Raw genomic sequence first — 57,671 nt, forward strand, 5'->3', positions numbered from 1 at the left:
CCATGAAGATGGAGCCGCCTGCGGGTGAAACAATGAGGGCAGCTGTCAATGCGGACTCTTTCCGTGGTGTGGAATTCGTTGATGTAATCCAGTGGGTGTTCAGAAAAGTGTTCCAGGTGAACCATGGTTGATGCTTCCTTAAAGTGCATAATGATTAATCATTATACCATAGTTAAAAAGCCGGGTTTAGCCGAAATAATTTGATTAAATCAAGACTGTTTTGACACTTATAATTTGACAATTAACAGCCTGCATCTGCAGCAGCTGGACTCCCAGCTTTTGGGCCTCATGGCTCAGGGTCTCAAGCATCCGCCTGTAGCTGGCATCAATGCCATCTTTAAATTCCTGAACCCGGTTATCCCGGTTGATGGAAGGCAGGAAAAAGATGGCTAAAGGAATCAAGCCGACCACCAGATTGGCGAGTAATTCACAAACAACATCGACCCGATCCCGGAAAAAATCAAAATCAGTGAACTGGCCCCATTCCGGCTTGCCGGTACGCTCTCCCGCCAGGGCATTGAGCTGATCGACAAGCTGGCAATAATAGGTTATAGCCTCAGCCATTTTTTCCTCGCCGTATTGGCTGATCGCCTCATAGACCACCTCGACCGAGCGGCCAGCATAATCATTGATCTGGTTCACGGTGGTTAGAATAGTTGTTTTAAGAATTTTTTAAATTTTCTCAGAACCGACATATATTAAAGAGAAAATCGGTCTTATCAATTCAATCACTTTAAGTATAAATAAATTATCTCAAATAAATTTATTAGATCGAAGCTAAGCAATATTCTTAAGAATATTTTTAGAATTTTGAATCGACTCATCTACTGCAGTTCTATTTACTTTATTCATCTCATTTTCATTTGTAGCTTTCATTACTAGGCTAACCTGACACATCTTATACAATAAACCAACTAACAGCACTGTATTTTCTGTTGCTTTCTTCTCTTGTTCTGAAAAATCATTCCAGTCTACTTTGTTCAGTTTATTGACAATATATGAGATGAAGTTGAAATTTTCCAAATATTTAACTTGAACGGATTCAAGTGTTGCTGTATATTTTTTCGCTGTTTCTTCAAGTTCGATTAAATAGGTGCAAATTTTATTAATCGAATCTTCCGCCTTTTTCATTTGACTATAGGCCTCATCAGCCTTATCCGATAGTTTGGAACCAGTCACACTAAATACAACACCACCCACTAAAAGACCAACTCCAAGCGTTGCTGCTCCGAGAATTGTTGTCCCAAGAGCCATCCCTCCTCCCCCTACAGCAATTGCTCCACCACCTATTGCCGCTAAGGTAGCATTAGTTGCAGCTACACCACTCAACGATGCAATAGCGGTACCTGTCGAAGCAGTTCCAAGAGCCATTACTGCAGATGTTGTAGCACCTGCTGCAGCAAATCCACCTGCGGTGCCAACAGCTGCACCACCAATACCACCAAGCAACACTCCTGCTCCTACAGAAACATTTTTTAATGCTTCCTTGTCATATTTTGGTAAGGTAACCCCATCGATATTATACTTTTCAAATTGTGGTCGATTTTGAATTTTTTCAATTGTATTTGAAAAATCATCAAATCCCTTCAATATCTGCAATTCTAACTTACCTAATGCATCCATCGTTTTATTGGTTGTATCACTCTTCTTTTCAAATCTTTCAATGTTACTTGCATGCCGATTTTCTGCATTTTTCATTGTGTCATTTGCTTCTTTCATTTTTACTGCACCATGAACGCCGCCTCCGATACCAGCTAGACCTGCGATCGCAGCACCCACTCCTAAAATAATTGGTAATGGCATAATTTTATTCCTCCATATTTTTGAGTTTTTTGCATTCTATTTTATTCAACCTGTAATAATCATCACGCTCCATAATTTTACAAAAATACAAATCATAACATTCATCTACCCTGCAAAGCAACGGGCGATTTTCGTAAATCGAACAGAGATTACCTCGTAAATACTTGCATATTCCGTCCCCTCTATCTAATTCCGCGTATAGTTCGGATTTACCAAGGTTTCGACAGCAGCATCCACAATAGTCACATTTAAACACTATTTAAACACCAAAGTTGCATTCTTGTTTGACATATGTTCATCAAAACTGCCTTCCCATGGTTTTTTGATTCCCATCCTCTCAAAATTATCAAGAAGCATCACATTCAATTCTTCAATAGATTTTGCTGTTGAGAAAATATCCACCACATTGATATATGCTTCGGTTTCCTTTTTGAACAGCTCAATATCCAGTTTTTCAAGCTCATGCAAGTATGATAGCAGTGCTTCGTTTATTCTCTTATATGCTTCAATATTCATTTGCAGAGCATTTGAAATACCAACTCTGATACACACTTCTTTTAAAACCAGCGCTACAAATCGGAACCACGCTACCAGATTTAATCTCATGAAAAACGCCAGATAGTTACCACCCGAACGAATTCCTGCATCGATCCCATCCATGACGCATAAGGTGCCGTTACCAAATAATAGCATTATACGAAGATCCGTATGTTTAGATATCGGTATGCATTCTTTAATAGGTTTACCATACTGGAATCGTCTTCTTAGCGACCAGATTAACCTGATTGATAGATCAGTAATCACTACTGGTATCGCTAATGCTAATCCAAATCTGAAATCGTATCCTTCTTGAAATGCCCTAATTGCTATAGTGGCTAAATCCTGTTTATCCTTACCGACATCGAATTTTCCAAATTTGCAGAACTGGAATAATTCATAAAAAGGCATCACAACACCAGTACCACGCCCTTTACTACCTGAGCTTCCAGCAATATCAGAAATGATATGACCGAACCAATTTGCAATACCGCAAAACAGTTTTGATATAAAATTATTTCCCTGTAATTCAAACGTTTCAGTATTGATGGTTATAATTTGCCCATTCGCAATAAACGATGATGTTGAGGTAAACTGATTCAGCACTGAAAAAAATAATCCGACAATGTCCGGCGAATGTGATAATGACATCATATGATGATCAAGAGGTTTCATTTTAAATAGGTTACCGACATCGCCACTATGTCTTTGATCATAATTAATCTTAAATTTAGTCTCTAAGAACCCGATTGCACTGGCTACATTTCCTTTTTGTTCTTCTCTTGGATTCCAGCCAACCATTTTAGCAAAGCCCTTAACTGCATTATCAACCTGTGCGTCAGTCCATGTACCCAGTTTGCTATCGCCTGGAGCGCCGACAAGAAAACTATCGATCATTCCACCAATCGCACCACACGCAACCGCTACTAAGTAGTCGTATTTATCGCATTTGTCATCCGCTTGCAATAACGCTTGATTCTCACTATTATTAATGATAAGTGGATACTCGTTAATTGATTTATGATACATATGCTCAAAAATCCTTTCAGCTCACAATCTATTCACTCAGCGTAAAAAACAATTCTTTGCAAACAGTGGCATAAATGTCCAATAAACTATTTAATTTACTAAGCACGCCTTCTTTTACCTTCATTCCAGTAACTAAAGCATCCATAAATTCTTTTTCTTTATCTTCATACACACCATCAGCTTTTACCAAACCTAAGATTTCAAGCACAATGATATTTTTTTCTTTTGTGGTAGCTTTTTCAGCCAGTTCTGAAAGAACATCATTAATTGTTCCATCATATTCTGGGACATCCTCTGGTATACTCATCTCTCTACAATATGCAAAAATCATTTCTTTTTCTTCATTAACAAAAACCCCATTTGACCACGCTGCATGAATGCACACCTTTAAGAACAACTCTTTATTTACGTCTTCTAACTGATTTAAAAACATTACAAACCCTCCTTGGTTTACTTATTTTTTTGTTTTACACGCTAATCTTTACATTAGTTCTTCACTTAATTTTCCAAGCTAATCTAATTTTTATCAACAGCGACAAGCCTTGACAATTAACAATAACCAGTTTCTTTTTGATACTCTTATCTCACCCCTCCCCATACTTCCCCCGCATCCGCTCAATCATCTCCACCATCTCTTTTCGATAACTCGGTGGGCTTAACACCTCAACCCAGTCCCCCTGGGAAAGCAGCCATTTCTTGACCCCTTCACCGTAAACCCGGGCTGACAAGGTGGTGACGCCGTCCTCGGTTTTTTCTACCTTGGCGGTGGGCAATCGGTCCAGAACCGCCTCCAGAGACGGGCCGAAAAAGCGGAAGCGAATGGTCGTCAGTTCACCGGTATACATAAACTGAATCTGCTCCCGAAATTCACCTTCTTTAAAGCGGTTGCCATAGTCAATCGTAAAACGCTGATCGCCCTCACAAAAAGCATAATTGATAAACCGGTCGAGCCGGAAAACCAGCGAAACGGGGTTCTCCTTGCCATTGATCTCGGCAATGACATAAAAATAATACTCATTGAACATCAGCCCCAGGGGATTGATTTTATAGGCCTTCACCGTACCATCCTGCTTTTGATACTGCACATCCAGCACCTGCTGCTTCTGAACACTCTGGCTGAAAAACCAGATCCGTTCAATTAAATCCTGACCGTGTTTGACCGGCTGATAAAACTGGCGTTCATTGCCGATGGCCACCTCAATGGCCTTGCGGTTATAGGATAAACGCAGCAGATGATCGAGGATTTCCTCCATTTCGTTTTCGCTGAAAGCCCGGGCATCCAGCAAGACCTTGGCCACGGCAAAGATATCATGATCCGACAACACCATACTGCCTTCCCGATACAACCGGTGGCCCTGACGCTTACGGTCATAGGCAACCTCACTCTCGGGATAAATCTCTTGCAGATAAGCTTCTATTTCCTGCAGATGCCGCTGGATGGTTTTGTCCGTGACTTTCTGTTCTTCGGCCCACTTCTGTTTGTTGACGATCTCACCTCGGATGATCTGATCATAGATGGCGAGGATCCGGGCGGTTTTCTTTTTATCATGTTGTGATTTCAATCTACTGTTTCACCCCCTTTGAGTTTTTTTAAATCCGTACATTTTTCTTACAGCTTTTACACACCTTAACCGGCCCCAGTGGCCCCTGCATCGTCGTGGTGGCGGGATTCTGATGGCAGATCTGGCACAATGTCTTGTGATTCTTTTTCTGATTCGTATCTTTTTTCTCAAATAACATTGTCATTCCCCTTTTCCATGGATTTATTTGATATTAAAATTATATCGGAACAGCCTGGACAGAATCTGTCCTCTATCATTAATTTATCCGTTTTTTATTTGCTCACCAACAGCGACACCTGAATATCTGAAGCCTTTCATCAGCCATCACAATTGCTGCTATTCAAATCTTAAATTTCTCAATTGCTGATTTAATCGACCAATGTGCTCCTGTTGTTTTTCATTGCCGTCTTCTTTTGATGAAACATCTCTTAATCAGCCATGATTTTAATTCGACAATAAGCCGTATTTTTTTATTATACGCTATTTTGTAACGATTTCAAAACTTTTAGTAGGTAAATTCATGCTTTTTACGCACCATCCTCAAATCTTTAACAAATATCAAAAATTTGAGTATCATTCGCTAAAAATATCATTATATTCTCATCTCTTTCATCATACACGACTCTCTGAAAAAGACAAGATGTGGCAATTCGTGTGCCAGAAAAATTTCTAATAAAAAGAAAAACCGCCGCAGCGGTTAGTAAGTTCCATCCTTATGTCATTTTCAGAAAACCGGGATTATAGTCGGCGATAAAAAAACCACAGGTTGATAATACCTGAAGCTGCTCTTCCTTTTCCAACAAAGCCAATTGCAACTGTAATACTTTAAGATGGTCTATCTCCTGCGTTACGCCATCATGAGACCAGTCAATTCGCTCATCACTTTGGAGCCCGTGGGCTTTTGCCATATTTTGTCTGATCACAATCGTCATTTGATCCCTGGATACCGCAAACTTTCGATAATCGCTTCCCAGCGTTTCTTGCTGAACCCTTAATTTATACTTCTTGTTTTTCAATTCAGCTAAAGCTGTCATACGATGATAATAATCGTCATCTGGAATTGATTTCAGATGATAAAAGGCTTCAACCATCGGATAGTTGAGGTATAATTTGCCCATATCTGAAGAATCCGAAAAATGTTTCTGTAATGCCAGCAAAACATCACTATTATAACCTGGATTCCCGGCCACTCATAACGAGACTGGCGGCCGGATATCCATCGCAGCATATAGCTCTTTTTGTTTCTCCAGGATCTCGCCTACTCTGACAGCATGACCTGGTTCTTCAAAACATTCAATAACATCGAGTTTGTCTAACAGCCCCTGCATCGTGCACTTTCCAAAAAGCCCGGCATCCTGCATTTTTTTCTTGATGTAGGACAGGTAGATCAAAGCAATGAATTCCACAAATAGTTTGCCATCCAGGCTTTGTTCAGAAGAAACCAAGGTGCGTCGCATATTCAATCGTTCCTTCAGATTCCCGAAAGCTTTTTCAACAACATCTTTATTGCGATAGATATCAAGTGCTGTGATGGCATCCATGGTTTCGTTACTGATCAGCGAAAAGAAACCAAAGTAGCGTTTGGCTTTCGCCACTGCCTGCTCATTGATGGTGGCTTTCGTGCCACGTACCGGCGTTGTTTTAATGGTGAAATATTTTTTATAGGCCTTCTCATGTTCGGCAACCGGTTTGCCTGTCTCCAGTTCACGGCGGAGTTCAATCAAGTTTCTGTCGAAAGATTTTTCGTCGTCAGCCGCTTTATCAATGTTATAGTAGTAATGGATGTACAGTCGCCTTTTATCCTTAATGGTATCGCCTTTATATGGGCGTTCCAGCTGGTAATTCCACTCCGTCGTAACCGTTTTAGCATATAATTCGTATTTTTCGCTGTAGCAATCAAACGAGCGGAAACCATCATAAATTTTATCCAGTTCGTTGCGAACAAATGTCAATGATGTTTTAACGGCAATCAGGAACTTTAAATGGTCTTTGTAAAGGCTGTTAACATTCGCTTCACTGTAAAAGCCACGATCCATGACAAGTTTTACTTTGGAAAACCCCAGCACATCCAGATCGGCCAACAAATTCCGGATGGTTTTAGAGTCGGGAATATTACCGGCCAACTTGCGATAATAGAAGGGCAGGTTGGAGCTTTCTCCAAACACCATCGCCAGATTGAACTGTGGCAAGCGGTCATTTTCTTTATTGTTTCCATACTGAACCTGTCGCAAATGTTCTGAAAAACTGGAGATTGATGTGGTGTCGTAGGCCCAGAATTCTTTTTCGTTTCGGCGTTTACCCTGCAGCCTGAAAAATTCATTCTTTTTTTCTTCCGTAATCGCTGCGAACAATTCACTGCTGCGTTGGGAGGTGATGATCTGTCCATAGGGGTGTTTGTGCAGGATACTCCATTTTTCGAAACGAAACAGCGGATTATTTTCTTCCAGAATAAGATAATAGGCGATCGAAAGAATTTGCTTGTATTGCGCTGGAAAGCAATGTTTCAGATCGGCAATGATTCCAATTTTCTCGCCAATTGCATCGAAAAGATAGGTTGCACCATAAAAAGAACGGGTTACGGTTTTTGTTGGAATGGGGCCGCATTTAATCACTACATCGGATTCTTTTTTCTTTCGACCACGACCATCTGTCGGGACAATTTCACCTGTCTGCTGATCGACGCGGCCTACTAGTTTTCGTTTTGCCCGTGATTGTTGTTTCTCTTTATCCCAATAGGATATCGATTCATAAGCATAAGTAATATTGGATCGTTTGTCTTTTTGATATATGATTGCTGCCATATCTCCCTCCTCATCGTTATGTATAGCATAACACATAACGATGAGAATGACCAGCTTTTATAATGATAAACGGCTTAATTTAGGCGTTTTTTTGCAACAGACGCGCATTCTCGTTAGGTATTACCGGGAATCCAAGTTATAACGTGAATCCTGTGGATCCAGGTCAAATACCAGTAGAATATCGGTATACTTTTCATCAAACAGTTTTCTGTTTTCTTCACGCTTCTCTCTTGATTTTAGGACAAGCAGAATATCTGTTGCTTCAAGATCTTCCTGTCCAGCCATCATCATTTCCTGATATAATGCATAAATATTGGTACAATAAGATACAATCCGATAATCATCGAGAATTGGATAACTGCTGATTATTTTATTCATCAACAGAACATCAGTTTTTGCTCCTTCAACCAATACGAGAATTTTCTTTATATGTGCTTCATCCATTAAACTCACCACTTACATAGAGTTTTTCCAGATTATTACCTTCCCGTAATTCCCTTTTGGTGGCATTGGCCAGTGAAGTGAGCTGATTAGGGGTCAAAATAAAATAACAATCCGGCCTCATCATCCGATTCGTTAAAAGATTCGTGTTGTGGGATGTCAGCACGGTCTGAAAACCATCCATCGATTCCAATAAAGTAACGATCATCTCGGAAAGTTCAAAATGATAATATGCATCAAACTCGTCAATAAACAGAAAACTCAAGTCTTTTGAAGCAGACAACCAGTAGTATAAGGTATATAAAGCCTTTGTACCATTGGACGCCGTTTTGAAAAACGGCAGTGGTTTTTTGCGTTTAAAATACAACCGCTCCTGTCCATCCGGATCAACTATGATTTCCAACTGTTCGTCGATTCCGGCCCGGTTAATCAGACTTTGAAAGCCACCAAGACGATCATGGTCTAAAATAAACGAAAAATAATCCTTGCTGTCATTTTTAAAACCAATATAACGATTTTCATCCAGACTACGACACCAGAGCATGTTGTTCACAAAGCGCACCATTTCTTTTAACGGCTTGATCCCATCGCCAGCAGTGTTGCTGACAACATATTTTAAGATCGAAAAATGCTCGTTTAAAAATTCATAGTTTAGCGACGGCACCCTTTTTAACAGCCCTTCCAGATTTCCCTGTTTGTTAGAAAAATTATAAGAAAAGACAATTTCAGAGTCCATTCGGACTTCTTCAAATTGAAGCACCTGTTCCTGATTCTTGTGATACCGATATTCAATTTCTGAGTCACCAATCCTAAACACATACTGGAACTCGGCAAAACCGGTATCATTATCGGCATTCAGATAATAGTCATACAATCCCGGGGTGACATTTTTATCCGTCAGATGTGTTATCAGATCAAAAATGGCAAGGCCAATGTTTGATTTACCCACCCCATTTTTCCCATAAATAATGATTTTATTCAAAAAACCATCTTTAATACAATCCTTACTGAAAGAGTAATCCCGAACATCGGAAAAATCCAGTTCAATCTGCTCACTGAAATTTTTAAATCCTTTGACTTTGAAATTCTTAAGCATTTGCGTCTCACCTCTTCTCTTTGCTTAGATTATACCCTACTGACTTGTAGATGCAAGTATAAAAAGAAGGATACTGTAATTTTTTTACGGTATCCTCATCTGGTTATTAGTTTATCAATTTTTTCATTCTCCCATTCAAAATCTCAGTGGGTATACTCTAAAACGGTTATCTCATCACCAAGCTTTTTACGAATAGCGGCCAGCATTTGCTCAGCATGGGGACATTTGAAACCAATCGGATTTCCTTTAGTAATACAGGATGCCAAAGTGATGGTGTCGGCGCCACGCTTGACCATTTCCGCTGCCCGGGTGACAGCTTTTTTTCCCGGACATCCGCCACAGGTATTAAAGCCGATTATTTCGATTTCTCCCTCAACTCCCGCAAAGGCACCCTTCTTCCCTCGGATCACTTTAAAATCAGTCGTTCCCGGACACATATCTTCAGTCTGCAGGCAACGAATTACTCCAACTTTCATACCTAACCTCCATATTTTGATGATGATTATCTTTTTCTCTAATCATTATCGCATTGTGATATAATGACTACAATAAAAAAATCCGAAAACTATTTGCTTGATTCACCCCATAATAAGGAGACCCCGATGAACTCACCCATTACCATCATCTCTGGCGTAGGCCGGAACCCAATCACCGATCCGGAGCCAACCCCAGTGTTATCCCCAAGCGCCGTGGTCGGTGTCCGCCGCTTTCATCAATCATTGCCTCAGTATCAGCCGACGCCGTTGATAGCTCTGCCCGATTTGGCCGAGAAATTAGGCGTTCGCAATATTTTTGTTAAGGATGAATCCCACCGCTTCGGACTCAACGCCTTCAAAAGCCTGGGGGCATCTTACGCCATGGCTACCATCATTGCCGGGCAGATCCAGGCCGATATGGCAGACCTTACTTTTCCGTTACTGAGCTCTACGGCCATTCACCAGCAGATTAAGAATCTGGTTTTTATCACCGCCACCGATGGCAACCACGGCAAGGGAGTGGCCTGGGCTGCTGCGCTTTTTGGCTGCCGGGCGATAGTGCTGATGCCAAAAGGCTCTAAACCCAGCCGGGCGGCGGCGATCCGGGCCATCAATGATACCCCGGTTGAGATCACAGAACTGAATTACGACGAGTGCGTCCGCCGGGCTGCCCAGCTGGCAAAGGAGAAGGGTTACATCCTCATTCAGGACACTGGCTTTGACGACTACGAGGCCATCCCCAACGCCATCACCCAGGGCTATACCACCATGGCAAGCGAAGCTCTGGAGCAATTGCAAGAATGCGGCATTGCCAGGCCCAGCCATGTTTTTCTTCAGGCCGGGGTCGGTTCGATGGCCGGAGGTGTGCTGGGTTATCTGAGCCAGTATTACAATCAGTATCCGCCAATCACCACCATTGTTGAGCCGGACACCGTTGCCTGCATTTTCAAGTCGGTGCAGCAGGGACAGCCAGTGGCGATTGGCGGTCACCCGGAAACGATTATGGCCGGTTTAAACTGCGGCGAACCGAACCCTCTGACCTGGCCGATTCTTAGAGACTTAGCCAGCTTTTATGCCAGCTGCCCGGATTGGGTCACTAAACTGGGGATGCAAACCCTGGCCCATCCCGGAGGCACTGACCCGGCAATTATCTCCGGCGAATCCGGAGCCGTCGGTCTGGGGCTGCTGATTTCTTTGTGTACCGACCAAAGTCTTACCGCCCTGAAACAATCGCTTAATCTTGATCGCAACTCCACCATCTTACTGTTCAGTACCGAAGGCAATACCGATCCCGAAGGGTATCAGGCCATTGTCACGGGTGCTGTTTAAACTGTCCAATAAACCGTAAATGAACATCAAAAGGTGCCCCCGCTTGGCGCTCCGATCGTTATCTCAACCGGATCCAAGCGGATGCACCTTTTTTCAAATCCGTCCCGCCTCCCGATTGACCAGCCAGATCCCCACACTGACACAAGCCAGGGAAACAAGAATCCGCAGGCTAAGAAATGCCTCACCCAGAAAAAGCCCCGATAAGATTACCCCAAAAACCGGAATCATAAAGCCATAAATGGCCACTACTCCAACCGGGTTGTGCTTTAATAGGATCGTCCAGATGGAAAAAGCGGCAGCTGACAAGGCTGCCAGATAGCCAAGTAAAAGCAGTCCCGGGACGGTAACCTGCGTGATCGACCCCCCCATCAATAACCCGATCATCACCAGCACCACCCCGCCGATCATCAGCTGATAGGCGGTCAGAATCATTGAATCGCTTTTTTGCGTATAGATTCGGGTCATCACTGCCCCCAGCGCCGAGGCGATGCAGACCAGAAAGAGAAAACCATCCCCCAGCAGCGAAAAACTGCTGTCGATCCGGCCACCCTTGAGCTGAATAATGATCACCCCGACCATCCCCAAAATGCAGCCAATGATCTTGGCCCGGGTCATCTTCTCGTTTTTCAGAATCAGATGGGCAAAAAGAATCGCAAAAAAGGTGGAGGTGGCATTGATAATCGATGCCTTCACCCCGGTGGTATTGGCCAGGCCGATGTAAAAGAAAATATACTGGAGGGTCGTCTGCACCAACCCCAAGCTGATCATCCGGCCCCACTCTTCTCTTTGCGGCAGCGCAATTTTCTTTACATAAAGGCTGGTGATGATCCATGTCAGTATTCCTGCCAGAGTAAAACGATAACCGGCAAACAAAACCTGAGCTCCGGTAGTGGTGATTCCAAAAAGCTCATAGCCAATTTTAACCGCCGGATAGGCGCTGCCCCAGAGCAGGCAGCAAAGGGTTGCCAGGGCCAAAACCACGCCCTTGTTTTGCAGTCGATCTTTCAAATTTTTCCTCCACTCTTATTTTTATAGCATACTTGCAAACTAAAAAACCTGCTACTTTCGCAGCAGATTTGATTTATTTTATGAAACCAGCTAAATTGATTCTGATTTTTAAATACTATCCCAGATAGACCATATCGTTATTGATTTGAGTATTAAGGACAATGTTCAGATTTCCGTTTCGACAGCGCAACTGGTCAATGAACGCTTTCTGATCCATCGCATCTTTTGGCTGGATGGTATAAATAATTTCAAACAACGACCCAAAATCCGTCGTTTTGACCCGTTGCAGCTTATAACTCTGGGTATACTGCTCTAGAATATCTTCAAAGCAATTCTGAAAATCGATATCTTCGGGGATGGTAATTTTAAGTTGCATCATATTGACTCGCGGTTTGGCATATTTCGTCACGCTGAGAATAACCATCACTGCGCATAGAATGACGGCAAAAAGCATTCCATAGCCGATATAACCCATCCCGCAGGCCAGTCCGACGGCCAGGGTAAAAAAGACATAGGAAATATCAATGGGATCCCCCGGTGCGCTTCGAAAGCGGATCAGACTGAAGGCTCCAGCCAAACTAAAGGCCCGGGCAATATTATTGCCCACCAGAAGAATGATAATGGCAATGATGGCTGGCAGCATAATCAGAGTTACCGTAAAGCCATGGGAATAACCTTCTTTACCCCGGGTTTTGATATAAATAACGCTAATAAATAATCCCATCAATAAAGAAGCAAAAATAATATTGACAGTTGTTGATAAGGTCAGCGTCTCACTGGTTGCTGATGAAAATAGTGTCTCCCACATGTCTGATCTCCCTTTATAAGTCTGTTATGAAATTGGTTTTGTCAGGCTGCGACAGATCCTACTCGGCCCGACTTAGATACTCCTGATAGGTTCTACCATATTTTGAAAAGCTGGAACTATAGATTTTCAGTTCCGATAGCGCCCGGGCCAGCCATAAGGGCATCGCCCCGAGAATCTTGATTTCCATGACATACTGATTGGGCGGAATCACAAAATCACCATAGTCACCCTTTTCTAAAAACAGGTGCGTTTGCCGGCTTTTAATATTGCAGTCAAAGGTCACCCGGAGGTTGGGATCATTTTTTCCCACATAGGCGGTCCGCTGATAGCTGATATACGCCTTTGCTTCAATTGAACGATTTTCCAGAAAATACTCAATTTCTTTTAAAACCTGTACTTCACTCTGGTTCAATCCTTCGGGATACTCTCTTTTAGACACAAAATTATAGGCATCATTTAATCGCAATGAGGCCCGCCGTTTATTGACAATCCCACCGATTTTTTTCTTCAGCTCCAAAAACACTCTTTCCTCAAGGGTTTCGGGAATGGTATAGCTTCGCAGCCGCAGTTTTTCTTTATAATAGGGCTTGGACAGAGAATGTCTGATCACATCATAATGCTGGGTATCGTAATAAATATTATAGATCATATAGCTGTCATTTTTTGAGGTGTAGGTATCCGGCTTCATTTCTGTCAGCAATATCGGCAAGATCTTCTCATATTGAACCGCATCTAATTGATATTTTTTCTCATAGCGCTTAAAGGTCGTTGTGATCATTTTATGTCTCCATTATTGCTAATTTTAGGAAAACAAACCCGCTGCCAATCGACTCAATTAACGATGGAACGTAAAGCTGCAGCACCAGCTGTTTTACGTTATTTGATAAGTCCCTAATTTTGAATTTTACCACACTTATGCAACAACCGTCAATTTATTAATTTCATATTAAATTTTGATTAACTAAAGCGTCCGGGCCACGTCGTTGGCCGCCCAGATCGCCGCCCGAATATTTTTGATCGCCTGACTATCGCCAATATTATAAACCTGGGGGTAGTCGTTCTGTATTTCTTCATATAAAGAAGGTGCTGGTTCAAAACCTACCGCAATCATCACGTGATGGGCCGGAAGCAACCGTTCCTCTCCGTTTTTTTCAATTACGGCGCCTTCTTCAGTGACCGATTTTAGGGTGGCAGAGGTGATAATTTCGCTACGATAAAAGACCAGTAAATCCTTCAGCATCTGTTGGTTAGCCGGAGCCATGGGGATACCGGCGGCCAGAATCTCCGGGGCTGAGTCCACGATGACCATCTTATGACGATGCATGGCCAGATGGAGGGCCGCCTCACAGCTGGCCAGACCGCCGCCAATGGCCGGACAGCGGGGTCCGACAAAGGTCTTGTCGGTCAGCACATCAATAGCATTGGTCACTTTTTCGCTGTCCATCCCCGGGAATTCAAGCTGCTTGGCTTCGGAGCCCTGGGCAATAAAAACGATCTCCGGATTGATGGCAGCTATTTTTTCTGGGGTTGCCGGTTCATCAAGACGAATCTCGACAGTTAAGCCTTCCAGCTGATTTTCATACCAATGGATCAGCTGGCGGTCGGCGGTTTTTAAGATCCGCTGGCTGCTGTATTTCAGCTTGCCCCCCAGTCCGTAGCTTTTTTCAAAGAGGGTCACCTGATGGCCCCTCAGTGCGCTGACCCGGGCCGCTTCCATCCCAGCCGGTCCGCCACCAACCACCACTACCTTTTTCAGGCTTTCGGCCGCTACAATCCTGGTACGCAGTTCCCGACTGCAGTCCGGATTAACGGTGCAGGAGGCTTTCTGCCCGGCAATCAGCTGGGCCAGACAACCGTCATTACAGCCCAAACAGGGCCGGATCACTTGGCTTTTAGCGTTTTCTAACTTGACAGGCAGCTCGGGATCAGCCAGCAGCGGCCGACCCAGCCCCACCATATCCAGCTTACCTTGGGCCAGCGCCTCGGCCGCCAGCTCCGAATCATCCATTTTTCCGGCGGCCAGGACCGGCACTGTAACAACTTTTTTAAGGGTCTCACTAAGATTCAGATAAACCCCTTTGTCAAAATAGACCGGCGGATATTTCCAATAGGAGGATTTCTCCGGCGTATCGATGCCGGCTGTCACGTCAAAACCGTCACAGTCGGCTGTAACCAACAGCACTGCGGCCGCCAGGGCTTCATCGACGTCACGTCCCTGTTCGGCAAATTCTTCCAGCGGCAAGGCTTGCTGTCCCCCGGCTTTAAGATAGCTTTTCATTGCCAACCGCACAATCACCGGAAAATCACGGCCACAGGTGGTCTTGATGGCAGCAATGATTTCCGTCACGATCCGAAAACGGTTTGGCAGCTCGCCGCCGTAATCATCCCGACGCTGATTATAAAGCGCCAGGGTAAAACCATCGAGCATAGATCCCGTTTCGATTTCAACGCCATCAAAACCGGCCGCTTTGACAATTTTGGCCGCCTCGGCAAAGGATGCCACCAGCTGCCGGATTTCGGCAAGGGTCATCGTCTGGCAACGTTTACTTTGTTCTAACCAGCTATCTCCAACCAAACCAGCCGCCAGCTGTACAAAGATCATGGTGCCGTGGTCATGGATCTGCCGGGTCATTTTCTGTCCGGCCGCAATATAAGCCTCGGGGTTAAACCCAGGAGTGGGGTCCGTACAAACCGTCTGTTGAGGGTCTAAGGCGGTCACCGCATTGGCACCGGCAATGATCAGACCCACCCCGCCCTTAGCCCGGGTCACATAAAAAGCGCTAGCCGCATCGGTATAAGCCCCGTTTTCATCAGCCGTCGCAATCCCCATTGCCGGCATAAACAGCCGGTTCTTGAGCTTCAGCTGCTTGATTGTAAAGGGCTCAAATAAAGCTCTGACCTTCTTATCCATCATATTACTGCCGCTCCGAATCTGCGGACATGATCCACCAGTTCCTGATAAGTGCTCTTCATTAAATCTGCTGGCAACTCGTAGAGTTCGATGCTGTGGCGCAGCTTGACCATGCCGTTCGGTACAATTTCATCCGCTGCTGTCATCTCAAAATCGGCTTCATAGACCACCTTACAATCGATGCTAGCATTAAATTTGCTGGCCAGCGATCCCAACAGTAGCTGGGCCAACTGGTACTGCTCGTCGATCACATAAAAGTCTACATAAGTTTCCGGACAATGATCGTCCCGCTCTTCCTCAATCAGAAAACCCTGGCAGGCGCTCATCGAAAAGAACACCGGAATGGCGTTAATGGCATCTACCAGTTCCCGAATCCCGCCATCAATATCTTCGGGATTCTGTAAATAAGCTGTCTTGTCGGCCTGGGTAAAAACTGTAATGGGATTACTCGCAATCCCTAAAAATGATAAATCCATCTGATCCCCGCTTTCTGGTAATTTAAAATTCTAAACCGCATGAACGCCCTGGCGGTTGTTGAAAAAGATCATCCCGAACCAGGTAATAACATTATAGCCATTTAAAAACGACAGTTGATGTTTTTCGCAGATATCCGTCACCGAGATGGCATGGCTTTCGACACAGGGATACATTTTGTCCTGATGCTTACAGGCCTCATCCGGGTAGCCACAGTCCTCACAGATGGCACATGATTCGGCCGTCAGAATCAGCTTGTCCTCGTGTTCGCCAAAAATATTGGTCTTGATTGCTTCGACAATTTCAATATGCTCACAACGGGTTGCCAGCATTTCGTCCATATTTAGGATATCGCTGACCTCCGAGATGGTGCTAAAAATAAAGGCGTGTTCATAACCCAGACACCGTTCTTTGCATTCTGCCAGGGTCCCGACCGCCGGCGGACAGGACCAGGAGTTTCCGTATTGCGGACATTCCAACTTACAGATGGTTCGCACTGCTTCATAAAAATTAATTTCTGATGGATCAAAAAACGCATATTCAAATATCGGATATTCAGTAATTTTCGTTTCGATATATTCTCTTGTCATTCGTTTCCTCTTAACTTTTCGGTGCAACTGGCAGCCATAAACATTATACCACTGGCGCCGTGGATAATTCAAAATAACGGTTGGATGTGTTCTTAATAAAGGTTCCCTTGGTAACAAGTTTGACCTGAATCGCTTCAGCCCGAAGATTCATTCCTACTGTTCCAGCAATCTCATCATTCTTGGCCCAGCCCAGCCAGCCGTAGTTTTGCGAATGAATCCGATAATAGACATCATATTTGTCGGCCAATTCGCCGGTTAGCCGTATTTTTACGGCTTCCAGGCCCAAGGCCTGACCGGTCGTGCCAGCCACTGTGCCAGTCGGGACATAATCCTGCCACCCGATATTCTGAACATGGGTGCTGTATTCCAGAGAGCCAGCACTTTCATCGCTATTAATGGCTAGTTCCAATGCTTCCAGACAGAGTGCCTGGCCGGTGGTTCCGGCCTGCATCCCCGTGGTAACCGCCGACTGCCAGCCCTGATTTTGCACATGGCTCAAGTAAGTGAGCGTCGGCATTTCTGCCCCATAGGCCCCGGCCAGATAATTACTGCGATCAACAATCCAGTTTCGCAAATAGGAAATTTCCCCGACAAAAGAATGCTCAATGATCCGACTGTTGGTGGTTTCCAGCGTCGGCACCCCCAGCACCGGCCACTTGCCAAAATTATTTTCGGCTGATCCCGCAACCAGTTTTGCTACTGCATTGAGATTATCATCAGTGTTATCGATCGCTTTTTTTACATCCGTGGCATAGAGTTGATTCGCTCTTGCCACAAATTCCTCATTGCGACACAGCTGGGCATACCAGTCATTGCGAACAATTCCCTCTTCAACCCGCAGCGTAATATTTTTGGCATAGTCTTCCGAGACTGTCCCTTTGGCAATATTCCCCAATGACAAATCGTAGTCCCAGACCGGACCGGCATGGAGCTTGTCACTGTCGCCATCCTTATAGAAATAAATACTGGACATCCCAATCTCAATATTTTTGGCAAATTCATCGACAAAATAGCGCTTAACAAATGAATCCACGTCAATTATTTCGCTGATCGCCGCCCAGTCGGGATCGTCGGCATACAACAAGGTTTCCAACTCATTGATCTGTGCCTGGATATTTACAAATGCCTGTTGTACCTCCGGACTGTCCGCCGCATCAACAGAATCCTTTAAGGTAAAGATGGTGCCGCTTTTGGTGGTGGTAAAATAATAGGGTTCTGCCGTCCCATAATGGTTATCCATTTCCAGCAGTAGCCCATCGGGATTTTTAAGCTCAACCCGATTACTGCCCACCTCAACCTTTTCACAAATCAGATAATTACCCAGATATTCGCCGTTGATATAAAGATCCACAAACCGGGATTCCGAGGAATAAGCCAACCCCATGTCATTGGCCAGATCAAAAATCAGCCGATTTCTGGCAAAGGACCGATCGGTGTGATTAGCCAGCAAGACCCAGGTTTTAGCCGGAGCCATGCCAAGAAGCCCTTTTTTGCCATCAAATTTAATCTGATACGGTCGCTTTTCAAGACTCCAGGTGAAATTTCCCCGGCCTTTGATAACCGCTGATTCCCCACTGAAATTGTTGTTAGGATCGGCACTGTCGTCAAGACTTATCATAGCACTGATTTTATTTTCTTTATCAGCATGAAGGTACTCCAGATTGTTTTTGTTGCTATCCGTATCTGACATGGTAATCGATAGAACCGGGATACCATTACTCATCGCCGCTACCGTGGCCAGGTCAGTCTCCGGCGTCACCACAGCGGTAGGCTGAAGCGCTGTCCCCTTCACCGCCACACAGGCATTTCCCTGATATCCGGCATCGCCATCTTCGATGGTGGTATCTTCTTCCGGCGTATAGGCCGATACATAAATTTGAATGTTTTCCCCAGCCGGAACCGTTGCCAATACGGCGGACAGATCAATAATCTGTGTTCCCGACTGCAGACCGGAGGTGCGCTCCACATACAGTTGCGCCACTGAAGCTTTAAAAGGCCCGACCAGATCATCCCCAGGTTCATCCCGACAAATGTCAATCATCCATCCTGATGCATAGTTGTTGTCAAAGGTGACTGACAGACTCGTTGCTGTTTCATCATATACCGCCCTGATTGTCCCCAAACCATAAACCGGCCCAGCCAGCACTACCAACAACATGATCCATAATACGACAAGACAGTCTATTTTTTTTACTCTTTTCCTATTCATTTAAACCCCTTTATTAGCCATTGTTAACTTTTAACACAATAGCATTAATGAGCTATTTTGTCAATTGAATTGGCCGCACCATCGGCTTGGATTCAATCATGCATCTTCACCGTTTTGGGGCATGTGATTTAAGCGATGGTATCCTAAATCTGAATTGACGGGATTGAACCTGTCAATGTATAATGAAACAATCCACTTCACATCCGTTTGTAATGTTTTTTATTTTAAAACGGCAGCATACACCACTATTTGTTTTTTGCAAGTACTTTTTGCAGAAAGTTGCAAGTTAAAAATACAGAATGTTGCATTATGGAAAATCCATAGTTTTGCAAGCTAAAATGCGAAGCAATTTCATGAGCAATCTAAGCATTGCAGGCAATTATTATTTTTTCAATTGATTGTCCGATATTGAGCGATATAATTCATTGATGCTGGATTCCCGCATCCGGTTACTGGGTCCCGGAAACATGAGCAGGTGGCAGTGATGAAGGAGCCGATCCAGCATGGCAGCCGTCATCTGTTCATCATAGAGCACATTGACCCATCGGGAAAATTCAAGGTTGGTATTAAGAATGATAGACCGACGTTCATAACAATCGGATATGATTTCGAACAGGAGCTGTGCTCCCGTTCGGTCCAGTGGGACATAACCATATTCATCCAGAATAATCACTTCGGCTTTATTCAGTTTTTTCAGAAAAGCGGTCAGGGTACCGGCTACTTTGGCTTCCGACAGTTTATTCACCAGGGCGGCCGTTCGAAAGAATTTAACCGGGATTCCCTGTCGACAGGCGGCAACGCCGAGTGCGGTTGATAGCATAGTTTTGCCGGTTCCGGTGCCACCATAGAGAATCAGATTCTTCTTTTCGTGGATAAAGGCCAGGGATTTCAGGCCTTCTGGAGTCAGATCCGAAGGCAGGGTGATTTCATCAAAGCGATATCCTTCAAAGGTGTGAATCCCATAGAAACCGGCGCTGGTAACCAACTTTTGGGTGCGGGTGAGTTCCCGGTAACGGAGTTCATCACTAAGCAACTGATGCAGATATTCCTGGTGAGAGCTGCCTTCGGTGGTTTGCGCCAACTCGGCCAGATTGCGACTCAGACGCAGTTTCCGGCAGCATTCAAAGATTTCTTTGTCGAGCATATCCGTCAGCCCCCTTTCCCTGAAGCAAGATATCATAGGCCGTCAGATTGGGCTGCATCGGGATCATTTTGGGAATGCCCGGAGCAAGGGTCATTGCAGGCAGCTCAGGTACATCCGAATACAACCGCCGGTAAAGACTCTCCAGACTATCGGCATCTCGCGCCTGATGAGCAATTGCATGGTTAACGGTATTTACGGCACTGTCAAAACCGGTGCGACTGGTCAACTCGGAAAGAACCTTGAGGATCTGTCCAACTTCGCTGCCTGAACAGGTGGCCAGATAGGTTTGCATGGTTTCCGGCATCAGCTCATAGATCCCAGTATATTTCAGGGCTCGGGGTCGCAGGGATAATTGTTTCAGATAGGGCAGCCAGTCCATCTGCTCTTGTTTGGTATCTCCGTAAAGACGCCGGTGGCGAACAATTTCACGAAAGTTTTCATCTTGAATAATCACCAGCGCTGAAGTTAAAACCAGATGAACCGGGCACTGGGCGTACTTTGGAGCCACCGAATAAGCATGCTGTCGTTTGTTCAGATAAATCCTGGCCCAGTTGTCGGCTTTGAGGGTTTGATGACCGGTGAGGTCAAACGCAATTCCGGGCAGTTTGTGGCAGGCCGTCAGATCAGCCTGAAACCGCTCCTCGATGGTTTCATCGTAGCGATAATGGTTCCGCCGGGCATCTTTCTCACACTCTGTCAGCAACTGCCGGTTATAATCCGACAGCGACAGAAAGCGGGGAACCGGTACCATGAAGTTGCGACGCTGATAGCCGACCTTGTTTTCGACGTTTCCTTTTTCATGGCCGGCCCCGGGATTCATGAAGACGGCTTTAAAATGGTAATGCTCCCGGAACCGTTCGAATTTGTCAGTCAGTTTTCGCCCGCCACCACGGATAATCTCGGTAACAATGACTTTCGTGTTATCAAACCAGAGTTCCCTTGGCACACAGCCAATGTGGCGGAATATGGCATCCAGCCCTTCCAGCAGGCATTCCATATTTTCCCCGTAGAACAGCTGCAGATAGCCTTTATTGCTGTATGGAAAAGAGACCTCCAGGTATTTTCCAGTCAGTTTTTGGCCATTTTCATAAAACTCAGCCGTACCAAAATCAACCTGCGCTTCTCCGGGTTGATGTACCAGTGGCAGATAGGCCTGTTTATTCTGCTTAAATATTTCCCGGTGTTTCACTGCGTAATAGCTGGCGACCGTCCGATAGGAGCAGTCAAAACCGGGAAATTCGGCCAGCAGGCGATGAAATACCCGTTTAGCTGTATGGCGCTGTTTGCGTGGGGCTGATTTGTCCTCAATCAGCCAGGAATCGATCACCTCCTTGTAGGGATCCAGTTTGGGACAGAATTGTTTCTCCAACGCCGGCTTTGGCGGCGGGCTGTTGAAATCAGTCTGATCAATGTATTTGCGTACCGTTCGCCAATCCAGGTGCAACGCTTCCGCAATCTGGGAAATATTTTCCCCTTTCTCATAAAAACGATTTCTGATATCATGTATCTGATCCATTGTGAGCATTCTCCATTTCCTCCTTGTTCTTTGGTCAGATACAAGGATAATTGACTTGAGTTTTGCCCGCAATGGATTTTTGCAATATTGTGCATTTTCCAACTTGCAATACTATGGATTTTTACTTTGCAACTTTCTACATTTTTATTTTACAATAAACATGGATTCAAATATTGAATGATCAAAACAACCGATCCCCCACATCAGTTCCCTCTGCTAAATTAAGCAGCGAGACGTAAATATTCACCACAATCTGAAACAGCTCCGGGGGTATTTCCTGACCCATCTGCAGCTTGGACAGCAGGGTCGCAGCAGAGTCATCGTGGTAAATGGGGATGCCGTTTTCTTCAGCGACGTTTAATATATTCTGGGCGACAAAACCCGTCCCGGCGGCAACAATTACCGGAGAATTATTTTTTTCCGGATCATAGCGCAGAGCGGTTACCTTTAGCGGTTTGTTCGGATCATTTTGATCGTTGCTGGTATTTTTTTTTATCTGGCCGTCCTGAATATGGACGGCCTTTGTTTTTTTATTTTTAGATGGTGACATCGAGTCCTACCTTTCGAAAAGCCAGTTTGGGAAACCGCTGCAGGATAGTCTGGCTTTGGGTGTATTCGCCAACCCCATAACCGGCTAGGGAATAACCCTGTTCCTCAACGATGGTTTTTAATTGTTCACGGGTGGATTTTAAGGTTTCCACCAGAGGGGCGGGTGATTTGATATTGAGGGTAATGTTTTTATCCCGGGCCAGCAACTCCACCTCAAAATTGCCATAGCGGTCTGATTGGATGGTGAAAAAGATATCGGTGGCGTTTTCGGCCTTTCCTTTTTCTCCTTTTTTGGCGGGGTCTTTATCCACAAAAAATTCGCCGTAGGAGTTTTCATCCAGAAACCGCAGCGGAATCAAAAAGTGCATAATCGTAAGAATCGGGCTTTCGTTCCGAACCATGGTTTCTAACAGGCTGTGAGCTGAATTGATGATTTTACTGGAGTTATTTTCATCCAGAGCCTGTTCCAGTAGTTGAGCCAGGGCCACCTTTTCACCTTCACCGGGATTTCGGGAAGAAGATTCCAGCCGTTCGGCTAGAATCTCGGCCTCTTTAGCATGACGAAAAAGCTGGTTTTTCATTTCTACAATATCACTGTCAGTTAAGTTGGAAAGCGGCTTTAAAGCCTGGGAAAACCGCAACACTGCTGCTTCAAGTTGTTCGGGATTACCTTTGTCATAACGGACAATATGATCGATGATGGTGGCCACCGACTGATAGGTTTTATCACTATAGGCTTGCGTCTGCAAAATCTGCCGCAGGGTGGGGATGGTTTCATTTTTAAGCAGTTGCTGGATTTCCTGGTAGTTGAGGTTTTTAGATTGCAGCAGATCTTCAATCCGGGCCAGACGTTGTTCAAGCTGGTCACCCAGTTTACCATTTTGGGCAGCCTTTAAATTGATCAGGTTTTGCAGCTCCTGATTGGGTTGTTCAAGGCCGTTTGATTTACTTAATACAGCCTCCAGTTTGATCAGTTGTTGCTCAAGTAGAGCCCGCTCCTTGGAGGGGAGGGTCATTAATAAGCGGCTGCTTTCCAAAAAAATCCCATTGAGGGTCTGGTTGCGATTGACATAGGCGTCATAATGACGAAGAATTGATACAATGGCATCTTTTAACTGGGGGTAACCTTCCTGTTTAGCCAGTGATCGAAGGCTGTCAAAAAAAGCCCCCTTAAAGATCGAGTCGGTTTTATCCCGCAGCAGCAATTCGCTGAGGAGATCCTGGGAATTAATAAAAATACCATCCAGAATTTCTTTGGGAATGGCACCGGCAGACGATTCAAAAAGCTCAGATATCAGCACTAGCTTGCGCAGGGCATCGGCTTCAGCAGTGGTGCTGTTCATCAGCGGCTTTAATATTTCTTTTTGTAAATTTTGAAATAGGGTTTCCCGGAAACTCTCCTTTTGGTAGTTTTCTGACACCGGTTCTATTTTAACAGTGTTATCAAGGTTATTGATGTCAAAAATAGAATCACTGGGGGTATGTTTACTGGGTATATCGGTGACTTTTGGGGTGGAAACGGTAGAGGTAATTTTGATACTATCCAACAGAGAGCTCCTTCCAATTTAAATTAACATTTGTAATGTGAGAAGTGGCAGTGTATTTATGTTAGTTACGATTATACTGTATTAGCAAAAGATAATCAATCATTTCAGTAGCTATTTCGGGTAAGATCAGAAATGATAAAGTTTTGACCGATTTTCAAACGTCTTTTTATTATACTAAGGATTAATGGGATTTAGTCGATATAATATGTGACAAATAATTTATACGGGACATTTGCAGAAAATGGGTTGTAAATGTTGATAAAGTCTGCTAAACAGGGGTATATTAATAGCGATCAAAAAAATAAAGTGCATTTAGCTTAAAAACCCGATATAATAAAATAAGCCAAAAATTTCGTGTATATAAAGGATGGACAAAATGAGTAATTATGATTCTGGAAATGATTCCATTTTAGAGATGTATATTTTTGAATCGGAAACCCTGCTTGATCAATTAGAGGAAATATTACTTCAATCTGAGGACAATGCGGAACTGACACCGGATGACATTAATGAAATCTTCCGGATTATGCATACCATCAAAGGGTCTTCAGCCATGATGGAATTTGACATGCTGGCACATTCTGCCCATAAGTTGGAGGATCTGTTTTTCGTTATTCGGGAAAACGGCATCAAACCGGAGGACTTTGGGGATTTGATGGATCTGGTACTTAATTTCTCCACCTTCTTAAAGGGAGAAGTTGAAAAGATCAAGAACAACGAGACCCTGCTGGATGAAAACGAAGAATTAACCGGTGAAACAGATGCCTTTTTAAATCGAATTAAAGGCTTGGTGACGGAAACCCCTGAACAAGCCCAGGCGCAAGCGATGGAAAACCAATCAGATGATGAATCAATCACATTGGCAGCGGCTATGGAAGATGATTTGTTTGGCGATATGAATTTTGATGAGACCCGAAACGATGCAGATACGGATCATGAAGTGAGCCTTTCAAGCGACGACAAGCCACATGTTTACTGTATTCATACCCGTTTTAATGAAGACTCCCAGATGGAAAATATCCGGGCCTTTATGCTGGTTAACAAACTGGAATCCATTGGCAAGGTCTCAAAAACAGTTCCAGAGCAACTCAATAATAATCCTGAGGCTGCTGGCATTATTCTCAAGAACGGCTTCTTTTGTCATGTTGAAACCACGGCCGATAAGGAAACCATTGAAAATATTGCCCTGAGTATTTTATCGGTTAAAAGTATCGAATTTTTGGATTGTGCCCAGGAAGAAATTATCGAACCAGAAATTGAAGCAAAACCGGAAGTGGTTGAGACTGGGAAAAAGACACCTGAAAAGGTGGTTGATGCCAATAAACAAAAAAATAATGTCCAGAATCTGATCAGTGTTGATCTGAATAAGCTCGATACCCTGATGAATCTGATCGGGGAAATTGTTATTACTGAATCGATGGTTTTTGGCAGTGTCGGTATGGAGGGCAAGCGGGATGAAAGTTTTGAGAAAGCTTCCACCCAATTGCAGAAACTGACTGATGAACTCCAGGATATTGTTATGTCCATTCGGATGATTCCCATTTCGGGCACCTTTAAAAAAATGCAACGGATTGTCCGGGATGTGGGCAAGAAGTTAAAAAAAGAAGTGGAATTTATTACCATGGGTGAAAGCACCGAGGTTGACAAAACCATAATCGATGGTATTGCCGATCCACTGATGCACTTGGTTCGAAATGCCATGGATCATGGCCTTGAAAGTGCGGCAGAGCGAATTGCCGTCGGTAAGAACCCAGTGGGCAAGGTTATTCTCTCAGCCCAGAATGTTGGGGGCGACATCATTATTTCAGTTAGTGATGACGGCAAGGGGCTGGATCCAGACGGGATTCTGGAAAAAGCCAAAGAGAAAAAGCTACTGGTTAAACCCGAAGAAGAGTATTCTGAAAAAGAAATTCTCAATCTGATCATGGCGCCTGGCTTCTCTACCAAAGAAACCGTGACGGAGTTCTCTGGTCGTGGGGTTGGGATGGATGTGGTTAAGAAGAATATTGAAAAGGTTGGGGGCTCTATTTCCATCGAAAGTGAAAAAGGCTCCGGCACCAATATCTTCCTGAAAATTCCCTTGACCTTATCAATTATTTCCGGGATGGAGGTTCTGGTAGGGGAAGATATTTATGAAATCCCCATCAGCAATATTCGGGAAACCTTTAAGATTACTGCTAACCAACTGATTAAAGACCCGGATAACAACGAAATGGTTATGATCCGTGGGGTATGCTACCCGCTGATTCGTCTCCATGATATTTTCGAAGATAAAAAATGCGAAACTCACATTGAAGATGGGATTCTGATGTTAGTGGATTCAGGCGACACCTTTGCCTGTTTGTTTATGGATGATCTGATCAAGAAACATCAGATTGTCGTTAAGCCGATTCCTAAATATTTAAACCATTATTCAATTAAAAACTCGGGGATTGCCGGCTGTACAATTCTGGGAAATGGGAGCATCAGCCTGATTGTTGATATCCCGGCGATTTTAGATCATTATTGAGAAGCGTTCAAAAAAACACGAGGTAAAGAAAATGATAAAACTTAAGGAAGACGAATTTCAGGCCATCACAACCTATGTGCATTCCAATTATGGAGTCGATTTACGGAAAAAGCGACACCTGATTGAAGGCCGTTTGAGTCATTATGTTTCCCAATTGGGTTATGACAACTATATGGATTATTTTGAGTATGTAAAAACCGATAAAAAAAATGATGAAATCAGTGTGCTCATAAATAAGCTGACTACCAATCATACCTATTTTTTACGGGAAAGTGAACATTTTGATTTCTACAAACAACAGGTGCTTCCTTGGGTGGATGAAACAACCAAAACCAGGGATCTGCGGGTCTGGAGCGCTGGTTGTTCCTCGGGCCAGGAGCCGTATACCCTGGCCATGATTACCCATGATTATCTGGGGAGTAAGCTTAACACCTGGGACAGTACCATTCTAGCTTCCGACATTTCCGATCGGGTATTAATGACGGCTAAATCCGGTGTATATTCTAAAGAAGAGCTGTCCAAGATTCCCATGGAATGGAAACGGAAGTATTTTAAAGATTATGATGAAGAATATCTGTCCGTGACCGAGCCGATCCGCAAAGGCGTGGCCTATCGGAACTTCAATTTGTTGTCCCGATTCCAGTTTAAAAAACCCTTTCATGCCATTTTCTGCCGGAATGTGATGATTTATTTTGACAAACCGACCAAGAACAGTGTGGTGCAAAAATTCTATGATGCCCTACTCCCGGGAGGTTACTTTTTTATCGGACAAAGCGAATCGCTGGCCTCGGTAGAGCATAACTTTAAATATGTCAAACCGTCTATTTATCAAAAAGAAGGCTAAAGTTTTTTTGATGCGGGCCGATATTGTAGATAGTGAACAGAAAATAACCTATACAAAAATATAAAACGAGTTTAAATTATAGTTTGGAGGGATAAAAATGGCAACTTCAGTTAATTCATCAACAAGCACTGTATCGTCATTGTCTGCAAAAACTGGAATGGCTGGGCTGGTATCTGGTCTTGACACTGACTCCTTAGTTGAAAGTTTGACAAATTCAAGTCGTTCGAAAATTGCAAAAAAACAACAGAGTGTTCAAAAAATGGAATGGAAACAAACGGCCTACCGAAGTGTTTCTAAAGCTTTGAAAGAATTCCAAAGCAAGTATCTGGATATATTATCGACAACTAATTTTAGAAGTGCATCACTATATAATACTGTCAAAGCATCAACAGCATCAACAAAAATTTCAGTTTCCACAACTAGTGCCGCAACGACTGGAAACATCGAGATTTCGAATATTACCCAGTTAGCCACAAGTCAGACAATAACAGGGGTAGAGGGTGCATCGAAAGCTCTGACTGGAAATGATGCGAGTGTTTCGGATCTGTTGACTAGTATAGGGGGAGCCAGTAAGTCGTTTTTATTAAAAATGGATGGTAAGGTTCGGACGATTACCCTGGATCAGGAATTTAAAAACAGTGTTGGGGTAGATGGCACAGGCTTAAAGGTAGCACTTCAAAATAAGATTACTGCAGCATTTGGCGAAAAAAGTGCCGGAGTACCGGTTGTTGATGTGTCTTTTGAGGATGGGAAAATCGGATTTTCTTCAGATGGAGCGCAGCTCACGGTCAGTGCACTTAATTCGGACAACGACACGCTAACCCAATTAGGATTTACCGATGGTCAGACGGATCGTTTAAACACAAGTAAAACACTGGCGGAGCTCCCGTTGCTAAAAGGTACGAATGCTGTGGATGGGGAATATAAATTCACAATCAATGGAAAAAATTTCTCATTCAAAACCACCGACTCACTTTCGAGCGTTATCAGCAAAGTCAATGCCAGCGATGCTGGTGTTACAATGTCCTATTCTAACATTACTGACAAATTTACATTAACAGCCAAGGAAAGTGGTGCTGGTGAAAATATTGTTGTCAAAGATACGACTGGGACTTTGATGAACGCTTTTGGTCTGGCGGATCTTTCAAGCGAAGCAGCAGGAACAAGTGCAAAATCTGAAGCCGGAAAAAATGCAATACTGGAAGTTAATGGTCAATCCATTGTCCGGACCTCCAATTCAATTGAAGTCAACGGGGTTAAAATCCAGCTTTTAGAAAAAACTGCGACGGATGAAAAACTGACAATCACGATGAGTGAGGATACAATTGCATTAAAGGATACCATAAAAAGCTTTGTTACTGATTACAACAACATGATTTCCATGATGAATGGCCTGATAAAAGAAAATGCCGATTCTGATTATGCTCCATTAACCGATGCTCAAAAAGAAGAGATGACAGAAAAAGAAATTACGGCTTGGGAAACCAAGGCAAAGGTTGGATTGTTGCAAGGTGACAGTGTTTTAAAAGGAATTACCTCAAAAATGCAGTCCATGATGTACGGATCAGCAGTTAGTGGCGGTATTACCCTGTTTAATATGGGGATCACCTCATCTGGTTATTCTGAAAATGGTAAATTAAAAATTGATGAAGAAAAACTTGATACGGCCTTGAAGACCAAGGGAGCTGAAATTAAAGAATTATTTACCGCCAGCACGACAGGTTTGGCTAATCAATTAAATTCTATTATTGATGGTGCAGCAAAAACGACAGGCGTTAAAGGATCTCGAGGTTCTTTAATCGAATTGGCTGGTTACGAATCAACCCTTTCGAATACCGAAAACAGTATAACTGAAACAATCACAAAAACGAATAAGAGCATAGCCACTTTAAAAACAAAGCTAAAAACGGAAGAAACCTATTATTGGAATAAGTTTTCAGCCTTAGAAACAGCACTTCAACAATTAAACACCCAAAGCTCAATGATCACCTCATTTGGATCAAGTTCATAAGCTCGGAAAGGGGGAGAACGTAATGCAATATGCCAATGCTTATCAGGAATCAAAGCGCTATGCCATAGAATCCTTATCAAAAGGAGAAGTGGTCATCAAACTTTTCGAAGAAGCAGAAAAACAGGTAAAAATGGGCATCATCCTAATTCAGAAGGATAGTTTCGCAAAAGCATACAATTGTATTGCAAAAGCGCAAAAGGTTATCAATTCACTGAATCTTTCGTTGGATATGCAGTACCCCATTTCAATTGAGCTCAATGAAATGTACAGTTTTATTTTTAATAAACTGGGAGAAGCTAATGCCAGCCGTGATATTCAGTTAATGCAAAGTCTATTAGGCTTAATTGTTGATCTGAAAGACTCATTTAAGGAAGCAGAAAAAATCAGCAACCCTGTAAAATCCCGGGGACTTTAAAATGAATGCTAATTCACATGAATTATGCCAGGAAAAAGTTCTTATTCTGAAAGAATATGTAACCAAAGGTGAAGAAATTCTCAGTAGTATTGAGGACTGGGAAAATCTGGCGACAATCCTGGAAGAACGGGATCAATTGCTGCTCCGATTAAAGAATATGGAAGATCAGTTTACAGGGCTTAAGGGAAATCAGATCTGTACAATTGAAGAAAAAGGGCAGATCGACAGTTTGATTAAACTGATTACCGATATGGATCAAAACTGCATCCAGCTGATCAAATCAGAACAGCAAAAAACCTTACAGGATTTGAAAAAAAACCAGCAAAATCAAAAAGTGGCCGACTACGAAATCAGTTTGACTCCAAGCTATGGTACCTTTCTGGATGCCAAGAAATAAATTGAAGTTAACGTCTTGTAAAAAAAGCAACTGCGGTTGCTTTTTTTTGTGTGACAGAATATAATAGAGTTACACTATCAGAATGATAATATTATGATATTGATTTCTAGTATTTTCGATAAACTTTACAATAATTAGCGTAATTGATTGGCATGAGTACACCTAACTTAATTACAACTAAGCTAGGGGATATTTTTATTTGTCGTTTCCGGTAAATTATGGTATCATGTTACAGTACGATAGTATTGTAATTTGCGATTTAGTAGCAGCATATGCGAAAATAGTTTTAAATAAAACAATCAGTCAAGATAATTTTGAAAATACAGCTGGTGATCAAACCGGCACACAAGGAGGCCATGATGATTGGTGATTCAATAACCTCAGCCTTATATCAAAAAGCTTTGGATGGCACCTGGCAACGACAAAAGGCTACCAGCAATAACATTGCCAACTCTGAAACACCGGGCTATAAAGCGGTAAAAGTCAACTTTGAAGATTCATTAAAGGCTGAAATAAATAAGCTAAAGACCACTTCCACTGGAAGTTCCACCGCTTTTCTTGACAAGATGGAAAGCATTGAGTCCATCGAAAATTCAAAAATCAGCGTCTATGAAGGTGCGACTTCCAGTCGTCTGGATGAAAATAACGTCGATCTGGAATCAGAAAATATTGATATGTCCAAGTCGGTGTTGCAGTATTATTATCTGGTTCGGGGAGTCTCAGACTCCTATTCCCGATTAAAATATGCGGTTAACGGAGGAAAATAATAATGAGTTTCTTAAGTACTTTTAATATTTCCGGCTCAGGAATGACGGCGCAAAAATATCGGCTGGATATTATTTCTCAGAATATTGCTAATGCCCAGGTAACCAGAACCGAAGCTGGTGGCCCCTATCGCCGAAAAATGACCGTGCTGAGTAGTGTCAGTACCGGAACCTTTCAGGATGCCTTAAAAACAGCAACTGGCGTGGTTCAAAAAGATGGCGTTCAGGTTGAGGCTGTTATCGAAGACGAATCAGCCTTGGTACCGGTTTATGATCCCACCCATCCCGATGCCAATGCCCAGGGCTACGTTATGTATCCCAATGTGAATACCGCCCAGGAAATGACGGATGCCATGGGCGCCAGTCGGGCTTATGAAGCCAATGTGACGGCCTTTAATGCGACCAAGTCAATTGTTTTAAAGGCCCTGGAAATTGGCCGATAAAAGGAGGAAAATATGTTTATAGTTCCAATGACCTCAATTATGGGCACAACTGGTATTGGTTCGGTTACTGGTAACCCTGCTGCAAGTACAACTACAGCCTCAGAAACCGGAGTAGCTGGCGATTTTCAGAATATTTTAAATGATGTAATTAACAATGTGGAAGAAACTGAAGCCGTCACCAAGGTTGATGCTTACAATCTTTCCATTGGTAACATGGATGATATGCACACCATGATGATCAACACCGCAAAGGCGGATGTAGCCCTGCAAACCATGGTTCAACTCCGTAATAAGGTGTTGGAAGCATACCAGACAGTTATGAATACCGGCTTGTAAACTTGAACTTGAAGAAATACCGTTTAAACCTGGTGGAGGATGCCGATCGGAGAATTTTATTTGATGTTCAGTATCCCCTCTTTGTATGTACGGATTTAATAATCGGGATTGACATAAAATATTTTGGATGGAAAAATAAAGACGATGAATGAGAAGATTAAGGGCTACTTAGAGAAAATTAAAAACCTATGGACCGGAACATCCAAAAAAGTCAAGATTTTGTTGATTGGTGGGGTTGTACTGGTCTTATTGGCGTCCATCGGACTGACTGCACTGCTCAATTACAAGGAGTACGTGCCGCTTTTTGAAGACCTGACTCAGGCCGAAACAACTGAAATTATGGCCGCCCTGACAGAGATGGAGGCGGACGTCAAGCTGGATGCCAGTGGCAATATCATGGTGCCAAAAGAAGACGAGGCTCAGGTTCGTATGGAGCTGGCCACGGCGGGCTATCCCAAAGACGGATTAAGTTACTACGTCATTCAAGACAACAGCAGTATGCTGTCCACCGACTATGAGCGCAAGCAATACGAAAACATGCAGCTTCAGGAGCGGATTGGTGCCAGCATTAAAACTCTCGACGGAGTCAGCGATGCCATTGTGACGATTTCGGTGCCGGTGGAGAATGTTTTTTATTTACAGGAAACTGAAGCGACCACCGCATCGGTGATTATTCATCTTGATCCGGGAGCAACCCTGACAAAACAGCAAATTCTGGGTATTCAGAATCTGGTTGCCAAGTCTGTGGCCGGTCTGACGACAGATAACATCGCTTTAACTGATGGTAATGGAAATGACCTGGTTAATAATTTGGCAACCACCACAGGCGGTGATGCCAAGATGAAGCTGACCAAGGCGATTGAAAATGATCTTACCCAGAAAGTTAATAACGTTTTGGATGGACCTTATGATCCTTCCCAGTTCAAGGTGTCCGTAACGGCGACCCTTAATACTGACGCCGTTAAGCAGGAGGCGACTGTTTACACCCCGTCGCCGGATGGTGATAATTCTGGGGTGATCAACCAGGAATCGTCCAGCATGGCGATTGCCAACGAAGATGGAACGGTTGGCGGTGTTGCCGGAACAACTGGAAATACGGATGTCACCACCTACGCCCAGAATGCTCTGACCAACGGCGGTGTTGTTACCGGAATCAATGAAAATACCACCTATTCGGTAAGTCAGGAAATTACCCAAACCGAAAAATTGGATCCGGCCATCGAAACTGTGTCGATTGGGATTGCCATCAATGATCCGGCAATGACTCCGGTAGCCCGGGAGAACTTGGTGCAACTGGTGGCCTTTGCTGCCGGGGTAACCCCGCAAAGCGTTACCGTGCGGAACTTTGAATTTGCTCAGGCCGAAGAAGAGCCAGTAGAAGAACCGGTTCTCACTACCGAGCGATTACTGGTCTTTGGTGGAATTGGTGCTGGGGTATTGCTGCTGTTACTGGTGCTGTTGTTTGTGCTGACAAGAGGCAAAAAGAAAAAGGGCGATGGCAAAGAAAAGAAAAAGAAACGGGGCAAACGAGGCAAAGACATCGAAGATGCCTTTGCGACCGGTGAAGATACCGAAACAGATGATTTATTTGGTGCGCTGGCAGCAGACAAAACGGAACCAATTGAGCCAATCCATCCACTTAAAGATGATAAAAAGGAAAAGATCAAAGAGTTTGCCACCACAAATCCAGAAATTGCGGCGCAGTTGTTTAAATCGTGGCTGAAGAATGAAAGCGAATAGATTCATATAAATGAAGGATGTTGACAAATATGGACGTTACCCTAACACCAAGACAAAAAGCAGCCCAGGTGGTTATTTCCCTGGGAGCCGATATTGCTTCCAGCATTTATAAACACTTACAGGAAGATGAAATAGAAATCTTAACCTATGAGATTACCCGGCAGGAAAGTGTTCCGCCAGAGGTGGCAGATCAGGTTATTGACGAGTTTTATGGTCTTTGTGTCGCCCAGAAGGTCTATATTGAAGGCGGGATAACGTATGCCCGGAGTGTACTGGAAAAGGCTTTTGGTGTTCAACAGGGGAGTGCTCTGTTAGAGCGGGTGACCAAAACCCTGCGTACCAAGGCCTTTGAGTTTATCCGCAAGGCTGACTATAAAAACCTGATGAATATGATCATGAATGAGCATCCGCAAACCATTGCGTTAGTGTTATCCTATGCCCGGGCGGATCAGGCCTCGGCGATTATCTCTGAGCTGCCCAAGAGTATTCGGGTTGAAGTGGTGGAGCGGATTGCCCGGATGGATCGAACCTCACCGGAGATTATCAGACAAGTTGAAACCATTCTTGAGCGTAAATTTGAATCAGTGGTATCTTTCGATTTACTGGAAGTTGGCGGTATCAACTATATTGCTGAAATTATGAACAATATTGATCGTGGTACAGAAAAATACATCTTTGATGAACTCAGTAAAAATGATGCCAAACTGTCTGAAGAAATCAGAAAGCGGATGTTTGTATTCGAAGATATTGTCATTCTCGATTCAATGTCGATTCAACGCTTCCTGCAGGAAGTCGACACCAAAGAAATGTCTGTTGCTCTTAAGGGGGCGAATAAGGGAGTTGCAGATGTAATTTTTGCCAACATGTCCCAGCGAATGGGTGAAACCGTCAAGAGTGAAATGGAATTCCTCCATAATGTACGGGTTCGTGACGTGGAAGAAGCCCAACAGAAGATCGTTTCGGTGATCAGACGACTGGAAGAAGAAGGCGAAATCGTAACATCGAAGGGTGGAAAGGACGAGATCATTGTCTAGTATTGTAAAAGCGAAATGGGTATCTCAAACAACTGCCCCAGTGGTGATACCAATGACAGTTCAACCGGAAGCAGAAAAGAGTAGCGAAGGTCAACCGGTTTTAAACCCCGAAACCGCTGAAAGTAAAATTGACCATGATGACAGTGTCGAAGCCATGCACGCCGCCAATGAACTGATGAAAGAAGCCATTCGGGCTAGCCAGGAGATTAAGGAAAAATCGCAGGAAACCGGTTATCAGGAAGGGTTTTCCCAAGGCTATGCAACAGGGCATGAAGAAGGATTTCGGGATGGTAGCCAGGAGGGCTTTCAGGCTGGCTTAAAAGAAGGGCTTCACGAAGGCATGACCCAGGCCGCCACCGAAATTGACAACAAGCTCCAGGAGATCAATCAGTTGCTGGAAGTGATCAGCAATGAAAGACAGCAGGCGTTAGCCAATCAGGAACAGGAGTTGCTGGATATCGCTTTTGAAATCGCCAAAAAAATTATGAAACATCAGGTTCAGGAAGACCGGGATCTGTTTTTAAAATTCTTTGATGAGGTGATTCATGGCGATGAAGAGGATTTAAAAATCTATTTATCGGAAAACCAGAAAACCCTTGATCTCCATATAAACAAAGAAATGTCAGAAAAATTAAAGAAGCTGGCTAAAAAATCCAAAGTGATTATTCTCAAGGATGAGGATAAGATCATGGTGGAAACCAATGATTCGGTCATTGATATGAGTCTGCCGGTACAATTAGAGCAATTGGAGAATGCCATCGAACAGAGTTCGTAACTGGAGGCAAAAATGAATAAATCTGAGATTTGCAAAGCCATTCAACGGGCAGAAACCTATCATTATTTTGGCAAAATTGAAAAAGTTGTGGGAATGATGATTGAATCAGTGGGCCCGGAGTGCAGCATTGGTGATTTATGTAAAATCTTCGATCAGAATGCCGACCGCTATATTTTAGCGGAGGTGGTCGGGTTTCGCGGCAATAAAGTATTGCTGATGCCCTATGAAGAACCAGAAGGAATCAGTTTTGGAAATATTGTGGAACCGACCGGATCGTCCCTGAAGATTGGTGTGTCAGATAGTATGATTGGTCGGGTTGTCAATGCCATGGGGGAACCCATCGATGGGGGTGGCCCCATTGACGATACGATGCCCTATGATATTAACAGCACTGGCGCAAATCCCTTTTCACGACCATGTATCGACGATATCCTGGAATTTGGGGTGAAGGCGATCGATGGTCTATTAACGATTGGTAAGGGACAGAGAATGGGAATTTTTGCCGGTAGTGGCGTCGGTAAAAGTACCCTGATGGGAATGATTGCCCGTAACGTTAAAGCCCAGGTCAATGTCATCGCCCTGGTAGGCGAGCGAGGCCGGGAGGTTCGGCAGTTTCTGGAAAATGATCTGGGTCAGGCCGGTCTGGAACGGTCAGTGATCGTGGTGGCGACCTCGGATCAGCCACCGATGCAGCGAATGAAATGTGCCCTGACAGCCACGACCATTGCCGAGTACTTTAAGGATCAGGGTAATGATGTTTTGCTGATGATGGATTCGCTGACCCGTTTTGCGATGGCGCAGCGGGAAATCGGTCTGGCCACCGGAGAACCGCCGGTAGCCCGGGGTTATACGCCGTCCATCTATGCGATGATGCCAAAACTTCTGGAACGCAGCGGAAATTTTGAAACCGGCTCGATCACCGGTATTTATACCGTATTGGTTGAAGGTGATGATATGAACGAACCGGTAGCTGATACTGTCCGGGGGATTATAGATGGGCACATCGTCCTCTCCCGTAAGATTGCCGCCAGAAATCACTATCCGGCCATCGACGTGCTCAACAGCGTCAGCCGGTTGATGTCCAACATCGTTAGTAAAGATCAGATGGAAGCAGCGTCTTCCATGCGGAATATGATGTCGGTGTATGATACCAACTACGATCTGGTCAGCATTGGTGCCTATAAAAGTGGAACCAATCCGTCGCTTGACATTGCCATTAAGAAAATTGGTGGCATTAATAAGTTTCTACAACAAAAAGTTGATGAAAAGTGTTTCTATGATGACAGCATTGAAGCCATGAAGAAGGCCGTCTTATGAAAAAATTTCAATTCCATTTAGGAAAGTTGCTTTCCTACAAAGATCAAAATCTAGAAAACGAAATGATGATATTGGGTGGGTTGACCAGACAATTAAGTGAAGAGATGGATAAACAACTGGATCTGGAAGATCAGTTGGAGAAAAGCAGAAAAAATTATGAACGGGATATGGCCGCATCGATTACCGCCACAGCTTGTCAGGTTTATCTTCACTACATGTCCTTCCTCAAAGAACAGATTCAAATTGTTGAGAAAAGAATTGATGAAATTACCGAAAAAATTGATGTTCAGATTGAAGTGGTAAAGAACTTGAAACTGGAAACCCGATCACTTGAGATCGTTAAAGAAAATCGATATGATGAGTATAAAAAAGAAATCGTCAAAGAGAACGAAAAACAGATGGAAGAATTTATCACCACCAGTAAAATTATGAATGAAGAACCCTGATTATCGGGGCAACATAAAGATGAAGAGGTGTAAAGATGCAATATGATACAATCATCGTGGGCGCCGGACCAGCCGGTTTAGCAGCTGGGATCTACGCTGCCCGGGGGGCACTAAAGGTTCTGATTATTGAAAAGGGTGGCATTGGCGGACAGATTGCCACCAGCTGGGAAATTGAAAATTATCCGGGCTCACCCCCGGACAGTACTGGACCCGGTCTGACTGAGCGGATGCGTCAGCAGTGTGAAGAATTTGGGGTAGAGTTTGCCACTCGAACCTATCTCAGCTTTGAGCAAACAGTCTCGGGGTTTATTGTAAAAACCGATGCCGGGAATCTGGAAACCCAGACCATCATCATGGCAACCGGAGCAGAACCCAAGCTGATTGGCTGTAAAGGAGAACGGGAACTCCGCGGGATGGGGGTTTCCTATTGTGCCACCTGCGATGCCAACTTTTTCAAAGGCTTAAAGGTGGCAGTCATCGGCGGTGGCGATACCGCTTTGGAAGAAGCCTTATACCTGACAAAATTTGCCAGTGAAATTATTATTATTCATCGCCGGGATGAGCTACGGGGTGCTAAAATTTTGCAGCAGCGGATTAGAGAGAATGAAAAAATATCGATGATGCTCAGCTGCGTCGTGGAGGAAATCAAAGGCAACGGACAGGTTGAAAGCATTATCGTTAAAAATGTGGTCTCCGGTGAGTGCACTGACGTACCCATTGACGGCGTTTTCGTTTTTGTTGGTCAAAAGCCAAATTCAGAGGCGTTTGTGGGCCAGCTGGAACGGGATGCCCGGGACTACCTGATTGCTGATGATGAAATGCATACCAACATTCCGGGCATCTTTGCCGCCGGTGACATTCGCCGAAAATCGCTGCGACAAGTGGTTACCGCTACGGCTGATGGGGCCATTGCCGCTGTAAATGTGATCAAATACATTGAAGAACGCAAGTAAACTGTGATATGATTAGGACTAACGAAAGTTAGTTTGAGACTGTCAAAAAGCTAACCTAGTACCGACAATTGTTAGATCATGTTGTACGCATCGGAGCGGACACGGCGAATGCCTGTCCGATTCCGCAGCGAACAACAGATTAACAATTGGTCGGTACGGGAGTTTATTGACAACCTTGGACTAACGAAAGTTAGTCTTTTTTGATTTTAGAAATAAAGTGTAATCAGGTGTAGAAATGAATATCAAATTTGATTTAAATATTACCCAAACCCAAAAACTGATTATGACCCAGGAGATGCGTCAGTCCATTGAGATTTTGCAGCTGACAGCGATGGAACTCAATGGTTTGATCGAAACCGAAATCATGGAGAACCCGGTATTGGAATTTAATGAAGTGTCCATTAAAGAAGTGGTACCAATTAACGAGGATGGCGGACCACTAAAAGGCGATTTGGTTAAAGAAGAACCAAATCCAGAGCCGCCGCCCAAGGAGGAAATCCAGTGGGATGAGTATTTTCATAGTATGGAAAATGCTGATTACCGGGGTCAGCTTCAGCCGATTGCTGACAATGATGATGAGTATGGGTTTGAAAAATTTACGTCCCAGGAAAAAACCCTTAACGAATATCTACATTTTCAATTTACCATGCAGGAAAAGGACTTTAGTGAAGAAGAAAAACAGATTGGTGAATATTTGATTGACTGTATTGATGATAACGGTTACCTGCTGATTGATATGGACTATGTAAAAAACATTCTGGAAGTTGCTGAAGAGCCAATCTCAAAAATGATTGCCGTTATTCAAGGATTTGATCCCAGTGGGGTGGGATGTCGGGACATAAAAGAGTGTTTGCTGATTCAATTGCGTCAAATGGGGTATGATGATGATGAAGTGTTCATGGACATTGTCAAAAACCATTTAATTGATCTGGCTGATAACCAATTTAAGCGGATTGCTCAGGAGACCGGCTTAACAATTGGAGATGTCTATGAATTCAAAGAAGTGATCAAAACCCTGGAACCAAAGCCCGGCCGGGAGTTCTCCTGTTCGGAGCGGGTCTCGTACGTCATTCCCGATGGGAGCATCGAAATTGTCAATGATGAGTTGGTGGTGAAGGTCAATGATGTGTCGGCGCCTCGACTGCGAATCAATAATTATTATAAAGGACTCCTTAAAAATTCGGATAAAAATGATGAAACCAAGCTTTATCTGGAAAAAAAGCTCGATAGTGCGGCTTTTTTAATTAAAAGCATTGAACAGCGGCGGGATACGATAAAAAAAGTGATTACCGCCATCGCCGAATCCCAGCGGGGATTTTTCTTTGAAGGGGTGGGTGATTTAAGGCCACTGACCCTTAAGACAATCGCTGAAACCATTGAAGTTCATGAGTCGACAGTCAGTCGGGCAATTCGCGGAAAGTATATTCAAACACCGAAAGGCACCTATGCGCTTAAGTTTTTCTTTAAACGGGGATACTCACAGGGTGAGGAAGACCGATCCTCCGATGCAATCAAACGATTGATTCAAGAGCTGATTGATCAGGAAGATAAGAAAAAACCCCTGAGTGATCAGCGAATATCAGAATTACTACAGGCTAAAAACCTGGATGTGGCCAGGCGAACCGTTGCCAAATATCGGGAAGCGCTTTTGATCCAACCATCCTCCAAACGAAAAGAATACCGGTAGATTGATAACCAAAAACTAATTACCGATAAATCACTAACAAATGCCTGCAGTTTTCGTAAAATTGGGTTTGGGATTATCTTTTTAGTTTTTGGTTTTTTTTAACTTGTTTTTAAATTTAAAATGGGGTATAATGATTTTGTCCCAGTGGGACAAAAGTGAGCATGTATCCGAAAGAAGGGTGATTCTGTGTCAAATCAATTAAAAATCAGTAAGGAAGTCATTGAACTTCAACAGTTGGTCGCTCCGGAAGTGAATCGTCTCATTGAAATGCGTTACAATATTTTGTCAACCATTAGCAGTGAGCAGCCCATCGGACGGAGAAATCTTGCATTTGTTCTGGATATGAGTGAGCGTCAGGTTCGTAATGAGATCGATTTTTTCCAAACCCAGAAGCTGGTTTCGGTGGAACGACAGGGTGTTGTCATCACTGATGCTGGCAACGAAGCCTTGATCCAGCTGAAGTGCCTGCTTTATACCTATAATGGTCTGGAACAGCTGGAAAAGGAACTAATGGATCGACTCCATCTCAAACGGGTGATTATTTGTCCCGGCGATATGGATATGAACTATGAAGTGTTGCGATTTATGGGACGGTCCGGGGCAAAATATGTGTTATCGGTGATGAAGTACAAAGACACCCTGGCATTAACTGGCGGCAGCTGTACAGCGGCGGTAGCTGATGAAATGCGGGAAGCCTTTTATCCTGATGTATATGTCATCCCAGCTCGGGGTGGGATCGGAAAAAGCCACTCCACCCAGGCAAATAATGTGGTGGCTGAAATGGGCCTCAAATTACATTCCAATTACGAGCTGCTTCATTTGCCGGATAACATCGACCAGCGATTACTGGAAGCATTAAAAGATTATCCGGAAATAAAAAGGGTATTTAATAAGATGGATAACATTGATATTTTCATCTTTGGTTTGGGACGGGCAGATGTTCTGGCTGACTGGCGAAATTTGTCAACAGCAGAAAAACGAAAAATTCTGGAACAGGGCGCTGTAGCTGAAGCTTTTGGTCACTACTTTGACATTAACGGTCAGGTTATTTCGCCATCCAGCACCATTGGCATTGGCACCGATAATTTTAAAAAAATACCCCATGCCATTGCGGTAGCCGGTGGGGTCACCAAGGCCGAGGCGATTATTGCAGTCAGTCGGATTCGGGAAAACATGGTTCTGATCACGGATGAAAGCGCAGCCAGAGAGATTTTAAGAAAACTGCAAACCATGTCAGACACAAAATAGCGGGTGTCTGACTGAGTATATATTCAGTAAACATTATTTTAAGGAGGCAGATAAAATGTCTGTAAAAGTAGCAATTAATGGTTTTGGAAGAATTGGTCGTTTAGCATTCCGATTAATGGCAGATAACCCGGCGTTTGATGTTGTGGCTATCAATGATTTAACCGACGCAAAAACCTTAGCGTACCTATTAAAATATGATAGCGCCCAGGGAAAATTCAAGCAGGATGCCATCGAAGTAAAAGATGATACCATGGTGGTTGATGGAAAAGCCATCAAAATCTTTGCTGAAAGAGATCCTGAAAACTTACCATGGGGCACCATTGGTGTCGATGTTGTCATCGAATCAACTGGCTTCTTCACCGATAAAGATGGAGCTGGCAAACACATCAAAGCTGGCGCTAAAAAAGTCATTATTTCTGCACCAGCCAAAGGCGATGTTAAAACCATTGTTTTCAATGTTAATGAAAATATTCTCGATGGTACCGAAACAGTAATCAGTGGGGCTTCCTGTACCACCAACTGTTTAGCACCGGTAGCCAAGGTATTAAATGACAGTTTTGGTTTAGTTAGCGGTTTAATGACCACTGTTCATGCCTATACCAATGACCAGGCAACCCTGGATGCACCACATAAAGATTTACGACGTGGCCGTACCGCCGCGCAAAATATCGTTCCAACTTCCACTGGAGCTGCAGCCGCAGTTGGCAAGGTATTACCAGCCTTAAACGGCAAACTGGATGGATTTGCATTACGGGTACCAGTCATCACTGGCTCGCTGGTTGACCTGACCTGTGTGCTGGAAAAAGACGTGACCGCTGATGAAATTAACGCCGCTGTCAAGGCAGCCGCCAATGAAACCATGGGTTATAACGAAGAGCAAGTGGTTTCGACTGATATTATCGGAATGTCATATGGTTCTCTTTTTGATGCAACCTTAACCCGGGTTATGAATGTCGAAGGTGGAAAACAACAGGTTAAGATCATTGCCTGGTACGATAATGAAATGTCCTATACTGCCCAGTTAATCCGTTTGGCAGAATATGTTGCCACAAAATTTTAATCAGCTGAACTGAGTATAAAAACAAATTTCATTCAAAAAACTTTTCAGAAGCTTTTGCAAAACCATTGCAACTGCTTCTGAAATTGTTTATAAAGCAAATGAGAAACCGAGAGGATAAAAAGATGAGTAAAAAAACCGTATCTGATATCGATTTAAAAGGAAAAAAAGTATTAATGCGGGCGGACTTCAATGTGCCATTGGATGAAAACGGCATCATCACTGATGAAACCCGGATCACTGCCGCCTTACCTACGATTAATTATATTTTGGAACAGGGTGCTTCATTGATTTTAATGTCTCACATGGGTCGCCCCAAAAATCAGCCAAATCCCAAATATTCGTTGGAACCGGTTGCTAAGAAACTGTCGGAATTACTAAAAAAACCGGTTATCTTCAATGATGACGGCGCAGTAACCGGTTCGGTAACGGTTGCCGCCGCAGCGGGACTGAAACCCGGTGAGGTGCTGTTGCTTCAAAACACCCGTTTCCGGGCAGAAGAAGAGAAGAATGATCAGGGCTTTTCTAAAGAACTGGCCGATCTGGGGGATGTCTTTGTCAATGACGCCTTTGGAACGGCTCATCGGGCGCATGCTTCAACAGTTGGGATCGCAGAGTTTTTACCGGGCGTTTCGGGTTTTCTGATTCAGAAAGAACTGGATTTTATGGGAAAAGCTCTGGAAAACCCGGAACGGCCCTTTGTGGCGATTCTTGGTGGATCAAAGGTTTCTGACAAAATCGGAGTCATTAACAATCTGCTGGAAAAGGTTGATACCCTGATTATTGGTGGCGGCATGGCCTTTACCTTCCTGAAAGCTCAAGGCTATGAAATTGGCAAGTCGCTGCTGGAAGAAGATAAGTTGGAGCTGGCAAACGAGTTGGTGGCAAAAGCCAAAGCCAAAGGCGTCAACCTGTTACTGCCAGTGGATGTGGTCGCAGCTGAAGCCTTTGCGGCTGATGCGTCTTTTGTGGTTGTTGATATCAATGCCATCCCGGCCGGTTCGATGGGACTGGATATTGGCCCGGTAACGGCGGCTAGCTTTACAAAAGCAATTCTGGGCGCTAAAACTGTGATCTGGAACGGCCCCATGGGGGTATTTGAAATGGCGGCTTTTGCCAAAGGAACCGAAGCTGTTGCCAAAGCGATGTCTGATTCTGATGCGATTACCATTATCGGCGGTGGTGATTCCGCAGCAGCAGTAAAAATCCTTGGCTATGAAGAGGGCATGAGCCATATTTCTACCGGGGGTGGTGCTTCACTGGAATTCCTGGAAGGTAAAAAACTGCCCGGAATTGAAATCTTACAGGATAAATAATCAAATAGGTAATTAATAAACTGTCGTGAGCTTCGCTGCCGGTTTGCGCGAAACAATTTCTACACTGTACGGCGAACAGTCTATCGCCTGTTCGCCTACACGTTACTAAATTGTTTTCACGAAGGCAATGAGCCAATCATAAGCTGGCTTGTAGTTGGCGACTGCCTGTGAACCAGAAGAAACTCGCATAGCGATTTCTTCTGGTTGCGAAACCGACATCAAAGCAATATTTGTTCGATTCTTTAAATTACAGCTTAAATAATCAAATCTAAGGAGAAAACGATGCGAAAACCAATTATTGCCGGAAACTGGAAAATGAATAATGATAGTTTCGAAACCGAAAAATTGATGAATACCCTGTTGCCATTGGTGGCCGGGGCCGAAGCGGAAGTGGTTTTTTGTCCCACCTATCTGGGTCTGCAAAAAGCGGTGGAACTGGCTAAGGATTCTAATGTTGGTATTGGTGCTCAAAATATGCATTTTGAAAAGAGTGGTGCTTATACTGGGGAAGTCTCTGGTGAGATGCTAAAGGCTATCGGCGTTAAATATGTTTTGATTGGCCACTCAGAACGGCGGGAATATTTTAACGAAACAGACGAAACCGTTAATAAAAAAGCCATTAAAGCTCTGAGCCTGGGGATTACCCCAATTGTCTGCTGTGGTGAAACCCTGGAAGAACGGGAGAGCGGCAAAGCGGAAGCCAAGGTGGTCGGTCAGATGGAAGCCGGACTCAAAGGCATTAATGACATCACCAAGGTGGTAGTTGCCTATGAACCAATCTGGGCCATCGGCACCGGTAAAACAGCCAGCAAGGAAGAAGCTAACGAAGCCTGCGGATGGGTTCGAAAGACGATTGCCAAAATGTTTGGCGAAGACGCTGCCCAAAAAGTCCGGATTCAGTACGGCGGTTCTGTGAATCCCGAAAACATCAAAGACCTGATGGCCATGGACAACATCGACGGCGCTCTGGTTGGCGGTGCCTCACTTAAACCGACTTTCTCGGAGATTGTGAAGTTTTAGTTTTAAATCAATTGCGTGGTGCGGGCGATTACTAATCGCCCCTACTAACTAAAAATTTATTGCGATGCCTAACTGATACTCAAACGTCATGCATTATTTCGTAGGGGCGATCATTGATCGCCCGAAACGTCGATGAAATTTCAAACGAACGGAAGTGAACAATGATCGCTTTGATGTCAGTTTTTTATGGAGATAAAATATTTCAACCGAAAGGTGTGATCATATGAATAAAAATTTAACGGCCCTGATTATTCTGGATGGCTACGGTTTTACCAGATGTACCGAGGGCAATGCTGTTGAACAGGCCCAAACTCCGTTTCTTGACACCATCTCCCGGGACTGCCCGCATACCCTCATCACTGCCAGTGGCCTTGGCGTTGGTCTGCCCGAAGGTCAGATGGGTAATTCTGAAGTCGGTCATTTAAACCTGGGTGCTGGCCGGATCGTGTATCAGGAATTGACTCGGATTACCAAGTCCATCGAAGATGGCGATTTTTTTACCAATGAAGCGTTTCTGGCTGGGATTAAATCGGCCAAACAAAAGGGGGGTGCCCTACACCTGATGGGTCTGTTGTCTGATGGTGGGGTGCACAGTCATGAATGTCATCTCTACGCCTTATTGAATCTGGCCAAAAAACAGGGATTAGATCGGGTTTATGTGCACTGTCTGATGGATGGCCGGGATACGGCTCCTGACAGTGGCCTGGGCCATGTCAAGTCATTGGAAGCCAAGATGGCTGAATTGGGAGTCGGCAAAATTGCCACCATCATGGGTCGTTACTATGCCATGGATCGGGACAATCGCTGGGATCGGGTCGAAAAAGCCTATGATGCCATGACCGTGGGTACTGGCAACCATGCCGCCTCAGCCGTCCAAGTCATGGAAGAAACCTATGCTGCCAAGATAACTGACGAGTTTGTGCTGCCGACGATTATTGACACGACCGAAGATAAAACCATTAAGGCCAATGATACCATCATCTTCTTTAATTTCCGTCCCGACCGGGCCAGAGAACTTACCCGGGCTTTTATCGATCCGGAGTTTAAGGAATTTGAGCGTAAAACCGGCTATCTGGGGCTTTATTATGTGACTATGACCCAATACGATAAGTCTTTTGAAAATGTCGCAATTGCTTATAAACCGGTGACGATTGACAATACCCTCGGCGAATATCTCAGTAATCTGGGTATTTCCCAACTGCGTATTGCCGAAACCGAAAAGTACGCCCATGTCACCTATTTCTTCAATGGCGGTCTGGAAAAACAATATCCGCTGGAAGACCGGATTCTGGTACCGTCCCCTCACGTAGCTACCTATGACCTGCAGCCGGAAATGAGTGCCTATGAAGTGGCCGATAAAGCTGTAGCGGCCGTTGAAAGCGAGAAGTATCAGTTGATGATTCTTAACTTTGCCAATGCCGACATGGTCGGACATACTGGCATTTTCGAAGCGGCCGAAAAGGCAGTGGAAGTGGTGGATGCCTGTGCCAAAAAAGTCATCGATGCGATTCTGGCAAAAGGGGGGAAGGTGATCGTCACTGCCGATCACGGCAATGCCGAAAAAATGATCGACTACGAAACCCACATGCCGTTTACGGCCCATACCTCCAACCAGGTTAAGTGTTTTCTACTGGGTGATGGCGATGTTGCCTTGCGAGACGACGGTCGTCTGGCAGATGTGGCCCCGACGCTACTGGATCTGATGGGGCTGGCTAAACCGGCCCAAATGACCGGAGAAACCCTGATTAAGGAAAAATAAAGCAAAAATGCAAAAACTGTGACCGTTTACATAGGAAAAGTCTCGATTGGGACTTTTTTTATGATTGAAAATGTTTTTTGGTTATGATATTATAACGTGCACGATTATTTACGGAGGTGATACTAATGAAAGAAGCTTTACTGGTCGTTTTACTGATTTCCAGCTTGGTTCTGATTGCAGCAATACTGTTGTCGCCAGGAAAAACAGCCGGGATGTCAGGAGCCATCGCAGGTGGTGCTGAGACCTTATTTGGAAAGAAAAAAGCCAAGGGATTTGAGGGTGTTTTAGAAAAAGCAACCAAAATCTCAGGTGTTTTATTCATGTTGTCGGCATTCGTTTATTCAATCGTATCATAACAGGCATCAGATTTAGAGGGATGCAAAAACTTACAGGGGGAAATTGAGAATGGAATTATTGTTTCTGGCTCCAGCCATTGGAGTCGTGGCGTTGCTTGTTGCGCTTATTTTTGCAAAACGCGTAACTGCAGTTGATGCCGGTACAGACAGAATGAAAGAGATCGCTGGTTATATCCACGAAGGTGCGATGGCATTTTTAAAACGTGAATATAAAATGATCGCAATTTTTATCGCTGTCTTATTTATTATTTTAACCGTTACACCTGGTTTGGGGATTATGACTGCAGTCTGTTTCCTGGTTGGGGCTATTTTTTCAATCCTGGCCGGATTCTTTGGGATGCAGGTAGCCACAAAAGCCAATGTCAGAACTGCCAATGCTGCTAAAACCAGCGGGATGAATAAAGCCCTTTCAGTGGCTTTTTCCGGTGGTGCGGTTATGGGTATGTGTGTAGTTGGTTTGGGCCTTCTGGGTGTTAGTGCACTCTACTTACTATTTGGCGATGTTACTATTGTAACCGGTTTTGGTCTGGGTGCTTCTTCAATTGCATTATTCGGTCGTGTTGGCGGTGGTATCTATACCAAAGCAGCTGACGTTGGTGCGGACCTGGTTGGTAAGGTTGAAGCTGGTATTCCGGAAGATGACCCGCGTAACCCGGCAGTTATCGCTGATAACGTCGGTGACAACGTTGGTGACGTCGCTGGGATGGGATCAGATTTATTTGAATCATATGTCGGTTCAATTATCTCGGCCATCACTTTGGGTGCATTAGCACTTGATGGTTTTGATGGGATTTTATTCCCTATGCTGTTAGCCGCCGTTGGTATTTTTGCTTCAATTATTGGTTCTTTCTTTGTTCGTGGTAAAGAGGGTGGTAATCCGCAACGCGCTCTGGACATGGGTACCTATGTCAGTGGAATTTTGGTTGTGATTGCGTCTTACTTCCTGTCTAACTATTTTACTGGTGGAGCTTCAGCATTTATTGCGATCGTTGCCGGTTTAGCAGTTGGGATTATTATTGGTAAATTAACCGAGTATTATACATCAGAACACTATAAACCGGTTCAGCACATTGCCCAGCAATCGGAAACTGGTCCAGCTACCACCATTATTAGTGGTTTGGGCGTGGGGATGAAATCCACCATGTTTCCAATCTTAGCCATGGCAGTCGCAATTTTTGTAGCCTATGCTTCGTTTGGTCTTTTTGGTATTGCGCTGGCAGCGGTTGGGATGCTGTCTACTTGCGGCATGACCATTGCTGTTGATGCGTATGGCCCGATTGCTGATAATGCCGGTGGGATTGCCGAAATGGCTGAAATGCCAAAAGAAGTGCGTCAAATCACCGATAAACTGGATGCCGTTGGAAACACCACAGCTGCTATCGGTAAAGGTTTTGCGATTGGTTCGGCAGCGTTGACTGCATTGGCGTTGTTTGCATCCTATGCTCAAACCGTTGGTTTAGAGAGCATTGATATCTTAAACCCCAATGTTATCATCGGGATGTTTATCGGTGGGATGCTGCCATTTTTGTTCTCAGCTCTAACCATGGAAGCAGTTGGTTCTGCGGCTAATGAAATGATCGAAGAAGTGCGTCGTCAGTTCCGGGAATTCCCAGGCATTATGGCAGGTACCGAAAAACCGGATTATGCCAAATGTGTGGATATTTCTACAGCTGCAGCTTTAAAACAGATGATTGTACCGGGTTTAATGGCCGTGGCTGCTCCTTTGGCCATGGGTCTGATTCTGGGTGCAGATGCCTTAGGCGGTTTGTTAGCTGGCGCTTTGGTTACCGGGGTATTGATGGCCATCTTTATGGCGAATGCCGGTGGTGCCTGGGATAATGCCAAGAAATTCATTGAAGGTGGCGCCCATGGTGGAAAAGGCAGTGATGCCCATAAAGCCGCTGTTGTTGGTGATACTGTTGGTGATCCGTTTAAAGATACTTCTGGACCATCGATCAATATCTTAATCAAATTGATGACCATCGTATCATTAGTATTTGCTCCATTATTCTTAATCTAATAAAAAAATAATCTTTCCGTAAAAAAAAGAACCTGAATGCCAGACGGCATTCAGGTTCTTTTTGGGTTGGGGCTGAGGTTAAGGGTAAAATAATTGGGTATGCAGTAATAGAAATAAACTTAAATAAAGCTGAGCAAAACAAAAAATGTAATTTAAAATACATAAATAGATTGACGAATTAAATTTATAATACTATAATTTATTTAAAAGGAGTGATGATATGATAAAAAGTGTATACAGTTTAATGCTATTCGATGAAATAGTTGAGAAGATAGATCAAATCGCCTATGAAAATAATACCAACCGCTCCCAACTGATCAATGATATCCTGGCCGAAAAAATCGGACTGGTGACCCCGGAACAAAAAATTCAGAAAATCCTGGAACAGCTGGATGAAAACTTCAGTGATACCCTGTCAGTGAGCCAAATTAATAAAAACTCCAGTATCCAATTCGGCAAAAGTCTGAAATATAAGTATCGCCCCAAGGTTCGTTACAGCTATGAATTTATCAGCAGTAAGCGGGGCAAGTATGCAGTACTGAAAATCAGCTCCCGAACCAAATCTGAGAATTTAAATGATCATTTTGACGAGTTTTTCAAGCTGATTGCTGACATTGAAAAAGCGCAGCAGGGAGATCATCGGGATTTAGTAGAAAATTTGACAAATCATAAGTTTATTCGGGCGTTTGAGGATGAGGCGGAGTTGACCCAGGATATTGAAACGGTCACTGATAATCTGACCCGTTATCTAAAAATGATTGACCGGGCCATGAACGTCTATTTTTCGAAGGTTGATGAAGCCGGGGTTAAAGATCTCACCAATCTTCTGGAGAACATTTATCGTGAAGATTATAAAAAAAATAACCAATAAAAAAGAGGTACAATTATGGATATGAATTTATTCACCCAAAAATCATTAGAAGCAATCAAAACGGCAGAACTGATCGCCGGAGAATACAACCACATGGAAATCGAGCCGGAACATATGCTGATGGGGTTGATCACTCAGGAAAACGGAGTGGTCGGACGGATCTTTGACCGGCTGGGTAAGAATTCCCACACCATTGCCGAAGAACTGCGTCGGGAAATCGGCAAAATGCCCAGTGTTTCCGGCCCCGGTCGGGAACAGGGAAAGGTCTACATCAGCAGTGACACCGATAAGGTTTTAAACGAATCCTATAAAGAAGCAAAAAAACTGGACGACCAGTATATTTCGGTGGAGTGTATCCTACTGGCGCTATACAGTCTCGGTAAAAAGTCCAAGGCTGTGGAAATACTGGAACGTTACGGCATTATCAAAAAAGAAGTCGAAAATATTCTAAAAGAAGTGCGAGGCGGTCAGCGGGTGGTTAACGACCATCCTGAGGTTACTTATGAAGCCCTCAGCCAATATGGTCACGATCTGGTCCAGGATGCCATTGATAACAAACTTGATCCGGTTATTGGTCGGGACGCTGAAATCCGTCATGCGATTCGGATCTTAAGCCGCAAAACCAAGAACAATCCGGTCTTGATTGGGGAACCGGGGGTCGGTAAAACGGCTATCGTCGAAGGTCTGGCAATGCGAATTGTAGCCGGTGATGTACCGGAAGGTCTTAAAGACAAACGAATTATTGCCCTGGATCTGGGGGCCCTGGTGGCTGGCGCCAAATACCGCGGTGAATTTGAAGAACGGCTTAAAGCGGTTTTAAAAGAGGTGGTCGACAGCAACGGCGAAATCGTCCTGTTTATTGACGAGCTTCATAATATTGTTGGTGCCGGTAAAACTGAAGGCGCCATGGATGCTGGCAATATGCTAAAACCAATGCTGGCAAGAGGGGAACTCCATTGTATTGGGGCCACCACCCTGGACGAATACCGTCAGTATATTGAGAAAGACCCGGCGCTGGAACGCCGCTTCCAACCGGTGCTGGTGGACGAGCCGACTGTGGAAGACACCATTTCAATTCTTAGAGGCTTAAAAGATACCTATGAACGTTACCATGGCGTCCAGATTCTTGACACCGCTTTAGTGGCAGCAGCTACCTTGTCCAACCGCTATATCTCGGACCGGTTTTTGCCGGATAAAGCCATCGATCTGATTGATGAAGCCTGTGCCAAGATCCGCACCGAAATGGACTCCATGCCGGAGGAAATGGATGAGGTGCGCCGTAAGATGATGCAGTTGGAAATTGAAGAAGTGGCCCTCAAAAAAGAAAAAGATACACTCAGCAAAGAACGGCTGGAACGACTCCAAAAAGAACTGGTGGAATATAAAGAGCGCTTTAACACCATGAGTATGCAATGGGAAAACGAAAAGCAGTCAGCCGATACGCTAAAAGCCCTCCAGGAAGAACTCAATCAGCTCACCTACGAGCGGGAAAAAGCCATTCGCGAAGGGGACTACCGCAAAGCCTCCGAATTGGAATATGGCTTAATTCCCGAAAAAGCCGCTAAAATTGAGGAGATCAAACGAAAAGCTGATGAAAAAGGCGATGAAGACAGTCTCAAGCGTGAAAAAGTTACCGAGGAAGAAATCGCTGAAATCATCTCCGATTGGACCAATATCCCCCTTAGTAAGCTGGTCTCAGGCGAGCGGGAAAAACTACTGGCTTTGGAAGATACCTTAAAACAACGGGTTATTGGTCAGGAAGAACCAATCCTGAAAGTGGTTGATGCCATTATCCGTTCCCGGGCCGGGATTAAAAACCCCAACAGCCCGATTGGCAGCTTTCTGTTTCTGGGCCCCACCGGGGTCGGGAAAACCGAGCTGGCCAAGGCGGTTGCCGCCACCCTCTTTGACAGCGAAGAAAATATGATCCGGATTGACATGAGTGAGTACATGGAAAAATTTTCGGTATCCCGCCTAATCGGGGCACCTCCGGGATATGTTGGTTATGAAGAAGGTGGACAGCTCACCGAAGCAGTTCGTCGCAAACCCTATAGTGTAATTTTGCTGGATGAGATTGAAAAAGCCCATAAAGATGTTTTTAATATCCTGCTACAGATCCTCGATGATGGCCGGATTACTGATTCCCAGGGGCGCACCGTCGATTTTAAAAACACCATCATCATCATGACCTCCAACATCGGTTCGGAATATTTACTGGAAGGGATCAATACGTCTGGTGAAATTACCGAAGAAACAGAGGCGGCTGTGATGGAATTATTAAAGAGCTATTTCCGACCGGAGTTTTTAAATCGAATTGATGAAATTGTGCTTTACAAACCACTCAACAAGAAAGCGATCAGCCAGATTGTCACCCTGCTTTTAAACGATTTGCAAAAACGCCTGGAAGAACGCCGCATCACGGTTACGCTGACTAAGGAAGCGATCGATGCCGTTATCGACATGGGTTTTGACCCGGCCTATGGGGCCCGACCGCTGAAACGCTACCTGCAAAAACACATCGAAACCATGGTTGGTAAAGAAATTATCAAGGGCAATGTCCACGAAGGTCAGGCTATTACCATCGATGTCGATCCCAACGGGGAATTCTATATGGCCTAAAGTAAAAGAGATCAACTGACCCGCTTCGGGTTGGTTGGTCTTTTTTTGGTGCAGGATGCTTGATTGAAATAGTTATAGCTTGGAACAAAAAATTACCAATTGCATTAAGAACCGGTTAAAAAAATAAAATCAGACCAGAAATAGTATCAGCGCTGGCCTGTTTTTTTTAGATGATAACGAATTCATAGCTGGAATTATTTGATATAATAATAACGAAAAAAATTTTCGGAGGTAGAAAATGCAAAAGATTATTATGTCTCCCAGCCGTTATGTTCAAGGTGCCGGAGAAGTTGGTAAATTGCCGGAACATGTTGGAAAATTTGGAACATCTGCGCTTGTTTTAATGAGCGGCACCATGATGCGAACCAAAGCGGAGGAATTGAAAGCCAGTTTCGAAGCAGCGGGAATTAAATTCACGCCCGAAAAGTTTAACGGTGAGTGTTCAAAGGTTGAAATTGCCCGTCTCCAGGAAATCGTCAAAGCCCAAGGTTGTGACGTGGTTGTTGGTATTGGTGGCGGAAAAACCCTGGATACAGCCAAAGCGACAGCCCATTATGAAAAACTGCCAGTCGTGATTGCACCATCCATTGCTTCCACTGATGCGCCCTGTTCAGCTTTATCCGTTATTTATACCGAAGACGGCGTTTTTGATGAATATCTGGTTCTACCTAAAAACCCTGAGATTGTCGTGATGGATACTGACATCATCAAAGCGGCTCCAGCCCGACTTTTTGTCGCTGGGATGGGAGACGCATTGGCTACCTATTTTGAAGCCCAGGCCACCGTGGTTTCCAACGGAACCACCATGTCAGGTGCACATCCGACTAAATCCGCTTTGGCTTTGGCAAAATTATGCTATGATATTTTAATTGAAGATGGCTTGAAAGCAAAGCTGGCGGTTGAAGCGGCAAGCTGTACTCCGGCGGTGGAAAATGTTATTGAAGCCAATACCTACCTCAGCGGGGTTGGGTTTGAAAGTGGCGGCCTGGCTGCTTGTCATGCCATACATAACGGTTTAACCGTATTACCGGAGTGCCACCATATGTATCATGGTGAAAAAGTTGCCTTCGGAACCCTGGTTCAATTGGTGATGGAAAACCGCTCCATGGAAGATATTGAAGAAGTGATTGATTTCTGTTTATCTGTTGGCTTGCCAATTACGCTGGGTGAACTCGGGTGCACCGAACCAACCCCGGAAAAAATCATGGCAGTGGCAGTTGCAGCGACAGATCCTGCCGAAACGATTCATAATATGCCTTTTGATGTCGATGCCGACACCGTATACGCTGCGATTATGGCAGCCGATGCCTTGGGTCGCTTATACCTGTGTGACTAAGAAAGCAAAATATATGAAAATAAAAAAGGTCACAATCTCACCAGTTGGGGGATTGTGGCCTTTTTAACAGCGTTGCGGGATGGAGACACTAGAGCAGCGGGTCAAACAGGTCTCGGGTTTTTTTGAGCATATCCCGGATGGGCAGATCATAGGGACACCGGGGTTCGCATTCGCCGCACTGGATACAGTCTGACGCATTGGCAACAAAGCTGCGATAACGATCCAGGGCCCATTCCTCAAGATCGTAGCGGCGGTAATAACCTTCAACAATAAACTGCATTGGGATGTCAATGCCCTGGGGACAGGGGGCGCAATAACCGCAACGGCGACAGAATGTTTTTCCCAGTGCCTTGGCATCGGCTTCAAGGGTTTCTCGTTCGTCATCGGTCAGCGGCACAAAATCGTTGCCGACTCGGGTATTTTTTAGAACCTGTTTGACTGAATCCATGCCAGGGATCAATACTGAAATATTGGGATTTTCAGCTACCCAGCGCAGGGCGTAATTAGCGTGGATAAAAGCGCCGCCAGCCAGTGGTTTCATAATAATGACCCCGACATTTTTTGATTTGGCTTTTTCAAAGAGCGGTCCGCCACGGTTTTCGACAATATTATAAGGAAACTGAATGGTCTCAAATTTATCCTCATCCAGAGCACGATCGAGAACTTCATAAGAGTGGGAGGTAATGCCGATATGTTTAATCAGCCCCTGTTTTTTACAGTCGACCAGCGCATCATATCCACCCCCGGGGCTCATAATAGTTTCATAATCGGTCATCGTTTTGGCATTATGGAACTGATACAAATCGATGGTATCGGTTTGTAACTCGGCCAGACTGGTTTTAACATCAGCCATTACCTCATCATAGCTGAGTTTTGGGGTTTTTGTAGCCAGGTAAAAATGTTCCCGACCCCATTGTTTCAATGCTTCCCCGATCATTTCTTCACTGTTGGTGTAAGCTCTGGCAGTGTCAATAAAATTAACGCCTTCTTCAATAAGGTTTTCAACAATTTCGTCAACTTCCCATTGGTTACAGCGTTGGATTGGAATGCCACCAAAGCCAATAAGGGATACTTCTAATCCGGTTTGTCCCAGTACTCGCGTTTCCATTTTACACCTCTTCTTTTCTTGGTTTTGCCCATTTTATCATATCAAATCACAAAAGTCATCTGTTATGCGGGAATTGGCTCAAAGATCCGTTGCATTTCAACTTTCTTTCAGGTTGGTAGATGAACATTAATTGACACTCCAATCGCTGATGGTGTAAAATGAAACTATGTTAATAGTTAAGAAAGAAGGTAAGAATTATGAGTATTCGTTTCGATCTCTCTTATGCAAATATAGATTCCAGTGAGTTTGAAAGCCGCTATCAACAGTTGGCTCAAGCCAATGATGACTTGAACAATAAAACTGGGGTGGGCAATGATTTTCTGGGCTGGGTGGACTATCCGATCAAATATGATCAGGATGAATTTGTCCGGATTAAAGAGGCCGCCGAAAAAATTAAAGAGCGTTGCGATGCGTTGGTGGTGATTGGTATCGGTGGTTCCTATTTAGGCGCAAAAGCAGTCATTACAGCCCTGACCAGCCCTTTTTATAATGAAGAACCCCGAGCAGTACGAAAAGCCCCTAAAATATATTTTGCCGGTCAGAATATCAGTGGAAAATATCTGGAAAAGTTGCTGGCACTGCTTGCGGATCAGGATGTCTGTGTCAATGTTATTTCGAAATCCGGGACAACCACGGAACCGGCCATCGCCTTTCGGTTTTTCAAACAGTTTTTGGAAGATAAGTATGGCAAAGCGGGGGCACAGGAGCGGATCTTTGTGACAACGGATGCCGCCCGGGGAGCCTTAAAGTTTATGGCTGATGAAGAAGGCTACGAAACCTTCGTGATTCCCGATGATATTGGCGGTCGTTACTCCGTTTATACCGCCGTCGGTTTGCTGCCCATTGCAGCAGCGGGGATTGATATTGATGCGCTGATGGACGGTGGAAAATCTGGCTATGAGGAGTATAACAAACCGGAGTTTGAAAAAAACCCCTGTTTCCAATATGCATTGTATCGGAATGTCCTTTACAACCGCAGCAAGAATATTGAAATATTAGTGGATTATGATCCCTCTCTGGAGTATCTGGCAGAGTGGTGGAAACAATTATTTGGTGAAAGTGACGGTAAAGATGGCAAGGGTCTTTTTCCGGCTTCGGCGCATTTTTCCACCGATCTCCATTCGCTGGGGCAGATGATTCAGGATGGTCCCAAAAACCATTTTGAAACCGTAATTGTCATCGAAGCGGATCAATCGGATCTCAAAGTTTTCCGGGACGAAAAGAATCTGGAAGGACTTAACTACCTCACCGGCTGGGAAATCGATGCTGTCAATGAAAAAGCCTTTATGGGCACCCTGCTGGCTCATGTTGATGGCGGAGTCCCCAATGGGATCATCCGACTTAAAAAACTGGATGCCTTTCATATTGGCAAACTGATTTATTTTTTCGAAAAAGCCTGTGGCTTAAATGGTTATTTACTGGGGGTTAATCCTTTTGATCAGCCCGGAGTGGAAGCCTATAAAAAGAATATGTTTGCCTTGCTGCATAAGCCTGGTTATGAAGATCTGACTGCCGAATTGGAAGAACGGCTATAGACAATCACAGCGTCCACAAAAGAATCGGCTATTCTTTGCGATAGTGGCAACGAAAGAATGAAAAATTGAATATTTAGCACACGACAGATCGTTACAATTGTGATACAATATTAAAAAAAATAATACAAATTGTCGATTAACGTTCCTGAAAAAACGCCAAAAAATATGGTTCTTCGGCATAAAAAATACTGAATTACAGGGCAAAACTGTTGTGAAATAGTGACGCAAAGCTAAAGGGACTTTCTTAAGTCAGCCAGTTACTCAAATAGATTTAACGATTTAGGAGGTAATGGTGAAGAAATATGACGAAAAAAAGTTTTTAATTCTCAGCTTTGCGTTGTTTTTTTTGGTCATGATGATGGGCTTCATTAATTTTGTGGCTTTAACTCAGGAGTCTTACGAGATAATTCTGGGGACGCTTCTCTATGGTCTGGCGTTTATGGGTCTCTTTGTGATCAGTTTAAGCAGTAATCTTGCCATCGGTACCTTTAAAAAAGAAATCCAGCGGCTTAAGCAGCTCCAGGATTTTGATTTTTTAACGGGTTGCCCCAACTGGATCACGTTTAAAAAGGAGTGTGAACGAATCCTGGACACAGATAATAGCCTTGATTATGCGATGGTTATCTTTGATATCGATAAGTTTAAGGCCATCAATGACTTATACGGGCACCAGACCGGTAATGAAATCCTCACTGCTATCGCAAAAATATTAGAAAAGTATCTCAATGAAGAAGAGCTTTTTGCCCGAATGGCCACCGATAATTTTTGTATTTTAATGAACTATGAGGGCTATGGAGAGTTTTCTCAGAGGCTGGAAAATTTAATTCGCAAAATCAATAGTTACTCTCAGAAATTCATCGTCAGCATCTCTATGGGTATCTATCTGATTGGCGAAACGGAGTTGGATATTAGTGCGCTTAGTGATCGTGCCAATATGGCAAAACGGTCGATCAAAGATAATTCCCAGATTAGCTATGCATTTTATGAAGAATCCATGCGGGTTGCACTGATTCTTGAAAATGAAATTGAAAACCGAATGGAAAAAGCATTGGCAAGTGGCGAATTTGAAGTTTATCTTCAGCCCAAATATCTGTTTTCGGACGAACAGATTATTGGTGCCGAGGCGCTGGTGCGCTGGAATGATCCCGAGCGGGGGATGCTGCCACCCAATGAATTTATTCCCTTGTTTGAAAAAAATGGGTTTGTCAAAAAAATTGATACCTATATGTTTGAAGCGGTGTGCAAGCTACTGGCCAAATGGCAAAAAGAAATGGATCAACTGACCAATATGATTATTTCGGTTAATTTTTCCCGGCTTCATCTGGAAAATATGCTGTTACCGGAAGAATTGCTGGCTATTACCAATCGTTATCAGATCGATCCTAAAATGATCGAAATTGAGCTGACCGAAGGTACGATTTTTAATAATGATGTCCAGATGGTTGAGATTATGAATCATTTAAAAGATTTTGGATTTCATATTTCCATTGATGATTTTGGTCGGGCCTATTCATCTCTCAACACCTTAAAAAACCTACCAGCGGATATTTTAAAATTGGACAAGGCTTTTTTCAGCGAATCGACGGATAATGCCCGGGGAGAGAAGATCATTACCAGTATGTTGAACATGGCCAAGGATCTGGATCTGATTACCGTGGCTGAAGGGGTGGAAACCCGGGAACAGGTGGAGTTTCTTAAAGAGAAGGGGTGCGACATTGCTCAGGGATTTTTCTATGCCAAGCCCATGAATGTGTTTGAATTTGAAGATCTTGTCAAAGAAAAACTGAAATCAGCTTAGGCTGGATTTCAGTTTTTTTAAGTGTTTATCGCAGGCGATGATTATTCTGAAGGATTTTCAAAATTCAGACCACCACAGGTAATGTCGGCAAAAACCGAGAGGGCCACTGAATGATCGGGATCGATAC

Annotated in this window: 52 protein-coding genes and 1 riboswitch (1 of these 53 running past the window's edge); of the genes, 28 read left to right on the top strand and 24 right to left on the bottom strand. The window is 44.0% G+C overall.

Going from position 1 to position 57,671, the window contains the following annotated elements; translation table 11 throughout:
* Positions 1–204: 204 nt before the first annotated feature.
* The 11 genes from BI182_RS00955 to BI182_RS01005 form a co-directional block, all read right to left on the bottom strand.
* The gene (locus BI182_RS00955) at positions 205–642 is read right to left on the bottom strand and encodes a hypothetical protein (protein WP_286804888.1); all 438 of its coding nucleotides are present in this window, start codon (positions 640–642) and stop codon (positions 205–207) included.
* A gap of 135 nt (positions 643–777) precedes the next feature.
* On the bottom strand, positions 778–1,803 hold the full coding sequence (locus tag BI182_RS00960) for a hypothetical protein (RefSeq protein ID WP_286804889.1): 1,026 nt from the start codon (positions 1,801–1,803) through the stop codon (positions 778–780).
* A 255-nt stretch (positions 1,804–2,058) separates the two neighbouring features.
* Positions 2,059–3,369 carry a hypothetical protein gene (locus BI182_RS00965; protein ID WP_286804891.1) on the bottom strand — a complete coding sequence of 437 codons (1,311 nt, stop codon included), beginning with the start codon at positions 3,367–3,369 and terminating at the stop codon, positions 2,059–2,061.
* Between the two features lie 28 nt (positions 3,370–3,397).
* Positions 3,398–3,802: a tellurite resistance TerB family protein gene (locus tag BI182_RS00970; protein WP_286804892.1), complete on the bottom strand. Its 405-nt coding sequence runs from the start codon at positions 3,800–3,802 to the stop codon at positions 3,398–3,400.
* A 151-nt stretch (positions 3,803–3,953) separates the two neighbouring features.
* Positions 3,954–4,931, bottom strand: a complete 978-nt coding sequence (locus BI182_RS00975) for a helix-turn-helix transcriptional regulator (protein WP_286804894.1) — start codon at positions 4,929–4,931, stop codon at positions 3,954–3,956.
* A 28-nt stretch (positions 4,932–4,959) separates the two neighbouring features.
* Positions 4,960–5,109, bottom strand: coding sequence for a hypothetical protein (locus tag BI182_RS00980; protein ID WP_228878163.1), 150 nt, complete (start codon positions 5,107–5,109; stop codon positions 4,960–4,962).
* 535 nt (positions 5,110–5,644) lie between these two features.
* Positions 5,645–6,049, bottom strand: a complete 405-nt coding sequence (locus tag BI182_RS00985) for a hypothetical protein (RefSeq protein ID WP_286804898.1) — start codon at positions 6,047–6,049, stop codon at positions 5,645–5,647.
* Positions 6,050–6,121: 72 nt separating this feature from the next.
* Positions 6,122–7,732: an IS1634 family transposase gene (locus tag BI182_RS00990; RefSeq protein WP_286804900.1), complete on the bottom strand. Its 1,611-nt coding sequence runs from the start codon at positions 7,730–7,732 to the stop codon at positions 6,122–6,124.
* A 120-nt stretch (positions 7,733–7,852) separates the two neighbouring features.
* Positions 7,853–8,176 (bottom strand): hypothetical protein, encoded by a 324-nt coding sequence (locus BI182_RS00995; protein ID WP_286804902.1) that lies wholly within the window; start codon positions 8,174–8,176, stop codon positions 7,853–7,855.
* Positions 8,169–9,269, bottom strand: coding sequence for an AAA family ATPase (locus BI182_RS01000; protein ID WP_286804904.1), 1,101 nt, complete (start codon positions 9,267–9,269; stop codon positions 8,169–8,171). The genes BI182_RS00995 and BI182_RS01000 overlap by 8 nt, the downstream gene beginning before the upstream one ends.
* Before the next feature lie 143 nt (positions 9,270–9,412).
* Positions 9,413–9,745 carry a CGGC domain-containing protein gene (locus tag BI182_RS01005; protein ID WP_070370292.1) on the bottom strand — a complete coding sequence of 111 codons (333 nt, stop codon included), beginning with the start codon at positions 9,743–9,745 and terminating at the stop codon, positions 9,413–9,415.
* A gap of 126 nt (positions 9,746–9,871) precedes the next feature.
* Here BI182_RS01005 and BI182_RS01010 point away from each other — a divergent pair, with 126 nt between their 5' ends.
* On the top strand, positions 9,872–11,074 hold the full coding sequence (locus BI182_RS01010) for a diaminopropionate ammonia-lyase (protein ID WP_228878156.1): 1,203 nt from the start codon (positions 9,872–9,874) through the stop codon (positions 11,072–11,074).
* Between the two features lie 93 nt (positions 11,075–11,167).
* Here the strand turns inward: BI182_RS01010 and BI182_RS01015 are convergent, their stop codons facing one another.
* The 11 genes from BI182_RS01015 to BI182_RS01065 all read right to left on the bottom strand — a co-directional run bounded on the left by BI182_RS01015 (position 11,168) and on the right by BI182_RS01065 (position 23,830).
* Positions 11,168–12,082, bottom strand: a complete 915-nt coding sequence (locus BI182_RS01015; protein WP_286804909.1) for a DMT family transporter — start codon at positions 12,080–12,082, stop codon at positions 11,168–11,170.
* A 115-nt stretch (positions 12,083–12,197) separates the two neighbouring features.
* The gene (locus tag BI182_RS01020) at positions 12,198–12,890 is read right to left on the bottom strand and encodes a DUF4956 domain-containing protein (protein ID WP_148638086.1); all 693 of its coding nucleotides are present in this window, start codon (positions 12,888–12,890) and stop codon (positions 12,198–12,200) included.
* A gap of 58 nt (positions 12,891–12,948) precedes the next feature.
* On the bottom strand, positions 12,949–13,668 hold the full coding sequence (locus BI182_RS01025; protein ID WP_070370296.1) for a polyphosphate polymerase domain-containing protein: 720 nt from the start codon (positions 13,666–13,668) through the stop codon (positions 12,949–12,951).
* Positions 13,669–13,851: 183 nt separating this feature from the next.
* Positions 13,852–15,804: an oxidoreductase gene (locus tag BI182_RS01030; protein WP_084633498.1), complete on the bottom strand. Its 1,953-nt coding sequence runs from the start codon at positions 15,802–15,804 to the stop codon at positions 13,852–13,854.
* Positions 15,801–16,277, bottom strand: a complete 477-nt coding sequence (locus BI182_RS01035) for a hypothetical protein (protein ID WP_148638088.1) — start codon at positions 16,275–16,277, stop codon at positions 15,801–15,803. Before BI182_RS01035 ends, BI182_RS01030 begins: the two co-directional genes overlap by 4 nt.
* A 30-nt stretch (positions 16,278–16,307) precedes the next feature.
* Positions 16,308–16,865 carry a DUF2284 domain-containing protein gene (locus BI182_RS01040; protein ID WP_286804916.1) on the bottom strand — a complete coding sequence of 186 codons (558 nt, stop codon included), beginning with the start codon at positions 16,863–16,865 and terminating at the stop codon, positions 16,308–16,310.
* Between the two features lie 43 nt (positions 16,866–16,908).
* The gene (locus BI182_RS01045) at positions 16,909–19,074 is read right to left on the bottom strand and encodes a CotH kinase family protein (RefSeq protein WP_148638090.1); all 2,166 of its coding nucleotides are present in this window, start codon (positions 19,072–19,074) and stop codon (positions 16,909–16,911) included.
* Positions 19,075–19,456: 382 nt separating this feature from the next.
* Entirely contained in the window at positions 19,457–20,218 is a 762-nt protein-coding gene (istB, locus tag BI182_RS01050) for an IS21-like element helper ATPase IstB (RefSeq protein WP_186895722.1), read from the bottom strand.
* Positions 20,196–21,734, bottom strand: a complete 1,539-nt coding sequence (istA, locus tag BI182_RS01055; RefSeq protein ID WP_502691625.1) for an IS21 family transposase — start codon at positions 21,732–21,734, stop codon at positions 20,196–20,198. Before istA ends, istB begins: the two co-directional genes overlap by 23 nt.
* A gap of 181 nt (positions 21,735–21,915) precedes the next feature.
* On the bottom strand, positions 21,916–22,284 hold the full coding sequence (locus BI182_RS01060; protein ID WP_286804922.1) for an EscU/YscU/HrcU family type III secretion system export apparatus switch protein: 369 nt from the start codon (positions 22,282–22,284) through the stop codon (positions 21,916–21,918).
* The gene (locus BI182_RS01065; protein WP_286804924.1) at positions 22,271–23,830 is read right to left on the bottom strand and encodes a hypothetical protein; all 1,560 of its coding nucleotides are present in this window, start codon (positions 23,828–23,830) and stop codon (positions 22,271–22,273) included. The genes BI182_RS01060 and BI182_RS01065 overlap by 14 nt, the downstream gene beginning before the upstream one ends.
* A gap of 376 nt (positions 23,831–24,206) precedes the next feature.
* Between BI182_RS01065 and BI182_RS01070 the strand changes: the two genes are divergently transcribed.
* The 25 genes from BI182_RS01070 (at position 24,207) to BI182_RS01190 (ending at position 53,103) form a co-directional block, all read left to right on the top strand.
* A complete protein-coding gene (locus BI182_RS01070; protein ID WP_286804926.1) occupies positions 24,207–26,339 on the top strand; it encodes a chemotaxis protein CheA in 2,133 nt (710 codons plus the stop codon).
* Between the two features lie 31 nt (positions 26,340–26,370).
* Positions 26,371–27,183: a CheR family methyltransferase gene (locus tag BI182_RS01075; protein ID WP_070370142.1), complete on the top strand. Its 813-nt coding sequence runs from the start codon at positions 26,371–26,373 to the stop codon at positions 27,181–27,183.
* 97 nt (positions 27,184–27,280) lie between these two features.
* Positions 27,281–29,194 carry a flagellar filament capping protein FliD gene (gene fliD, locus BI182_RS01080; protein ID WP_286804928.1) on the top strand — a complete coding sequence of 638 codons (1,914 nt, stop codon included), beginning with the start codon at positions 27,281–27,283 and terminating at the stop codon, positions 29,192–29,194.
* A gap of 22 nt (positions 29,195–29,216) precedes the next feature.
* On the top strand, positions 29,217–29,609 hold the full coding sequence (locus tag BI182_RS01085; protein ID WP_286804929.1) for a flagellar export chaperone FliS: 393 nt from the start codon (positions 29,217–29,219) through the stop codon (positions 29,607–29,609).
* Position 29,610: 1 nt separating this feature from the next.
* The gene (locus tag BI182_RS01090; RefSeq protein WP_286804930.1) at positions 29,611–30,006 is read left to right on the top strand and encodes a flagellar protein FliT; all 396 of its coding nucleotides are present in this window, start codon (positions 29,611–29,613) and stop codon (positions 30,004–30,006) included.
* A gap of 359 nt (positions 30,007–30,365) precedes the next feature.
* Positions 30,366–30,773 (top strand): flagellar basal body rod protein FlgB, encoded by a 408-nt coding sequence (gene flgB, locus BI182_RS01095; protein WP_286804932.1) that lies wholly within the window; start codon positions 30,366–30,368, stop codon positions 30,771–30,773.
* Positions 30,774–30,775: 2 nt separating this feature from the next.
* A complete protein-coding gene (gene flgC, locus BI182_RS01100) occupies positions 30,776–31,213 on the top strand; it encodes a flagellar basal body rod protein FlgC (protein ID WP_070370147.1) in 438 nt (145 codons plus the stop codon).
* A 12-nt stretch (positions 31,214–31,225) separates the two neighbouring features.
* A complete protein-coding gene (fliE, locus tag BI182_RS01105; protein ID WP_084633485.1) occupies positions 31,226–31,549 on the top strand; it encodes a flagellar hook-basal body complex protein FliE in 324 nt (107 codons plus the stop codon).
* A 144-nt stretch (positions 31,550–31,693) separates the two neighbouring features.
* Positions 31,694–33,289, top strand: coding sequence for a flagellar basal-body MS-ring/collar protein FliF (gene fliF, locus BI182_RS01110; protein WP_286804936.1), 1,596 nt, complete (start codon positions 31,694–31,696; stop codon positions 33,287–33,289).
* 29 nt (positions 33,290–33,318) lie between these two features.
* The gene (gene fliG, locus BI182_RS01115) at positions 33,319–34,323 is read left to right on the top strand and encodes a flagellar motor switch protein FliG (RefSeq protein WP_070370149.1); all 1,005 of its coding nucleotides are present in this window, start codon (positions 33,319–33,321) and stop codon (positions 34,321–34,323) included.
* Entirely contained in the window at positions 34,316–35,098 is a 783-nt protein-coding gene (locus BI182_RS01120; protein WP_286804939.1) for a FliH/SctL family protein, read from the top strand. The genes fliG and BI182_RS01120 overlap by 8 nt, the downstream gene beginning before the upstream one ends.
* A 12-nt stretch (positions 35,099–35,110) precedes the next feature.
* Complete coding sequence (fliI, locus tag BI182_RS01125) at positions 35,111–36,415, top strand: flagellar protein export ATPase FliI (protein ID WP_070370151.1); 1,305 nt, start codon at positions 35,111–35,113, stop codon at positions 36,413–36,415.
* Entirely contained in the window at positions 36,412–36,861 is a 450-nt protein-coding gene (locus BI182_RS01130; RefSeq protein WP_070370152.1) for a flagellar FliJ family protein, read from the top strand. Before fliI ends, BI182_RS01130 begins: the two co-directional genes overlap by 4 nt.
* Positions 36,862–36,896: 35 nt before the next feature.
* On the top strand, positions 36,897–37,814 hold the full coding sequence (gene trxB / locus BI182_RS01135) for a thioredoxin-disulfide reductase (RefSeq protein ID WP_286804944.1): 918 nt from the start codon (positions 36,897–36,899) through the stop codon (positions 37,812–37,814).
* A gap of 235 nt (positions 37,815–38,049) precedes the next feature.
* The gene (gene rpoN, locus BI182_RS01140) at positions 38,050–39,501 is read left to right on the top strand and encodes an RNA polymerase factor sigma-54 (protein WP_286804946.1); all 1,452 of its coding nucleotides are present in this window, start codon (positions 38,050–38,052) and stop codon (positions 39,499–39,501) included.
* Between the two features lie 186 nt (positions 39,502–39,687).
* Positions 39,688–40,749 carry a sugar-binding transcriptional regulator gene (locus BI182_RS01145; RefSeq protein ID WP_084633486.1) on the top strand — a complete coding sequence of 354 codons (1,062 nt, stop codon included), beginning with the start codon at positions 39,688–39,690 and terminating at the stop codon, positions 40,747–40,749.
* 55 nt (positions 40,750–40,804) lie between these two features.
* Complete coding sequence (gene gap, locus BI182_RS01150) at positions 40,805–41,809, top strand: type I glyceraldehyde-3-phosphate dehydrogenase (protein ID WP_148637529.1); 1,005 nt, start codon at positions 40,805–40,807, stop codon at positions 41,807–41,809.
* A 122-nt stretch (positions 41,810–41,931) separates the two neighbouring features.
* Positions 41,932–43,122 carry a phosphoglycerate kinase gene (locus tag BI182_RS01155; RefSeq protein ID WP_286804951.1) on the top strand — a complete coding sequence of 397 codons (1,191 nt, stop codon included), beginning with the start codon at positions 41,932–41,934 and terminating at the stop codon, positions 43,120–43,122.
* Positions 43,123–43,404: 282 nt separating this feature from the next.
* The gene (gene tpiA / locus BI182_RS01160) at positions 43,405–44,142 is read left to right on the top strand and encodes a triose-phosphate isomerase (protein ID WP_286804954.1); all 738 of its coding nucleotides are present in this window, start codon (positions 43,405–43,407) and stop codon (positions 44,140–44,142) included.
* Between the two features lie 223 nt (positions 44,143–44,365).
* Positions 44,366–45,901, top strand: coding sequence for a 2,3-bisphosphoglycerate-independent phosphoglycerate mutase (gpmI, locus tag BI182_RS01165; protein ID WP_286804956.1), 1,536 nt, complete (start codon positions 44,366–44,368; stop codon positions 45,899–45,901).
* A 125-nt stretch (positions 45,902–46,026) separates the two neighbouring features.
* Positions 46,027–46,257, top strand: a complete 231-nt coding sequence (secG, locus tag BI182_RS01170) for a preprotein translocase subunit SecG (RefSeq protein WP_070370159.1) — start codon at positions 46,027–46,029, stop codon at positions 46,255–46,257.
* Positions 46,258–46,306: 49 nt separating this feature from the next.
* Complete coding sequence (locus BI182_RS01175; RefSeq protein WP_228882231.1) at positions 46,307–48,277, top strand: sodium-translocating pyrophosphatase; 1,971 nt, start codon at positions 46,307–46,309, stop codon at positions 48,275–48,277.
* 220 nt (positions 48,278–48,497) lie between these two features.
* On the top strand, positions 48,498–49,148 hold the full coding sequence (locus BI182_RS01180; RefSeq protein ID WP_070370161.1) for a hypothetical protein: 651 nt from the start codon (positions 48,498–48,500) through the stop codon (positions 49,146–49,148).
* 15 nt (positions 49,149–49,163) lie between these two features.
* Entirely contained in the window at positions 49,164–51,767 is a 2,604-nt protein-coding gene (gene clpB / locus BI182_RS01185) for an ATP-dependent chaperone ClpB (RefSeq protein WP_286804960.1), read from the top strand.
* A 238-nt stretch (positions 51,768–52,005) separates the two neighbouring features.
* Entirely contained in the window at positions 52,006–53,103 is a 1,098-nt protein-coding gene (locus tag BI182_RS01190; protein WP_286804962.1) for a glycerol dehydrogenase, read from the top strand.
* 88 nt (positions 53,104–53,191) lie between these two features.
* Here the strand turns inward: BI182_RS01190 and BI182_RS01195 are convergent, their stop codons facing one another.
* Positions 53,192–54,211 carry an aldo/keto reductase gene (locus BI182_RS01195; protein ID WP_286804964.1) on the bottom strand — a complete coding sequence of 340 codons (1,020 nt, stop codon included), beginning with the start codon at positions 54,209–54,211 and terminating at the stop codon, positions 53,192–53,194.
* A gap of 197 nt (positions 54,212–54,408) precedes the next feature.
* On the opposite strand from BI182_RS01195, the gene BI182_RS01200 reads away from it, so the two are divergent.
* Entirely contained in the window at positions 54,409–55,746 is a 1,338-nt protein-coding gene (locus BI182_RS01200; RefSeq protein WP_286804966.1) for a glucose-6-phosphate isomerase, read from the top strand.
* A 189-nt stretch (positions 55,747–55,935) separates the two neighbouring features.
* A riboswitch (cyclic di-GMP riboswitch) is annotated at positions 55,936–56,011 on the top strand.
* Positions 56,012–56,038: 27 nt separating this feature from the next.
* On the top strand, positions 56,039–57,544 hold the full coding sequence (locus BI182_RS01205) for a putative bifunctional diguanylate cyclase/phosphodiesterase (protein ID WP_286804968.1): 1,506 nt from the start codon (positions 56,039–56,041) through the stop codon (positions 57,542–57,544).
* A gap of 41 nt (positions 57,545–57,585) precedes the next feature.
* Here BI182_RS01205 and BI182_RS01210 read toward each other — a convergent pair whose 3' ends face one another.
* Positions 57,586–57,671 carry the 3' end of a LiaF domain-containing protein gene (locus BI182_RS01210; RefSeq protein WP_148637539.1) on the bottom strand. 373 nt of this gene lie beyond the right edge of the window, so the window shows 86 of its 459 coding nt (coding positions 374–459); its start codon lies off the right edge, out of view; it ends in the stop codon at positions 57,586–57,588.

The organism is Acetobacterium sp. MES1 (assembly GCF_002237635.1).
GTDB lineage: Bacteria > Bacillota > Clostridia > Eubacteriales > Eubacteriaceae > Acetobacterium > Acetobacterium wieringae.

Bases quoted from the DNA above. Each gene is read 5' to 3' on its own strand.
- BI182_RS00960 (WP_286804889.1), bottom strand. From the start codon at position 1,803: ATGCCATTACCAATTATTTTAGGAGTGGGTGCTGCGATCGCAGGTCTA.
- BI182_RS00965 (WP_286804891.1), bottom strand. From the start codon at position 3,369: ATGTATCATAAATCAATTAACGAGTATCCACTTATCATTAATAATAGT.
- BI182_RS00970 (WP_286804892.1), bottom strand. From the start codon at position 3,802: ATGTTTTTAAATCAGTTAGAAGACGTAAATAAAGAGTTGTTCTTAAAG.
- BI182_RS00980 (WP_228878163.1), bottom strand. From the start codon at position 5,109: ATGTTATTTGAGAAAAAAGATACGAATCAGAAAAAGAATCACAAGACA.
- BI182_RS00985 (WP_286804898.1), bottom strand. From the start codon at position 6,049: ATGGGCAAATTATACCTCAACTATCCGATGGTTGAAGCCTTTTATCAT.
- BI182_RS00990 (WP_286804900.1), bottom strand. From the start codon at position 7,732: ATGGCAGCAATCATATATCAAAAAGACAAACGATCCAATATTACTTAT.
- BI182_RS00995 (WP_286804902.1), bottom strand. From the start codon at position 8,176: ATGGATGAAGCACATATAAAGAAAATTCTCGTATTGGTTGAAGGAGCA.
- BI182_RS01000 (WP_286804904.1), bottom strand. From the start codon at position 9,269: ATGCTTAAGAATTTCAAAGTCAAAGGATTTAAAAATTTCAGTGAGCAG.
- BI182_RS01005 (WP_070370292.1), bottom strand. From the start codon at position 9,745: ATGAAAGTTGGAGTAATTCGTTGCCTGCAGACTGAAGATATGTGTCCG.
- BI182_RS01010 (WP_228878156.1), top strand. From the start codon at position 9,872: ATGAACTCACCCATTACCATCATCTCTGGCGTAGGCCGGAACCCAATC.
- BI182_RS01020 (WP_148638086.1), bottom strand. From the start codon at position 12,890: ATGTGGGAGACACTATTTTCATCAGCAACCAGTGAGACGCTGACCTTA.
- BI182_RS01025 (WP_070370296.1), bottom strand. From the start codon at position 13,668: ATGATCACAACGACCTTTAAGCGCTATGAGAAAAAATATCAATTAGAT.
- BI182_RS01030 (WP_084633498.1), bottom strand. From the start codon at position 15,804: ATGATGGATAAGAAGGTCAGAGCTTTATTTGAGCCCTTTACAATCAAG.
- BI182_RS01035 (WP_148638088.1), bottom strand. From the start codon at position 16,277: ATGGATTTATCATTTTTAGGGATTGCGAGTAATCCCATTACAGTTTTT.
- BI182_RS01040 (WP_286804916.1), bottom strand. From the start codon at position 16,865: ATGACAAGAGAATATATCGAAACGAAAATTACTGAATATCCGATATTT.
- BI182_RS01045 (WP_148638090.1), bottom strand. From the start codon at position 19,074: ATGAATAGGAAAAGAGTAAAAAAAATAGACTGTCTTGTCGTATTATGG.
- istB (WP_186895722.1), bottom strand. From the start codon at position 20,218: ATGCTCGACAAAGAAATCTTTGAATGCTGCCGGAAACTGCGTCTGAGT.
- istA (WP_502691625.1), bottom strand. From the start codon at position 21,734: ATGGATCAGATACATGATATCAGAAATCGTTTTTATGAGAAAGGGGAA.
- BI182_RS01060 (WP_286804922.1), bottom strand. From the start codon at position 22,284: ATGTCACCATCTAAAAATAAAAAAACAAAGGCCGTCCATATTCAGGAC.
- BI182_RS01070 (WP_286804926.1), top strand. From the start codon at position 24,207: ATGAGTAATTATGATTCTGGAAATGATTCCATTTTAGAGATGTATATT.
- BI182_RS01075 (WP_070370142.1), top strand. From the start codon at position 26,371: ATGATAAAACTTAAGGAAGACGAATTTCAGGCCATCACAACCTATGTG.
- fliD (WP_286804928.1), top strand. From the start codon at position 27,281: ATGGCAACTTCAGTTAATTCATCAACAAGCACTGTATCGTCATTGTCT.
- BI182_RS01085 (WP_286804929.1), top strand. From the start codon at position 29,217: ATGCAATATGCCAATGCTTATCAGGAATCAAAGCGCTATGCCATAGAA.
- BI182_RS01090 (WP_286804930.1), top strand. From the start codon at position 29,611: ATGAATGCTAATTCACATGAATTATGCCAGGAAAAAGTTCTTATTCTG.
- flgB (WP_286804932.1), top strand. From the start codon at position 30,366: ATGATTGGTGATTCAATAACCTCAGCCTTATATCAAAAAGCTTTGGAT.
- flgC (WP_070370147.1), top strand. From the start codon at position 30,776: ATGAGTTTCTTAAGTACTTTTAATATTTCCGGCTCAGGAATGACGGCG.
- fliE (WP_084633485.1), top strand. From the start codon at position 31,226: ATGTTTATAGTTCCAATGACCTCAATTATGGGCACAACTGGTATTGGT.
- fliF (WP_286804936.1), top strand. From the start codon at position 31,694: ATGAATGAGAAGATTAAGGGCTACTTAGAGAAAATTAAAAACCTATGG.
- fliG (WP_070370149.1), top strand. From the start codon at position 33,319: ATGGACGTTACCCTAACACCAAGACAAAAAGCAGCCCAGGTGGTTATT.
- fliI (WP_070370151.1), top strand. From the start codon at position 35,111: ATGAATAAATCTGAGATTTGCAAAGCCATTCAACGGGCAGAAACCTAT.
- BI182_RS01130 (WP_070370152.1), top strand. From the start codon at position 36,412: ATGAAAAAATTTCAATTCCATTTAGGAAAGTTGCTTTCCTACAAAGAT.
- trxB (WP_286804944.1), top strand. From the start codon at position 36,897: ATGCAATATGATACAATCATCGTGGGCGCCGGACCAGCCGGTTTAGCA.
- rpoN (WP_286804946.1), top strand. From the start codon at position 38,050: ATGAATATCAAATTTGATTTAAATATTACCCAAACCCAAAAACTGATT.
- gap (WP_148637529.1), top strand. From the start codon at position 40,805: ATGTCTGTAAAAGTAGCAATTAATGGTTTTGGAAGAATTGGTCGTTTA.
- BI182_RS01155 (WP_286804951.1), top strand. From the start codon at position 41,932: ATGAGTAAAAAAACCGTATCTGATATCGATTTAAAAGGAAAAAAAGTA.
- tpiA (WP_286804954.1), top strand. From the start codon at position 43,405: ATGCGAAAACCAATTATTGCCGGAAACTGGAAAATGAATAATGATAGT.
- gpmI (WP_286804956.1), top strand. From the start codon at position 44,366: ATGAATAAAAATTTAACGGCCCTGATTATTCTGGATGGCTACGGTTTT.
- secG (WP_070370159.1), top strand. From the start codon at position 46,027: ATGAAAGAAGCTTTACTGGTCGTTTTACTGATTTCCAGCTTGGTTCTG.
- BI182_RS01175 (WP_228882231.1), top strand. From the start codon at position 46,307: ATGGAATTATTGTTTCTGGCTCCAGCCATTGGAGTCGTGGCGTTGCTT.
- BI182_RS01180 (WP_070370161.1), top strand. From the start codon at position 48,498: ATGATAAAAAGTGTATACAGTTTAATGCTATTCGATGAAATAGTTGAG.
- clpB (WP_286804960.1), top strand. From the start codon at position 49,164: ATGGATATGAATTTATTCACCCAAAAATCATTAGAAGCAATCAAAACG.
- BI182_RS01190 (WP_286804962.1), top strand. From the start codon at position 52,006: ATGCAAAAGATTATTATGTCTCCCAGCCGTTATGTTCAAGGTGCCGGA.
- BI182_RS01195 (WP_286804964.1), bottom strand. From the start codon at position 54,211: ATGGAAACGCGAGTACTGGGACAAACCGGATTAGAAGTATCCCTTATT.
- BI182_RS01200 (WP_286804966.1), top strand. From the start codon at position 54,409: ATGAGTATTCGTTTCGATCTCTCTTATGCAAATATAGATTCCAGTGAG.